Here is a 57,671-nt window from a genome sequence, read left to right on the forward strand (position 1 = left end):
TGTGCAAGAATTAAAAAAGTGGAAATACTAAAAGTACTATGGAATTCATTAAATATTTGCAGAAGCAAAGACCGGTAATAAATTGGCAATATTTTGGGATGGAGCAACTTACCATAACTCTCAAGCATATCGAGAATATTTAATGACAATTAATCAAGACTTATCGGAAAAAGAATGATTGATAAACTGTACGCTTATTTGCTCTAAATTCTTCGGAGCAAAATTCAGATCAGAAAAGATATTATTTGTCAATGATTGTTAAGATCAGCTAATCCTGTGTATTTTCGGCGACTTTTAGATTGAATTGGTAGGAAAAAAAAGCTGATGATTTTGATATTTGTACAGTTTTATGCACTGATATCAAATATAGCAATATTTTTAATGTTTAAACTAGATCGCTGGACTCCATTTCTGCTTTATTTAGTCTGGATAATTACCCAATATATTCATTTTTATTGTTTTTTTGTTTAATTATCAACCCTTTTGAATAATCTTATTTTTAAGAGGATTTAAAATCTTTTTTTTTGAATAAAAAATAAACCTGAAATATGGGTGGGGAGTTGGTGAACGCGAAGTGTTCACCAACTCCCCCTTATTCCCAATAAGCTTTCCATTGCACTTAAATTATTATTCAGCTTAACTTGTAAATTCCTTGATATATCTATTTTCCAGCTAGCTTGTCACCCCGTGAGCTCTAATATACGAAGGTTTAACCAGGGTTAAACTTTATGTATTTAGCTTGACATAAAATAATTTTTAAGGTATTATAAAATGTTTACATTAAATTACATCATCTTGAAAACAATAGCTATTATTAGAGCATAATCATAAATTTTGGTGTAAGCTTTTTGGTTACTAGTGGAAATATATTCTAATCTCTAAAATTAAGATCTATTATTACGGGCACTGACTAAAAAATTAATCGTTAAATCTCAAATCTATAAAATGACCAAAAAATAAGGTCAATAGTCTTCCCTTTAAAGGGAATAAAAAAGTAAACTTCAGTATTTCAAGCCTCTGGCTTCAGCCGGAGATAATGATAACTGATAACTAAAACGACATCTTACACCTGAAAAATGACTAATCAACAAACTCTAAGGAAGAAACTCTTAGACTTAGATAACGCTAACTACAAAGCCTACAGAGACATTCAAGGTAGTTACCAATTTTCTGACTTTACCCTAATTATTGACTATGTTCAAGGAGACCCCTTTGCAGCCCCTAGTAAACTTCGGGTACAGTTGCCCTATACTGTTTCTGGCTTTCCTCCAGAACTATATAAAACTCCTATTAGAGAAATGGCCTTACGAGATTTCCTGACTCGTAAATTTGACAGAATGGCCTACGAAGTCAGTGGAAGGCGTGGGACAGGCAAGAGTGGAATGATAGCAATTACTAAAATGGGACAAGAAGTTCTAGAACGGACATCAGTATACCTGATTAAGCTAGCGCCTCCAGTTCCTAAGCCAGCCCCTGGCTCAAACCCAGCTTTAGAAAGGGCAAAACCTATAAAATTAAGCAGTCAAAAGGGTGTAGAAGTTCGATTAGTAGTAGGATTACCTGCTGGTGGTCGTAGGATTTTAGGTAGGCAAGCAGCAGAAATGCTTTGTGATGATATCCCATATATTGTTCACCGGACTCTCAAATATGAACAATTAGATGCTGATGTTTGTCGCCGTCATGTAGAAACAGTAGAAGATACAGATTGGTTACGGAAACAGTTGCCAGAAAAAAATTTAGTGGCTTTTGTTGCTAATGGGGCAATTTTACCCCGTAGGAGTGGAGTTGATGATCGCCCTTTATCATCCGAGGAAGTAGTGCCATTTAAATCTCCCCCTTCTCTGGAAGTAGAGTTTGAATGCCCAAATCAAGGTAAAATTTCTGGTATGGGAATTCCTAAAGGGGTGACATTGATTGTTGGTGGTGGTTATCATGGTAAATCTACTCTCCTCAAAGCAATTGAAGGAGGGGTTTATAATCATGTTCCTGATGATGGACGTGAATTTGTAGTGACAGATCCCGCAGCAATTAAAATTAGAGCAGAGGATGGTCGTAGTGTTGCTGGTGTAGATATTTCTCCTTTTATTAATCAGTTGCCTCAAAATCGTTCGACTACTCAGTTTACTACTGAAAATGCTAGTGGTAGTACATCTCAAGCTGCAAACATTATGGAAGCTTTGGAGGCCGGTCTGGGAAATAGTAACCTTGAAGAAACTACAACTACAGCTACTACGCCTGTGTTTTTAGTAGATGAGGATACAGCAGCTACTAATTTTATGATTCGCGATCGCCGAATGCAAGAACTGATTGCTAAAGAACAAGAACCAATTACACCTTTTATTGATAAGGTACGACAGTTATATACGGATTATCAAGTCTCAACTATTTTAGTAATGGGTGGTAGTGGTGACTATTTTGAGATAGCAGATAAAATCATTGCGATGGAAAACTTCCAAGCCCAAGAAGTTACAGAAAAAGCTAAGGAGATTGCTGAAAAATATGCTACTGGTCGTACAGCTGAAGGTGGTGAAAAATTTGGTGTAATTCGATCGCGAATACCATTACCAGAAAGTTTAGACCCTAGTCGGGGGCGACGAGATGTGCGTTTAAAAGTACGAGATCTTGATGAAGTCGTGTTTGGGAGTGAAGATGTTGATCTTTCTGCAGTGGAACAATTGGTTAGTAAAGACCAACTAAGGGCAATTGGTGCCGCTATGGTTTATGCTAAAAAACAATATATGGATAGTAATCGGACATTATTAGAAATTATTGATGCTGTTATGGCAGATATTGAATCCAAGAGTTTGGATGTTTTAGTTCCTTTTCCACAAGGAGATTTAGCTCTATTCCGACGTTTTGAGTTAGTGGCAGCAATAAATCGTCTGCGAACTTTGGTAGTTAAATAATTGGGTATTGCTCAGTGTACCCCCAAGTCAAAATTGAAAAGTAATCTCTAACTTAGAGGTTGTTTGAAAAGGGATAGGGGTGTAACCAATGGGTGCTAAACGCCGAACCATGAGACGAATCATGGCGATGTAAATCATGGTCTGGGAGTTTTGAGGTAAATGCTCGTAGTCTTGAGGACAGCGTCAATACCAATTCCACCCTCCCTAGTTGCGCTAAACCACCCAACACTTTTTGAGGAGAATGAAACCCTTGGATTCTTGAGGACGCAGCACCCTGACGTGGTGAAAAGCTAGCTGAGAGATAGATATATCAAGGAATTTACAGGTTAAGCTGAATAATAATTCAAGTCAAATGAAAAGCTTATTGAGAATAAGGGGGAGTTGGTGAACACTTCGCGTTCATAAACTCCCCCCCTATTTTAGTTGATTATTTATTCAAAAAAAAAAGGGTTTAAATACTCTTAAAAATATGATAAAAAAGGGTAGATAATTCAACAAAAAAAACAATAAAAATGAACATATTGGGTAATTATCAAGACCAAATAAAGCATAAATTAACTCCAGCGATCTAGTTAAAAAATTAAAAGTCTTGTTATGTTTTATATCAGAGACTGTTTGTAAAAAAAGCTAAAGATAGCCATAGCCATAAAAAAGTATTGAAGGTAGGAAAATAAAAAAATAATGATTACGGTAAAATAAATGTTGTAAAATCTTTAGCCAGGGGTCTGATACCATTTCTCAAAAAAAAATGCTATAGTTTACTGGATATGAAAACAGTGAATAATATGGCGTGTCTTGTTAAATTAAATATTCTGGAATGGGCCGAAGAACTCCAATAAATATTATCCCGACAGACAGCAATTGTTTTTCAAGCAAAAACTACAGGCATTATATTGATACTTAATAAGACCAGCAGATACTATTGAATATATATCAATGTTATTAGAATGTCATCGTACAACTGTTTGTTGCATAGAGATAGATTACAGAATTTATGACCCAGATACTGACAATAAAAGCAAAATATATCATGTTGAATAAATGATACAAAATAGCTATAAAAAATAATGAAATACAATTTAAAATAGTATTAATAGATAGTTGGTATGCAACACAAAGATTAATAGCATAAATAGATCATGATATAAGAATTTATTATTGTCCTTTAAAAAGGAATCGCGCCTATTGATGATACAGGTGGTGTATAAATATACAAATAATTTTAATACCTAAATTTGAATAAAACAGAAAAATTCTAGGGGGAAAAAATAAAAACTAAAGGCTTTTAACCAGAAAAAAAGTGAAAATATTTTGGGTAATTGTGTCTGCCAAAGTTTGCAGAATATATTTTCACTAATGACCTGAATCAATAATCACTTATGGATGTAGATTTTGAATCTCTTGACTAGATATAAAATTGAAGATCTCAATTTATAAATTAAGCAATTGAAAGGTTTAGGAAGCGTGTTAGTGTCGTCTGCAAATAATTAAAAAAATCATATTGTTTGTGCAATGGAGGGTGTGGAACTTCTTAAAAATACTTGCTTAGTTATATAGGAAAAAGTATTTGTAAAGAAAAGCCACGGATTATTATCAAAATATCTAACCGACCAATTGAAATATCCTTCAATTAAAATTAAAGTTATTTAAATTGAAAAACTCAAGAGTTTTTTGAATAAAAATAGTTAGGCGATTAAGAAACTCAATAATAGTAGTATAAATATTTGTGGTTATATGGGTTGGAACGAAACTAATTCAGGAGAAAGCTTTTGCTATAAGTTTAATAATTTAGATGATTTTTGTTTGAAAAGATTTTTGGAGATATTTTCCCACTAACTACCCTAATGATTTACATATAATTAAAGTAAATAATGCTGGATATCATTAACCATTAAACCTAACAATTATTGATAATATTATTCTCATATTTCAACCAATTTATTCTCCAGAAATTAACCTGATAGAAAGGTTATGGTTAGCAATAAAACAAAAACTGAAGTGGATAATATTTGGAGATTCATCAGACCTTTTGAGAAAATATTTAAGGAAATTCTACTAAATATTAACTAGGATGTTGTAGCTTCATTAACAGGATAGCAGTTTATCATTGATGCTTTAGAAAAAGTAGGTATAATAAACAATTTTAATTCGCCTGCTCCGGCTAGGTAAGCAAGTTATCAATAATATGAATAAGTAATTTTTTTACATATATTATGTGATAGCAGTATCAGGTATAGTATTTTTTTGACAAATAGTATAAGTATCGCTTGTTTCCCTGGACCTAACAGCCAGAAAAAATGTCAATTCCTCTTAATTTCTAGAATACCTTTGTCTCCATCAAGATTAGCCTCTATTCCCACAGGTAAAGCAGCATTAGGACTATCATGGCCAAAAGGAAGGTCAGAAACAATGGGAATATTTAGATCCACCAAGCGATCGCGCAATACTTCCTCAACAGTAAACTCAGTATGATTTACTACTCCACCGGAACACTTACTAAACCGCCCGAGAGCAATACCTTTAACCTGCTCCAACAGACCCGCCATACGCCACTGAGTCAACATTCGGTCAATGCGGTAAGGAGCTTCATTTACATCTTCTAAAGCCAAAATTGTCCCAGTTAAATCTGGTTGATACTTAGTACCTAATAAATGACCAGCTACAGTCAAATTTGCTGGCATTAAATATCCCTTTGCTTGGCCACCACCCCAACCATTTCCTGTTAGAGGTTCTAGGGGCCGACCCTCTACCAAATCAAATAGTCGTTTAATTGACCACTTTGGTTCGGCAGATAAAGTAGCCAATAATGGACCATGAATGCAGAGAAAGCCCATCTTGCTAAAAGTCCAGAGTAGAGCTGTAACATCAGAAAAACCAATCAACCATTTAGGAGTAGACGATGAATAATTATTGATGCCTTGCCAGTTTTCTAGTATACGAGTAGCGCCATAACCACCCCTAGAGCAAAGAATACCACGACAATTTTCATTATTAATAGCTGCCACTAATTGACTACAGCGACTTTCATCTGTACCTGCTAAATAACCCCACTGCTTGTCATAGTTAGGAGTGAGTTCCACTTGATAGCCATGTGATCGCCAAATTTGTAATCCTCTTTTGAAAGCATCCAACTCTCCCAAACAGCCACTGGGTGAAATAACTTGTAATAAGTCACCTGGTTTTAAATAGTTTTGATTCAAAATATTATAGCAGTTTCCTGCTTGATAAAGTATATATTAGAGAATAAGGAGGAAATAAAAAATATATATCCCATTAATAATATCACATCAATCACCGTATCTGCTCTTGTAAGTAAAACTCGGACAGCTGCTAGTTCTTCTTCAAGCTTGACCATTTCCTGTGGCAACCCATCTAGTTATTTTCTGAGGTTTTCTTCTGTAGATTCCATTGCTGATAATACTCTGATTCTGTTAATTAATAATATAGAGCCCATCTCAGCAGATAAACCCAAAGAATAGAGAAAGAAGTAAAATAACTCTTCTTTTGAATTAAATTAAAAATCAAATCAATAGACGTCTCCAAAATAAAAATTAAGCGATAATTGTAGGGTCGTTTTTGTAAAAAAAAATACTAATGAACAAAATATTAGAGTATATAAATCACTACTCCAAAGGAAGCAAAAGAGTTATCAGTTATCAGTATTAATTTTTAGCAATTGAAAACATTAATAGAATATAATCAAATTATATCTGAAAAGAAAAAATTTGAAAAGCTTTCTAAGTGAGTAGTCTTTAGTAAACAACCCATACATAAAAAATACTCCTACTCTCCTTTAATTATCGCTAAAACAAAAAGTGCTAGTGATGTAGAGTATTATCGCGATCAAAAAAACTATAGCCACCCACTAGCAAAGTCTATTATGTTGTTATCCTATTCACAACTAAAATATTACGATTACGATCCCCTTTATACTCATAAATAAATTCATCAACACTTTCTTGTACCAAGTGAATTCCTAAGCCACCAATTGGACGTTCTTCTAAACTTTTTTGTAAATCTTCTTGGGTAACTGCTTCTTTTTTCTTAGGATCAAAAGGTATCGCAGTATCTTCAATATAAATAGTTAAACTTTGTTCATCTATTTTAGTTTCTACATATATGTTTCCTTCTAATCCATTATCATTATAGCCATGAGTAATAATATTTGTTGCTATTTCATCTACTGCTAAACATAAGTTATATGATGGTTTCTTTTCTAAACCTGCTTCTTTTGCTGCTGACTTAACATATTCGCGAATTTTTCCTAGACTATCTAGCTTTCCTTGTACTTTTAATGCCTCCATAAATTCTCCTGTTTTTGATCTTTTTACTAATAGCTTGATCTAACTTCTTCGCACAGCTAACACCGTAATGTCATCAAATTGTGCTGCATCTGCTATATAATCAAATAATTTCTCTTTAATGCGACTCATCAATTCTAATGCAGAATTAGCCGGTTTTTCCACCAATTCTTTCAGCCTTTTGTCTGTAAATAACTTTCCTTCAGGACATTTAGCTTCAGTCACGCCATCAGTATAACCTATGAGCATTTCTCCAGGCTCTAACTTAACTTCCTGAATTTCAAACTTCATATTTGGCATCATCCCTACAGCAGGTCCAGTAGAATTTAGTATTTGCCTTATGATACCATCTTGATTAATAATAAAAAGTGGTTCATGTCCTCCATTCACATAACTAACTAAACCTGTCTCTGGATCTAGCACCCCAAAAAATAATGTAGCAAACATACTCATTTGCCAATGGTTTTGCACAACGTAGTCATTAGTAAGGCGAACAGCTTGAAGAGCATTCTGGTGAATTAAATTAACTGAAGTTGCAGTTTCTTGTAATTTACTTTCCCCAACAGAAAAGATACGAATTAAGCTGCGAAATAAAGCCATAAACAATGCTGCACCGACTCCCTTATCACAAACATCTGCTATAACCAACCCTATTTGATCCTTGGGCAGGGTAAAAGCATCGTAAAAATCTCCGGCTACTTGCTTTGCTGGATGAAAACAGGCAACTATTTCCCAATTATCCAACTGAGGGATATCGTAGGGAAGAAAATCTATCTGAATTTGTCTACCCTTTTCTAATTCATTGTCAAGAGCTTTGGAATAAGTATCTAGTTGCCCATAAAGTCTGGCATTTTCTAGAACTAACCCTATGTGTTCTGCAGTTGCCTCCATTGACTCTGCCATTCTCTTAGTAAAATGATTAGGTTCAGAGTGCAATAAAGTAATAATACCAAGCAAATCTTGACCATTGATAATTGGAACCCCCAATGCTGAACGAACGATGTAAGGTTGATTAGGTAAAGTTAACCAACGATCATCATCTTCTGTATCTGTAATTAATCCTATCTCACGATGACGACTTACCCAACCTGCAAGCCCTTTGTCTCTAACATTACCTATCAATTTAGCCCGTTGTTCTGAGGTTACTTCAGTGCGAGTAAGAATAGCGTCTACTACTTTCTTAGATGTAGGATCTAGTAAAAATAAACTTCCCTTCTCAGTTGCAGTTACATCAGCACAAACATCTAAAGTTTTTTGTAAAGCTGCTCTAATAATCCCTCCTGGGTTAGAGTTGCATCCTGTTGTTACTTCTGTTAATACCTTTTGGGCTAGTCGGAAGGCTGCTAGTTCTTCTTCTACTTTGGCCATTTCCTGTCGCAACCCATCTAGTTCTTTTCTAAGGTTTTCTTCTATAGATTCCATTGTTGATAATACCCTTAACCTATTAATAATATAGAGGCTAGGCACTGATGACTAGGAAATAATTGCAACCTAGCCCTACCTTTTTGATTTATAATATCAAATCTCCATTTAAAATAGGGAGTAAGTACATTAAATCGTAGCATTATTTTCGCGGACTAGTAACATATCATTATATTGCTTTATTGTTGATTAGGTAAACTTCTCCCTAACTTTGACAGGTATCATGAGATTTTCCTGTGACTTATTTATTAATTTTAATTATAGCAGTCATCAGTTAAATTAGGTTATTTTCCTTCCTCTCAAATTGAGTCACAATTATGGATGGTGTGGGCGAATTACAATTCGCCCCTACTTTTGTCTAGTAGACATCTACACAAACTCAATCTTTACTCAAATATTCTAAGGGTTTGAGATTAATTATCCCAGAACTCTAATAGGCTATTCAGATACTTCTGAAGTTGCACATAAGGGACAACTGGGTAATTCAGCCTCAAAAATTTGGGCTCCACTTATGAGGTAATACAGTTCTACTAAACTTATCCAAACTTACATGGAACATGAATTGCATAAGCTTTGGAGATAGCTTAGGTGTTTCACTCTTATGCCACTAACCGCAGTATGTAATTTATCACGACCCAGGCAACAAAATCGCCAGGAAGCTCAAGATACTTATTTACTTAGTTTTCGCTCATTACTCATATTGCTACAATAATATCACTTAGTATTGTATAACTTTAAATAAGTAAAGTAAATTTTTATTGAACTGTCAAGATATTCTTCTCCTGTGTTAATAATAATATATTCTATTCTCACTTTCCCATAGGACACGCTTATTGAAAATTAGAGAACAGGACTTCCCGCCAGGAGAGTTAAACTTCTATCTTAGTTATGATATCGACTTCTGATAGTCATCGAGCTCTTGTAAATAAACACTTTTATCGAAACCAGTTTTTTTAATAGTCTCCTTTACCATCTCTTGAACCCCTACCATATAAATATTAACATCTGTTCCCATTTTTTGTTTAGCGAAAATCAATACCCGTAGACCCGCACTTGCCATAAATGTTAAGTCTTGCATCATTAAAAAAAGTTTTGTCGGCTTTTTTGCTGCTGCCTCCTCTACTTTTGTTTTAAAATCAGCAGCTGTCGCCCCATCTAACTCTCCAGATAACGTTATTTTAACAAAACTATCTTTAATTATTTCTAAGTCTGCCGTAAAAGCCATAATTTTTCCTTTGTTGTTGATTTTTTTTCTATTGTAGCAATTTCAGGTCATTGTGAAATTTTTAGCCTCTTTAGAGAACCCTTCTAGTATCAATGCCCGGGATTAATTTTTTGACTCAGGAGTCATATGTGAGAATTAGGCTATACGAGAAAAAGATTAAAAAATACTCCAATACACCTGATATCCTCTAATCTATACAGATATTCTATTCAACCTCCCTACTCCCAATTCATAGATATGATCATAAGCTCTATAATATCATTTCCGACTTTATTTACTTACTAAAATAACTATAGATCGATCCCCAAGTAATAACCCATGTTGATTTTCTAAAACAGGTTCGCTCCCAAGTTCCCAAACATCTTCTGGCGAAGCACAAGCAGTATTAACAAAAATATGCCAATGTTTCCCATCTGATAAACCGGGAATGTTAAACCAGAGAGAGTCCCAGTGCATATTCATTGCTACATAAATATCATTATCTTGCTTTGTCACCTCTGTAGCATGTTTACCACAAAGCATAAAAGCCAAAGTTCGAGAATTATCTGACCAGTCAGCATTCCAAGCTTGAGTACCATGCCAAGTAATATCAGATTTTCCACTACCTACATAATCTTGATTTCGGAAATGGTTCTGATTTTTCAATATAGGGTGAGCTTTCCGAAATGCCACACAATTCTTCACAAACCTAAATAACTCAGCATTAGTTTCCAGAAGCTCCCAATTTAGCCAATTTAGTTCTGAGTCATGGCAATAAGTATTATTATTACCATTTTTACTCCGCCCTATTTCATCTCCCATCAGCAACATAGGAACACCTTGACTAACCATCATAATTGCGATCGCATTTCGCATCTGACGGCTACGCAAAGCATTTATTCCAGGGTCATCACTCCAACCCTCTGCCCCACAGTTCCAACTTTCGTTATCATTAGCACCATCATTATTATTTTCACCATTAGCTTCATTATGCTTATCATTGTAGGAAACCAAATCAGCCAAAGTAAAACCATCGTGGGCAGTAATAAAATTAATAGATGTTGCCGGTCCACGACCTTGCCAAGCATAGAGGTCTGGAGAACCCTGTATCCTTTGTGCCATTTCCCCTACAGTACAATCACCTTTAATAAACTTGCGAATTGCATCGCGATACTTACCATTCCATTCGGCCCAACGTCCAAAAGCAGGGAAGGAACCCACTTGATATAAACCACCAGCATCCCAAGCTTCTGCAATCAACTTACAGTTAGCTAAAATTGGGTCAAAAGCCAAAGTTTCTAATAATGGAGGATTTGCTAAAGGTGCGCCCCAGGGGTCACGTCCAAGAATTGAAGCCAAATCAAATCTGAAACCATCAATATGATATTCACTTGCCCAATAGCGCAAACAATCTAACACCACATTACGAACAATGGGGTTATTACAATTAATAGTATTGCCACAACCACTAAAGTTAAAATAATAACCTTCTGGTGTTAGCATATAATATGTCTTATTGTCAATACCCCGGAAAGAAATTGTCGGACCGTTTTCATTTCCTTCTGCTGTGTGGTTGAAAACAACGTCAAGAATTACTTCAATCCCATTTTTGTGCAGGTCTTTAACTAGAGTTTTTAACTCATCCATCTGCATTCCTAACTTACCTGTCGCTGCGTACCCTGCCTTAGGAGCAAAAAACCCGACTGTACTATAACCCCAATAATTGTAGAGCATTTCTCCTGTGATGGGGCTGGGCCGAGAATTTTCAAACTCATCAAATTCATAGATAGGCATCAACTCCACCGCGTTAACACCTAATTCTTTGAGGTAAGGAATTTTTTCGCGAATAGCAGCAAATGTGCCTGGATGTTTGACACCAGAAGAAGGATGAGCCGTAAAGCTACGAACGTGCATTTCATAGATAATCTGATCTTGTGGTGGAATTTCTAGTGGGCGGTCATTTTCCCAGTCAAAATCATCATAGGGAATTCTCCCCCGGTGTTGATAAATATCATCCCAGTTTGGTGTTTTTCCCCAAACATCCCTACCCCCAATAATCTTAGCATAGGGGTCCATGAGAATTTTACTTTTGTCGAACCATTGACCCTCATGGAAATTATTCGGTCCATCCATGCGATAGCCATATTCGATGTTCTCAACATCAAGATCAAAGACAATCATACAATAAACATTCCCTATCCGAAATTCTTCAGGAAAAGGAATTTCTGCCATTGGTTTTAAAGCACCTTTTTGAAACAAAACCAATGTACAAGATGTAGCATAAGAAGAGAAGATGGAAAAGTTTACTCCTCCAGACACCATAGTTGCACCGAATGGAAAAGGTTTTCCACTACGGAGCTTAAAGTCACCATGACTGTGGGTAGGATGGATATCAATACGCTCTTGTAACATGAATCTTTGTGAATATATTTTTTAGTACGAGCACGATAGAAGTTTTGTTGTTTAAATCAACTAGCATAGTGTTAGTTTATTTGGGTTCGTTTGTTTCTTCCAAGAGTTTTTCCCTACCTTGATCAACTGTTTCAGCAGTTGTCAAAAAGTCTAAAAACCCAGTCACAGACATAGTATCTTGAAGTTCTTCACAAAGTCCTACTAATACGGTTCTTCCTTCCTTGGCATTTGTTTGTCGATGTAATGATAGTAACATTCGTAACCCAGCACTAGACATATATGGTACCTTAGTCATATCCATCAAAATTCTGCTACCTGTTTCTGCTAGAGGTATAACTTGTTTTTGAATATCAGGTGCTGTACTAGCATCAATATCTCCACTTAGTTCTACTACTTTAATTTTTTCTTCTGTTTTAATATTAATTTCTATTGCCATTTTATTTAGTTAAATAATATTTAGGTGTTTTAGATTTAGGTTAGGTTGAGGGTAGCTCATACAAATTATGCCACGGATATAGTAGATTAAGAGTGTAGCAGGGTACCTTCATGAAATGTCAAGTACCCCATACTGCATACTCTACAATTATTCTCGGCGCGTTACGCTTTCCTGCGAAATGTTGCGCAAATACTTTTAATGTCGCCCAACGAAACCCACTCTACTGGACTTTAATACCTCTCCCCATGGCCATCTCCTTCAAGGCGACGGCCAGGGGGGTTAGGTTTCACCCATAGTGTTTCTTGTCTAATTAATTAGGTACAATATTGACCTTAACTTTCACCCGTTCCTTAGTATCAGGCAACTTCACAAAAAGTTTATCCGCATCAAAATCACTGTAAGGTTTACCATCAATTTCTACAGAACCAATTTTAATGCTACCAGGAGGCAGAATATCTGGTGATACTCGTAAAATATTATCAGGGAAACCACTAGGAATAGGCTTAAAATAAAAATCCATTGGCTGCTTAGTAACCAATAGATTAGTATAAACTGCAGCTAGATAGCATAATTCTGTAGAGTGATAACCGCTCATAGAGTGGGAACCTTTACCTCGTTCATTACCACTTGCCAAGAAAGGGATACCATTAGCAAGAACATTGAAATAAACCCCACCATCTTCTGTATCCAGAAACCAGGCGTTGTAAAAAGCTGCAGCTTCCCGCCCTAAACGATGATATTCTTGATCTTTAAGAGTTCCTGCAAGAATATAATAAGCCAGAATAGACTGTTCTTGCTGCCACCAAGCTTTGCGATCATGCCAAACAAAACGATGATTTTTTTCATCTTCTCCTAATGCTCTTTCCACCACGTCATACCAACCACCTCGTTGTTGATCACTCCCTACTGCTGGCATCACCTCAGCAATTTTCTTTGCCAGTTCAACATAAGTATCCTTAGGTTTGAGGCTATTCATCCGCATCAAATTCCAAGCAATTTTCATATTGTGACCAATTACTGCCCGGTTTTGCTGCCATCCCCAAGTATGATCTGCACTCCAGTCTTCAAAGAATTTTTCATTGACAAAGGGGCAGTTTTCGTAATCTGGAAAACGCTTTTCAATAGTATCGAAAGTGTATTCGAGCATATCTGCATATTCAGGTTTTTCTGTCGCTAACCAGAGATTAATTAGATATGCTGGTGCATGGTCACCAACTGAGTTCCAGTTTTTAGTACCTTTGTTCCGACCTAATGACTCGCTCAGAGGATCTAGAGTAATAGGATCTAGGTGGGAGTAATAACCACCGCGATCAGTTTTATCTAGAAAAAAGTCGTTGAATAACTTAATAGTTTTCTCGGTATCGTCCATTATCCTAGGGTCGCCATTAATGCGATAAGTTTGTAATGGACCTGCCAAGGCATAAATTTGTTCGTAAGCGGGAATAGCATCATAGTCATCACCAAATTCTGAAGCGAAAATTTTCTGCTCTCGTTCCCCTTGCACATCGATACCGTGATACCAATAAACTATACCTTCATCTAAGTCCACAAATCTCATGTGGTCTCTCAGATATTCAGTACCTTTCTCAGCTGCTTCTAGGAAAATTTCTTCCCCAGTCATCATATATGCTGTAGCCATCCCATAAACCATCCGGGAGATAGTATCTGTTTCTTGTCGGAAATTCACCTGAGACCTTACACCAGAAAGACTTAAAGTTGTGCGATAGTTGCGGTAGTCTATTTCTTCACCAGCAAATTGAGCTTTGACATAAAAATTAGCTAGGGAGCGAACCTGGTGTACCCACCAGTTTGATTTTTCAAATATATAGTCATCTGCTTGACGACCGACAAATACTATTTGTTTAGCTTCAAATATGGAACTATCTGGGTAAAAAACGCCATAAGTGAATACATACCTACCAGGCACCAGCATCGATCGCATAGCACCTGTAGCATCTGGGTATGCTTCGTCTAAGTTTTGTACTAGCTTAGCATAACTAGTAGGAGTTAACTTGGCTTTAAATTCTCTGCCATCTGTTGTTTTGAGCCCAAAAATATCTGTGCCTGAGTCGAAGTTTGTAACATACCCGGCGATCAAGTCGGAAAAAGTAAACTCTACTGGAGTAGTCATTTTTTAATTATCTTTAATTACAAGTTTTTTTAATGTTTTTTGTCTCAGCTAAAAGGTTATTATCAGGACTAACCAACCCAAACAAAAAAAACCGGGTTTATTTCCCTGCATATTATTTTTCACTATTATACAATCTTCTTTAATAAAACCTAGGTTATGGGTGACTCCTAATAAAAATAGTATATCTCTAGCTGTTCTCCTAAAATTACCCAAACTTATTCAAGAAATTACCCAAACTTATTCAAGAGCATTTTGGTAGCTTAGTTGCTGTTTCACAGCAGACCAGTAACCGCAGCCCGTAAATCTACAATAGTAGTTACATTATTGCTTGAAACTCAAGCCAACTAACTATTATCATAATTATCTATTGTCAGTTATCAGCAAGGAGTAGGATAATTATTTGTTTTCATCTCTTGTTGTTGTTGCCTACAGTCAACCATCGTTTTTAACCATAAAGTTTTCTAGGTTGACCGTAGAATTCAAATCTTTCTTAGTAGTCAAAGCACAAGCGCTAGACTTGTAAGTCTTTAGTCTTTATATTTTCATAGTATTTTCTGGTCATCCCTACTGTTAAAACTTGAATCAAATCAATCAACTATTACTAACTTTGATCCATACCACTCATATGAGACTAAAGCTATTAGTTACCTCCTTTAATCAATTAGACATAATCTTTTTATAGTATCACAATCAATATCTAAATCCAATCATTATGTCCAATTTTTTTTACTTCATGTCGTTATTCTTGGCACATTATAATTTTCATCAGATGATTCAAAAGAACTACCTTAATATTTAGCTAGCTTCGATCGCTTCGATAAATTTTTCCATAAATTCATCGGTTACACCAGGGTGCTTTGCTGTGATTAAGTTACCATCAATAACTAATTCTGCCGTTTGTTCCCCATCAAATATTACATTAGCTCCAGCATTTTCTACGTCACAAATGATATTATGAGCGCAAGTTACTTTTTTATCTTTAAGCATTTCATTGTCAGCACAAAACAGCCATAAACTATGACAAATTGCTCCTAACTTTACATTTTCTGTATTGACTGCATTGCGCAAAAATGCTACTGCTGGTGCTTGGTTTTTTTCGCCTTTTTTAGGGTTTACCTGATAACGCAACCGATCCATAGCATAAGCACCAATACATATAATACCTTTATAGTCTGAAGGCTTAATATCGTTAACTTCTGTGCTAACTGTCACTTTTTCTTCAATAACATTGTTCTCTGGGTTAGAAGCAAAGTGTAATTCTTTTTGCCCCCATAAATGAGTAATATATTCTACTTCATAGCCTTTTTCAGGAAAAAATTCATTAAATTTACGGTATTCTGTAGAATCAAAGTGGTCTTCAATTAAAACTCCAATTTTGCCTTTTGTTGCTGCCACCATTTTTTTTCTCCTGATTTTTTTCTGTAGTCTAATGAAAGAATAGTTTAACGTTATTAGGACTTATGTAAATAAACCGGTTTTCTAGGATGGATAAATCGTTGTTTTTAACAATAAACATTAATGAAAACAACTAGGTCCCTGGGCTCACCCACATAAGTCCTTGCTATAATATTTAATACTCGGATAATAAGTAAGTAATAAAAAAGCTATTGCTTGTAGTAGAACTTAGCATAATATAAATCAGGCTTTAGTTCTACTACGAGCCTTAATTATAACTATTCTTCTGGATCTGATATAAGTCCTAGTAAGGCTTTTTCAGGGTTTCACATTACCATTGTTTATTTGCAAGACTAAAACCTACAATTGTATCCTCAGGAAATGTAACCCCTTTTTCTGATCAATCTAAATATTTTGGTAGTAATAAACAAGTAATAATGTTTTCCAGTCTACCTTATGACAATTCAAGGAATGTAAAAGTTAACATTCTTAAATATTTAAGACAATCAATGTTTGTCTTATGTCGTAATTAACTTCAATAGTGATTGATCAGCAAACACATCGCGGTAAAACGTTAATTGTTCAGTTTTCAAATAACAACCACCTCTATGACCACGACGTACCCAAGTCACATTTCCCTTAGCAATAGTTTCGTTAGTTTCAAGATCCACACTCTTCCATTCAAAATATGTATGTTCTCCATAAAACATGACAATTGGCCAAGTCATAATAACTCCTGGTTGAGAAATTAATGCCCACCAATGCTTTTCCCGTTCTTTTTGTTGTTCTAGACCCTGATAAGGTCCATCTTGGCAAAAATAAACTAAATCATTCCGATACTCATCCGTTAAAATATCACCGCGTCCTTGTCTCAAAGCTTCACAATGAGTAGGCCACCAATCTTTATTTTCTTTTTCTATCTGTTCTAATGTGTAGTCATCTCCGATCGTTGGTAATGTTGCTTCTTTCATCTTGCATATCTTTTCTGCCAAAGCAATCATCTCTTTAGCAACATCAGTAGCTACTGGAACGGCTCTAGAGTAATCTGCTGCTAAGTCTTTGTAGTAACTTGTGCGTGCCATAATATCCCTGTTAATTGTTTTTTTACTTGGAAAACTTAAAAATTAATCAGTCAACTGATTCTTCAACATTAGATCAACTATATCATCTTGTAGTTGATTGGCAGCTCCAATATCCATAATTAGTTGTGCTACTGTTGAACTTCGTTGGCCTGCCAGCGTCATTTTACCATCATTGACAAATGTGTAAGCACTTCTTTCTGGAAATGGTCTTATTTCTTTGACATACTTACTGTGTTCGCTTACTAAGTTTTTAAAATCTTTAGATGCGAAAAGTAGTTCTAGTTCTAAGCGGTTCCAGTAAGCTATTTCTACAGCAGCTTGATAATTTAGTTCTGGTAATTCAGAGTGAGATACTCCATCGGCATCTGGTCTTGTGTTATCAACTTCATCAAATAGATGTAATCGTAGTTTCAAGACATGAGCCATCTTGGCTAGAGCCGGTGCAAAGTTCTCTTTATAGTATGAGCGAAAGTCTTCTAATTTGACTCCATCAGCTTTCCTGATCATACAATGATACTTTTCTAGCCCCAGATAGCCATTAGGAGAACCATTTTCAATTCCATCTTTAAAAGTAATAGAGTTACCGGGGCTGGTATTATAACCTATGGCTTTACTAAAAATGTTATGCTCATCATCCATCAAAATAGTTGCTGCATTGAACCATTTGTTCCGGTCTTCTACTGTTTTAAAGGTTAGCTCAGCAATGCCATCAAAGTTTTCTTCTGCAGAAGAAGCATCTACTAAGTCTCCTATACTAGGCCATACTCCCCCATCATTGTGAGCAACATGAAATTGCCAATATTGGTACTGACCTGGTAAACGACCACAAACTGGTCCGTGAACGTCTCTCCAATAGTCATCAAATAATTTGAGGCTTATTCCTTTTCTTTTCCACAGAAGAACATAGAAAGCTACTTGTGCTTCTTGATCACGACTAGAATAGTCAGCAACTTTTCCTTTATTAATCAGAGCTGATACCATAGTTTACTATCTTGGCTTTTCAGATATTACAAGTTTATTTATAGTTTTGCTGAACTGACCCAAAGATTTTTGAAGCTTGTTTAGTTTAGCTTCAGTGCTTCAATGAGAATCATGCTACTACTATTTGTTATTTAATTTTCTACCAAGATTTTCAATTCCTGGCAAATTTACTCTGGACTAGACGAATCAATCATACTCCGAGTTAGTCGAAGCTGTTGAAAATGCTTATGATTATTTTGGTGGGAATAATTCGTTTAATTCGTCTTTTAATTCTCCGAGAGCCCCGAAGCAACCTGCTGCTTTATTAAATCCTGCATAAACACAGGTAAATACTAGCAATTCCTCTATTTCCTCAAAAGTAGCTCCTTGAGACATTGCCATTTTAACATGAGCACCAAATGGGTTTCCAGGACCTACATGATCTTGATTAACTACATCTATTGCTACTGTAATTAGAGCTTTGGTTTTTTGGTCTATTATTGGTAGACCCCATGCTTCACCTGCTACACGAGTACAAAAGTCCCCAAATTTGGGATTGATACTATTTAAGCCTTCTTGCAGTGCTTTGTCATCTAATACTGCGTTCTTGTATGCCATAGTTATCTGTTTAATTTTTCTAGCTTTTATCTATTTAATTTTTCTAGCTTAACTGTAGTCTTTTTTCTACATTTAAGGTATATTTAAGGATCTAGTTCAAATTAATTAGCGTTATCTAAGATTATCCTCTTCTGACACAGTTGAACATTTAAAATTTTGTGATCAACTCATCAGTTATGAAGTCGTTATATGATGGCCACTAAGAATAAATTTCAGACAATGTGGACAAACAATTCATAATCCATGATCCTGACCCTTTGGTTTTAGTTTTTCAACTATAAATACTTAATATTTGCGCTAAAAAATTTTTTTCCACTATATATATTACTATAGTGCTGACATTTTTTTATTTTTGGTGGTAATTAATTGAAATAAATGTAGGATCACTGACAAAGTCATAAACGTCATCCATCAATTTCTTGATGTACTACCCAAGAAACAAAAAATATATTCTGTAAAGAAGTTTAATATTTTTTTAATAAATATTTTAAATTTATAATTTATTATATTTGTTTAAGTAAAAGTTAATTATGTAGTAAGTAGTAGGTTGCATTCGAGTAGAAGTTAATTTGAATCTTTAGTGCTGGCAGAAACCCAATAACAACAACATTATTGAGGGTGCTTTACTAGTTTTATGATTATAGACTGAAAGGTTCAACAAATCGATTAGCTTAAGTCGGTAGCCCAATATTTTATGATAATTCAAGGGTTGTATCAACCAATACCCTGACATCTTTAGGACTAGCAAATAGATTTATTAGTCCCAGACAGGCAGTATAAGACAAACAGAAGCAGAGGCAGGCGTAGCTAACCTCGACCCCCTTCCAAGAGGGTGACTAAAGGTGCGGGTAATCTATTTGAGGAGAGCTTTGCGCCAGAAAGCAAAACGTTAATCTGCGCTTGAACTTTGACTCTTGTTGAAATCCTTAGGCTTTTAGGACAGTAAAAATATCCATATTAATCATTGTACTTAGTTTAACGGAGTAAAAATTAATAATTATGGCTGACATTGCACTACGAGACGCTAAGACTATTGGTCAAGAAAACTTTGAATCATGGAGTAAAGGCTTTAATCCAGATAATTATCTTGATGTATTGCCTCACCCAGATAAAGTAGTTCCCTTTTATAATCCAATTGAAGAGTGGCAAAATAACCCAGAAGCAAGCACCGGAGATTACTTTTCGAGCTGGGGCCCAAATGAGGTATTAGAAGCACAAATCTCAATGGAAGAGGTAGACCAATTAGAGGTACCAGGGCTGGGAATTCTTAGGTCAGGAGATGGTAGAGTACCGTGGTTACCCAGTCCTATTGATGGAGAACCTAGCTATACTCCTTATGAAGCACTTAGAGTCTATCAGGGTAAGGGTCCTGATGGTACAGCTTTGGACCCTAGAATTCCTGGACCATTGTTCATTACTGAACCAGGGGACAAAGTAAAACTTACTCTGACAAATAATTTAACTAAAATAGAAGAAGCAGGAAATCACGCAGCTAATGTATTCTCTAACATACATACCCACGGTTTCCATACATCTCCTAGGGGTCGTGCTGATAATGTGCTACATTTAATAGATTCTGGAGAAACCTTTGAATATGATATTCAGGTTCCCACAGACCAAACTTTGGGTATGAGCTGGTATCACCCTCACTTTCATGGACAGACTAATACCCAACTAGCAGCGGGGTTAGTCGGAGTAATGCAAGTTAACCCTAGATTCGATGAACCAGACCTAAATAAATGGGACCCAAGCTCAGAAAACTTCTATTTGATGACCCTTAATACTTTTGGCCTTCAGCAAGTAGATCGAAAAGGTTCACCAGACGACCCACTCAACCAAAACCCTAATATTTCATTACCTGCAGGTACACCTATAGAAATCCAGGGATTTACGGATAATGGTGACCCCATTTATGAGCTATCGGATGCTCCATTTATAGGTTACAATGCATTACCAGATCTCTATGACCCCGAACGACCTCTGGGTAGAAACGAAGATGGTACAAATAATCCCAATCTATTTGAATATGGCGGTGGTGTTTTAGAGGCACCAGCAGAAAACGTTATTCACACTATTAATGGCCAATACAATCCCACACTTGAATTAAAGACTGGTGAGTTACAAACATTTTCACTCTTGAATGCAGATGTTAATTCTCACCATATACTTCAGTTATACAAAGAAGGGATTGATGATGATGGTAATGTAATTCTTACCCTCCAGGAAATGACTTATGTAGGTCTTGATGGTGATTCTTTTCCAGGTCGGGCGACAGAAAAAATCCGCAGAACTATGGAGGATTCACCAATCTTTCAACCAGGGCAACGGATAACTATAGATCATTCTTTTGAAGAACCAGGTAAGTATTATTTACTCTCTAATGGTACCCCAGAAATTGTTGGTGAAGATAGCCCAGAGTTGATCCAGACAATGACCAATAAATTAAAAGAAGGCCAGAAATCTCAAGGATTTGATGATGGTCACTATACTTGGGGACCCCAGGTTTTGATGACCTTTGATGTAACGGGTCTAGAAAATGAGGCTAGTCCTATTCCAGAAGCCTATGATAGCCTAGCAACAAGAGTTGAAGCACTGATAGAAAGAGTAGATTCAGCTGAGAATGGTATTGGTGTACAACGGGAACGCACATATATCTGGAGTGCAAATATTGGTGGCGCGATCGCTGAAGGCAATGCTCCAGATGACCTAGAAGTAAAGACATTTGAGGGAACTTATAGAATTAATGGCGGGTATTTTGCAGGAGGAAATGAGACTCCACTGACAATGCCTATGTTAGGTACAGCGGAAATATGGAATGTTTTTAACATCTCTGGGTTAAAAGAAGAAAGTTTTACTCCAGATCTTCCCCTCTTAGAATGGCATCCATTCCACATTCACCAAAATCCTTTTACAGTTTTAGATATTAACGGTAAGCGACTAGCAGATTTAAATAATACCTATCTACCTTATATAGAAGGGGATACCATTGCTCTACCTCCCACTTATCAGGATGGTACAGTTACAGACACGAACCCATACGGTGTAGCAGAAACTGATGGTGATGCTTCCTTGGTCAGAATTTATATGCAGTTCAAAGACTATGACGGTAGCTTTGTTAACCATTGTCATATTCTGTTCCATGAAGATGCAGGTATGATGGCAGTTGTGCGGGTGATTTTGAATACAAATGATACTTGGTTGGGTTTGAGCAATGAAGAAGGAGATGCTGATGGTACAAGTATAGAACTACTCCGGGGTAGTGGTATAACAGGACCAAGCCTTAATTTGAGACCTTTTGGTTCAAATTTCACAGGTGGGGTAGATATTAATATTGATGATGTTAATTCCTTGCTACCATTTAACGGCAATAATGTTACGGATAATGTTACTGATGTTGTTGCTATGGAGATTGAAGGAGATCATACAATTCGAGTATTTGATGGTAGGTCATTATTTAATCTCCAAGAACAAGGTATAACAGATGTTGATGGTGATAATACTAGCTTACAAATTACTCAATTTAATCCTTTTCAAGGAGTAAATAATATTGAGGGAGAAAAAGGATCTGTTGCTACTGGTGATATTAATGGGAATAACTTTGCTGACATAGTTACTGGTATCGTTACAGAAGACGGGGTCTCTATTGAGATTTACGATGGTGGCGATTTTCAGCTGCTTACCCGTATACTTGTGGATGGATTAACCTCTAATGAAGATGATTTAGAGAATAATCTCAATATAGCAGTGGGAGATGCTAATGGAGATAACTTTGATGATATCTATATCACCAATAAGGGCAAATTAACGATTTTAAATGGTATTGATATTGAGAAAAAGATCAAGCTAGATGAAAATATTGATGGGAGTGATGTAGTAGTAATAGATGCTGTTAGTCCCTATGAAAATTATACAGGGGAGATTGAGATTACCTCTGGTTATCTACTGCAGCGACCTGAACCTGAAGATGATATTGTTCCTACTTCTGATTTTGATTTGTCTAAGGAAGCTTTTAATACTACTGTTCAAACTAATTCTGCTAACATTACTACATTGGCTGTTGACAAAGAACAGTTAGCAGAGAGTGAAGAGCAGGTGAAGGTTTGGACTTACACTGGAGGAGGGCACCACGGACATGGAGGAGATGATGGTAAACATGGTGAGGGTAAACATAGTGATGATGACATGAAAACCATGGATGACATGGAAATGAGTCAGGCAGGGGACTCAGAGATGGAAATGAATGATGAGGCTAAAGAAGGAAAGTCTGCTCCGCCAATTCGTCTAGATGCTGAATTTACTCCTGAAAGTGATATTAAAAATTTATCTGGTACTTTTGCTGATGTCCCTGGTCATCAACGAGGCGAACCAGTTTTATTTGTTCAAAATAAAGAAGGGATCCGGGAGATACTTCAGCTCCGGGATGGAAATCTCTTGGCAGAAAATAAAATTGGTACGACAGGAAATAATCTCATTAATGGAGACAATAATGGTGACAATATCTACGGACTGGAAGGAGATGATACCCTTAATGGTAATTTTGGAAACGATTTGTTATACGGTTTTCGAGGTATAGATTCCCTTAATGGTGGTGCAGGAAATGATTCTTTTCGTGGTGGAAAAGATGAGGATACTCTAAGAGGTGGAGAAGGATCGGATGTTCTTAATGGGGAAGAAGGAAATGATATCCTAATAGGTGGAGAAGGTTCCGATATATTTGTCTTTGATACTGATGAGATATTTGATCCTGAAATTTTAGGTATTGATTCAATAACTGACTTTAATGCATCAAAAGATTTAATCGAACTTGGAGCTATGAGTTTTACCAAATTTGAGACAACAGAAGATATACAGAAGAATTTTGCTGTTGTTTCTAGTAATAGTGATGCTGCTACATCAGAAGGATTGATTGTTTACAGTAGTCAAAGCGGTAATTTGTACTATAATACTGATGGTACGGCTCCTGGTTTCGGAAGTGGCGGTCAATTTGCTACATTAGAAGGTAATTCAGACTTGGCCGCTAAGAACTTTATCTTGGGTTAGAATTAATTAATATTAGGGGGTATAGTTACCCCCTTCTGATATTTTGATATCTTATGTCAAATGTGGTTATATCAGTATAAATAAAGTATAAGGGGAAAGTATCAAATGCCTGATCATCAATTAAGTTATAGACGTTGCATACAACATCTATAAAAAATGTGAATCATTTATATGCTCCTGGGGAACTAATGATCAGAAAAGTTATTCTACCTTGTATTAATTACTCAATAGTTGAAGTTTCACATAAGCATAAGATATAGCATTATTTTTTTACTTTTAGTAAAACATTTACGTCGGATAAATATGGTTTTTTATAACACTCTATTTGCAAGTGGATTTTATATTACAAACATAATTTAGGAATGAGAAAATACATTATTTTGTCAATCTTTTTATTCATATTGTTTTTTGCTTTTGCGCGACCGGTAGCAGCATCTTTTTGCCGTAATGACAAGGGCAACAAAATTTGTATTCTCAATATTAAACGTAGCGCTAAAAACTATTGGGAATATCGAGCAGAAGTTAGTATTAATGGTGTAAGAAAGCCATTAGAAATTTATAATTGTCGGACTCAACAGAAAATTGAAAAGAATGGTAATATTGTCAAATTTTCATCAAATGGTGCAGGTAAATTGATTTGTAGTATTCTTAATAAATAATGATTAAGAAATAGGGAAGTTTTTTATGATAAATATCTCACAGAATATGGTATAAACATTTAGCTGTGATGCAAATCCACTCCCTAAATACACATTCTTTTTTCACATTCTCTCTAACCATACCTTTATCTCATTACCTCCACAAAAAGATAATTTATAAACAGGATTTAGTATGATTACTCTACTTCCCGCTTTTCCATATTCCCAGAATATAGAGCAATTTTTTTGACATTTAGTATAATAAATATCTGTTGCTTCTGTTCTGCAATTATCAGATTAAATATCTTCTCAATATGAGCCCATTTTTATCAGTAAAATATCAACCTTTAAAACTGAAATTCCTGACAATTTGCCTGTACAATTTTTCTAACTTCTCCAGGCTCTAATTTCATTAATTTATGACTTGCTTGAATTTGAGTTGGTTGATTTTCTAACTGTTGACGCTCAATTAATTCCCATTCTTCTGCTGTTTTTGTGTAGCGCCTAGATGTAGCTCTATCCATATTTAAAGATGTAGCAACCTCATTGAGAAAATCCCATCCTGGTTGATTACGCATTCTGTGTAAATAGCGAGTCATTATATCAATATCAATTTTCATAGTCTATTTTCCTGATTATTTTTGATCATTAAAATTATAGCGCCGTGTACAAGTCAAAAGTTATAAGTCACAAGTTAAAAGTAATATCTGAATGAGTTTTTCATGTCCCAATACTCCGCTGAGTCAATTTATCAATGTCCGTACCTAAGTGAGTCGTCCTATCTTTATAAATATTAGACATCTCCAAAAATGTCAATTTTAGAATAAATATAGAGGGGTAAAGGGTGAGATATTACAGGGGTAAGTTTTTAAGCAAGAGTTAAGTAATCAGTTTTATTTAGTATAAAATATCTAAGAAAATGTAATTTATTATACAATAAATATCTGATAATTTATTCTAGCCTTTATCTTCTCAAGGTTTTTGAGCAACTGTGACATCAAAGATAAAAAACTTACCCTTCTAAGGAGGGAGAGATAGGGAATATTTTTTAACCTTTTTCCCCTATTGGTTCTCTACCTAAAATAACTAATTGCTAAAGAGAGTTTTTCAGATACATGAAGAACATAGCCACAACCCACTCGTTATAAGAACTAACCTAACTATTGAATATCCAGCTTTGTGCTCTAATAATTATAAAAGCCACTGTAACTCAAAATTTTAATCAAGGCTAATATTCCATATCACTTCTATTTGGAAACCCTGCATTTACCTATTGGTATTGGCCAAGGGTACTACTAGCAAGAAGAGTCTCCACAGTTTGAATTCTATGATTTTCTACATAAACTTCCTGGCTATTACCCAATTCACATCTATATAGTTAACTTTTTTTGACTTAACCATATATATTAACAATTTTATTAAACTTTTATTAGATTATGTAAAATTTTAAGTTACTCATATAATAAGAAAGATTTAACTATTGCATACTGAAGCAGTTAATAAATTTTTTATAGATACAGTAGGATTTGATTTTTATGATCTATGTAAATTACATCATACATGGACTTTTTATATTTTTACCATATTTAACCAAAATTGTGAAAGGTTTGGTAAACTATACAAAACTTAATACTAATATGATATTTATGGTAGTATTAATTTCTTAAAGCAGTTTTTTTCATGGGTAGACCAGATAAGGGACGTTCCCAGGAACATCCTGACAATATTCTGATTTTGGCCTGAGATATTAATTTATCTGAAAAGTTCTGTGATCAAATTCAAACTCAATTTTTGAGAAATAACAACTATAAAAAAACTTTCACTAATTGATTTTTATGAGTAATTTATCTTCATCAAATCAAGATTCTGAACAAACAGAAAAAAATACTTCCACCGCGGAACCACAACCACAACCTAGTTATGTCAAACTAGCCATGAGAAATATGGTGAGAAAAGGTGGCAAATCTCTCAGGCATTTTACCCTGACAACCATTGCACTGATAGGTCTTTTGGTTGGTATTGCTTACCTGACGCGATAATTAAAATTCCAGTTTTAAGCGGAAAGGAGAATTTTACGGTTGTATCTAAAAGTAAACATTCAGGATTATTTTTGGTCATCTTCTTCAGAGGTAAAAAAGTTAAAACTTCAAGAAGATAGGGACCAAAAATGTCCCATATTTTTCTATCGTTGGGAGTATTGGTTTCAGAAATGGCTCGAAATCCTACAACCAAATATTCCACCTGCTCAAAACTACGAACTTAGTCTACGTCTAACTGATGATTCTGAAATTCAAATTCTGAACAATAAATATCGTTACCAGAATCAACCAACAGATGTTTTAGCCTTTGCTAACCTTGAAGTAGATATTCCTCAACCAGAAGTAGTAGATTCTGATTTACAACTTTATCTGGGTGATATTGTAATTTCTGTTGAGACAGCATTTCAGCAAGCAAAACAACAAGGGCATCCATTAATAACAGAATTAACCTGGCTAGCTGCCCATGGCTTTCTACATCTGCTCGGATGGGATCACCTTGATCAAGAAAGTTGGCAAAAAATGGTCAAACAACAGTTATTTTTGCTTAATGCTGTTGGAGAGGTCTATTGGATAACAGATAACTCTAGATAATTTACTTAACTTAAAGTAACTTTTTGACTTTTTGGATAAACTGTTAATCGAGAAAATCTCATATTATTTGACTATTGTATACAAAATTAAACTGAGGTGAATACCTTATGAAAATTAATGAGTTATCAATATTTTACTATAAAGCCCCTTTTATAGGCCAACCAAAAAATTCTGTTACTGCCAAATTAAATCTTTCTAAAAAGACAGTGAAATTTAACAGAGAATTATCTTGGCAAGTAGCAAATAATATTTTGACTAGCTTCAAATATGCCTGGTCAGGCTTGTCTTATGCTTTTCAGACTCAACGTAATTTTCGGATTCATACTTTTATCGGTATTGTCGCTATTAGTTTGAGTATTTTATTAAAATTACAACTAATAGAAACTGTTGTTATTGTGTTAACAATTGGATTGGTAATGGCTATGGAATTGTTGAATACTGCTATTGAATCTGCTGTGGATTTAACGGTTAAACAGCATTACCATAAATTAGCTAAAATTGCTAAAGATTGTGCTGCTGCTGCAGTTTTAGTTTCGGCAATAGTAGCATTACTTGTCGCAAGTTACCTGATTTTACCACCTTTATTAGAGATGCTTATTTCTGCTATTGACAGCTATAAATTAAGTTGTTTGCCATTCTTTATTTGACAATATATGATTTTAATAATAAACATTACTTTGAAAATAATTTCATATAGAAATAAATAAATAAATAATAAATAAATAAATATAATATCATGTTTCTTGGAATACCTACTATGGAAAAAAATGAGGTAATTGAGTATTGGGAGTAATTGATGTTGTCAAAATATCTTTCTTATGGCTAGTGAATAATACTTAATATATATAAAATGTCAATATTTAGCTGTCAGCTATTAGCTAGTCTCTTAGGCCGGAACTGGTTTTTTTTATTTTCTTTAGGGAAACAGTTGCTGCTTTTGATGATATTTCTTAAGAATGCTCTATCAATTAAGTCAGGATTAAATCTAATTACAAAAATCGTTTAAGTCTATATTTATCTAAACTTTTTAAAAGTATGGCACAGCATTCTTGCTGATACCTGACGGCTAATAGCCGAATATTTAGTGTAATAAGTTTTAGTTTGTCATGGAAATAAATAGTTTCTTATTTTTTAAATGAAGGAGTAAAATGCTTTGATTATAGTTATAGATAACTACGATAGTTTTACCTATAATTTAGTACAATATCTGGGTGAGTTTGGTAAGGAATTAACTGTTGCTGCTCATGTTAAAGTTTACCGGAATGATAAAATTTCTGTGGCGGAAATTAGGGAGTTAAAACCGGATGGAGTTGTTATTTCTCCTGGTCCTGGTCGTCCAGAAGATGCGGGAATTTCCCAAGCATTAATTCAAGAATTAGGTGCTACTTTGCCTATATTAGGAGTGTGTCTCGGCCATCAAAGTATTGGTCAAGTATTTGGAGGAAAAATTACTCCTGCTGCAGAATTAATGCACGGTAAAACTTCAGAGGTTTATCATAATCAAGTAGGAATTTTTCAAGGATTAGATAATCCAATAATTGCAACTAGATATCATAGTTTAGTTATTGATCGGGAAAGTTGCCCTGAAGTCTTAGAAATTACTGGATGGGTTGAGGATGGAACTATTATGGGTGTTAGACATAAAAATTATCCTCATATTCAGGGGGTACAATTTCATCCTGAAAGTATTTTAACTAATTCTGGAAAGTCGTTATTGAGAAATTTTTTGGCAGGGCTTTAATCAATTTAGAACTTAGAAGTAAGAAGTTGTTTTTTATAATGGGGATTCTGAGTAACCCTTGAAGAATATTTTACTTTAAGATGGGGGGTTGCACAACTCAATTATCTTGATAAAAATCAGAAATTATTGTGTAATCTGGAGTTTATTTCAGGACTTACGCAGGCACCCTATATAGAACTTCTGAGTGTATCTTTTAGGTCCTAAATTATGATTAAGTAGCGATCGCCAATGATTTAACCAAGAGATGGATAAATGCCATATTCAAGTAGTTTAACAGATGAAGCATGGGTTATGATTGAACCATTGTTGCCAAAAAAAAAAGAAAACTTGTCCCATGAAATGGAGTAAAAGACAAATATTGGACGGTTTACTCTATCAACTGAAGAATGGTTGTAATTGGTCTGATATAATAAAGATTTACCTCCTTGCTCGATAGTATTTTGGCTTTATAAAAAGTGGCGAACTTCAGGGGTAATTGAGCAAGTTAAAGATATATTGCACTCTCAAGTACGTCAACAAGTTAAAAAAAAGCAAAATGGACAACTTTAATAATCATTGATTCACAGGCAGTAAAAATACTTGTAATGCTAGTGTCAAATCCAAGGGATTCTGTTTCTACAAAGCTACTAATGGAATTAAGAGACACTTAGCAGTAGATAGTCTAGGCGTTCCTTTTTTTGCTCATTGCACAAAAGCATCAGTTTCTGATGATGATGGATTAATTGAAATGTTTTTAGAGAATATTGACTACTTTAAGTCAAAACCTGCTAAAATTCCTAAAGTTACTATTTTACTTGATAATGGATACCATCCCGAAAAAATAACACAAGAGTTAGAGAAAATTTATCCAGGAATTATTACCAAGATTCGGTTGAAACTTTCACCAAAACCATCAAAGGTGGAGAAAAAACAGTAAGGAAAAACGGGATTTGTTCCTGTCAAAGCCAGGTGGGTCATTGAAAGAACCAATTCCTGGATGGAGAGGTGTAAAAGCTTGGTAAAAAAAAATTGATGCGAACCCTGGAAAATGCTACTACTAAGATTAATCTTTGTTTTATTCGACTGATGCTTAAGAGGTTAGCGTTGGCAGAGGATGGTGGTGGTAGCTATATCGCCTAATTTTTTAGAGATACACTCAGGGGTTCTATAACAATTCAATCTCACAATACCTTTAATTATATATCACCAAAAGCTATAAATGTGAAGCCAGAACTTTGACGATGGTTTGGTAATGACGTGGTGTAGACGCAGTAATACGGTGACAAATCAACAATAGCCACAGAGAGGTTAAGCGTCTCCCACTCCGGTCCGAAAATTGTACAGACAACTGATGGATTCTTCCAAAAGTGTTTTTTGAATTTTACCAAGTACATACCTTCCGTGAACCGCGAGGATTCAAAGACTTCACCGGAAATCGAATTACCATCTCTTGGGTAATTGATGCGCTCAGAGATACACTCAGGGGTTCTATAAATCTCAGTTTTCACTAGAAACAGAATCAGATGATTATTTATCAGCTAAATTTTTAATCAAAAAAGCCAATGTGGTGCTAAATAAAAATCAAATTATATTTGACATCAACCTGCGAATAGTCACCGAATGACCAGTAGAATTTCTGATCGCCGAAAATATCAAATACCATAGAGAAGAAGAACAATATTAGTAGTTGTAGAACATCATGGAAGAGGGCGGTGCGTTACGACAGACTCCTGAATTGATTTCACATTCTGACTTTTAGCCGTCTTACGCACCCAGAATCAGCTCATTTTAACAATTATTGACCAATAGTATCTTTTTTTATCCTATTGCTCTGAAAGGTTTTGAGATTAATTTAGTGAGGAAAATATATTTCAATTATTAAGCCAGAAAAACCGATAATATTAAAGTTATGTGATATTTATAATTCCTTGAAAAGCTTGTATTGCAAGCAGATAATCAAAATATTGATTTGTCAATAAAATTTTAGATGAGTTTGCTCTGCTTATGCAGCCTACTGGAATATTTCAGCTCAAATAGTGAATTTTAATTAAACAAAAATTACAGTTTTTTGAGAAAATTTTCTGGAAGCATCTAACTGATAAATTTGCCGTAGTTGGTAGATAGTTTCTACTGTTTTGAGAGAGGTAAGAGTTACCTCTTAAACTTGAATATTTTTATTTCAGATAATCTCTGAAAATATCTCTTTTACTCATGATAAAAATTTCAATGATTATCCTAGTTTAATTCTAGAAAGTATCCCTATTTTTTTCCATGGTTATTCACTAATTGCCAGAGCTAAACTGATTATTTGCTGTAGGATTGACGTATTTAATATAAAAGCAAAAATGCTAGTAAATATTCTAATGTTAAAAGTGGATATTCTCTCGTATGTATAATTAGCTCAAATAGTGAATTTTAATCAAAAAAAATTTACAGTTTTGAATTGCTTAATTCCCTAACAATTTTCACTTTTAGCGGTTTAACAGACTCTACAAATTTTGTTATAACAAGAAACCAGGTCTACATATAAACCCAGTTTCTGTCGAGAAACAGGCAATATACCTGTCCTACAAAACTATTAACTGTAAGCCTCTATCGGCAAACAAGAACAAACAAAATTGCGATCCCCAAAAGCATTATCAACCCGTCCTACAGCAGGCCAAAATTTATGCTCTCGCGTCCAAGGCGCAGGATAAGCAGCACGTTGTCGAGAATAACCATGCTTCCACTCATCCACCATCAAACTCTCAGCAGTATGAGGCGCATTTTTCAACAAATTATCATTTTTATCTGCCTTACCAGTTTCGATCTCCTCTATTTCCTGACGAATAGAAATCATCGCGTCACAAAAACGGTCTAACTCATCCTTAGACTCACTCTCTGTCGGTTCCACCATAATTGTACCCGCCACAGGCCAAGAGACAGTCGGCGCATGAAAACCATAGTCCATCAAACGTTTAGCAATATCCTCCACCTCAATACCAGCCAACTTTTTCAAAGGACGCAAATCCAAAATGCACTCGTGAGCAATAAACCCATACTTACCCTTGTACAAAACTGAATAATAACTTCCCAAACGTTGGGCAATATAATTAGCATTCAAAATCGCTATCTTAGTTGCTTCAGTCAAACCATCCGTCCCCATCATCGCAATATACATCCAAGAAATAGGCAGAATACTAGCGCTACCCCAGGGTGCAGCAGATACAGCTCCACTAGAATTTTCCCCTCCCAAATTAATAACAGAATGCCCTGGTAAAAACGGTGCCAAGTGAGACTTAACCCCTATCGGACCCATTCCTGGACCTCCGCCACCATGAGGAATACAAAAGGTTTTATGTAAATTCAAATGACAAACATCAGCACCTATTTCCGCGGGACGACATAATCCTACTTGAGCATTCATATTTGCCCCATCCATATAAACTTGCCCACCATGAGCATGGATAATTTCACAAATATCAAGAATTTCTTCCTCAAAGACACCGTGAGTAGAGGGGTATGTAATCATTATTGCAGCTAAATTATCTTTATGCTTTTCTGCCTTTGTCTGTAAATCTGCAATATCTATATTGCCTTGGGCATCACATTTAACAACCACAACCTTTAACCCACTCATTACTGCAGAAGCAGGGTTTGTACCGTGGGCAGATTCAGGGATCAAACAAATATCACGATGTGCTTCCCCACGGTGAGCATGATATTCGCGAATTACTAATAAACCCGTATATTCTCCTTGTGAACCTGCGTTTGGTTGTAGAGAAATTTCTGCAAAACCTGTGATTTCTGCCAACCATTCTTCTAATTGCTGAAATATTATTTGATAACCCTGAGTTTGAGAAATGGGAGAAAAAGGGTGAATATTGGCAAATTCAGGCCAAGTTACAGGTATCATTTCTGCTGTAGCATTAAGTTTCATTGTACAGGAACCCAAAGGTATCATTGATGTTGTCAAAGATAAATCTTTAGACTGCAAACGATGAATATAACGCAAAAGATTGGTTTCAGAATGATAACTTTTAAATACTGGGTGAGTTAGATAATTGCTAGTGCGAGCATAATAACTTTGAGAAAGGGTAGAAATATTTTCATTTTCGATGTTTGGGAACTTTTCTCCACTAGCAAAAATTTGCCACAGATTTTGTACATCTACTTCAGTGGTAGTTTCATCTAGAGAAATACCAACCGTTTGTTCATCAAAAGTTCGGAGATTAATACCTAAATTTTCAGCCGCATCAATAATTTCTTTTGCACTTTTCACAGGAGAGTCAGCACCCAATTTGATCTCAATAGTATCAAAAAATAACTCTGCACCAATTTGATAACCAAGCTGTTTTAAACCTGTTGCCAACTTAAAAGTCAAATTATGGATATTTTCTGCAATTTGTTTTAAACCACCCGGACCGTGATAGACTGCGTACATACCTGCTATTACTGCCAATAAAACTTGAGCAGTACAAATATTGCTAGTTGCCTTTTCCCGGCGAATATGCTGTTCCCTGGTTTGTAGTGCTAAACGTAAGGCTGGGTTACCATTAGCATCTTGAGAAACCCCAACAATACGTCCAGGAGTTTGTCGTTTATAAGCTTCTTTAGTAGCAAAGTAAGCAGCATGGGGGCCTCCGTATCCAAGAGACACGCCAAAACGTTGAGTATTACCTACAGCAATATCAGCACCAAATTCTCCAGGGGGTGTGAGTAAGGTTAAACTTAGTAATTCAGCAGCAACAGTTACTAAACCTCCTACCTTGTGAACTTTTTCCACAAATTCGCGATAGTCATAAATTGCTCCATTAGTGGCGGGATATTGCAGGAGTGCACCAAAAATTGGTTTGTCAAAAGTGAAGGTTCGGAAGTCCCCGACTATTACTTCTATTCCCAATGGTTGTGCCCTAGTTTTGACAACTTCAATATTCTGAGGATGGCAGGCAGAGTCAACAAAGAAAACTTCGGCTTTAGTTTTACATAAACCATAAGTCATGCTCATCGCTTCCGCTGCTGCTGTAGCTTCATCAAGTAGTGAAGCATTAGCTATTTCTAAACCTGTTAAGTCTGTAATCATGGTTTGAAAATTCAGCAACGCCTCCATCCGGCCTTGAGCTATTTCTGCTTGATAGGGAGTATAAGCTGTGTACCAACCAGGGTTTTCTAGTATATTGCGAAGGATAACTGGTGGGGTAATGCAGTCATAATAACCCATTCCAATAAAGGAACGAAATATCTGATTTTTAGAGATTATTTCTTTAATTTGAGCAAGTGCCGCATTTTCACTCAGAGACTTGGGCAAATTGAGTGGTTTCTGGAATCGAATTTTTTCGGGAACTGTTTTGTCAATTAAGTCTTCTAGGGAGGAAATACCTAATACTTCCAGCATTTGTTGGATTTCTGATGAGGTAAGACCAATATGTCGTTGGGAAAAGTCTATTGGCCTCTGACCTTGGTTTTGGTTGGCCAGTTGTATTTGATAACTTGACTGTATATTAGATTTATATGTTGCTACCATTTTTATTTATATTCCTTAAAATCAATATATCATTAAGTTGTAACAAAAATTCATAACTTAATGCAAGGAATACGGAGCAAACAAATTCAGAATCTCAGAATAAAGAATCAGAGAAAGAGTAGAAAGCTTGCAAGCTAAGACCTATTCAAAATGTTTTTTAGGAAGTCAGATTTTCTAAGTTAGAAGTAATAAGGATTGTTTTCTTAATTGGCCATACAATATTCTACGTGTTTTATGCTAAATCCGGTTTACTTATGAAATTTGTTAAAAGGGTAAGGCATTTATGCTTTCTGACATCAAGAAAAAGAGCTGGAAGGATTTGGACTAAATAGCTTTTCATGGGTTGGATTTGATATTAAATGCATAAAAGCTGATATGGTCTCCCAAAAAAATTACACCCGACCAGGTATTAATAATTCCCGACCGGGCACTACACTACATTTTATTTTAATACTGTTAATTACCTTACTGAACTTCTCCTTGTACCATTTCACGATACTTGTCAGCAGAGAAAACATCATCTCCATCTAATTCATTAGGGTCTTTAACACACACTTTCAATAACCAACCTTATATGTATAGGTCTTCTTGTTAATTACTCTCCTTCTACAAGTTTACGATAATCATCAGCAGAGTAAATATCATCTCCATTTAATTCATCAGGGTCTTTAACACGCACTTTCAATAACCAACCTTCTATGTATGGGTCTTCTGATAATTTCTCATGCTCATCTAATATATCTTCATTACGCTCTATTACTGTACCAGTGACAGGAGCTTTAAGATCTTCCACTGCTTTCACAGATTCAATAGTGCCAAATGGTTCTTCTTTTTCTATACTGTCTCCCACTTCTGGAAGCTCGATAAATACAATATCCCCCAACTGGTCGATAGCATAGGCACTAATACCAACAGTGGCAATTTCCCCATCCATCCTCACATATTCATGGGAGTCAGAATATTTAAGGTCATCTGGAAATTCTAGTGTCATTTATATTCCTCACTACTCACTACAATAATATGAATTATGCCAGTCAGATCAAGACTGGACTTGGATTAAAAATTATTCCATAAAGAATAATATAAGGTAAACATCTATATTTTTATGGACAAGAATGATATTATAAGACTACTAATAGGAAAATTCTCCATTCTTAGGTTAATTCTATCTATCTTAATTATTTATATCCTGATTGGTTTGTGGGCTTTCTTTTTCTCAGATCGGTTAATTTTTTTACCTCGCCCATCTAGTTACCAAAAAAACCAGGATTTTGTCAAGCTTCAGTCTAGAGATAGAACCCAAATTACAGGAATTTATTTACCATTACCTAAAGCAGAATATACAATTCTCTACAGTCATGGCAATGCCGAAGACTTGGGGGAAATTTTACCCAGATTAAGAGATTTGCGCGATATTGGCTTTAGTATATTTTCTTATGATTATCAGGGTTATGGTACAAGTCAGGGAAAACCTTCAGTCGATGGAGCTTATCAGGATATTAATGCTGCTTATGAATATTTAACCAAAAAATTAGGGATACCTGCCAATAAAATTATTGTTTATGGACGTTCAGTGGGTGGGGGGCCTTCTATAGATTTGGCATCCCGTCAACCTGTAGCTGGTTTGGTAATAGAAAGTTCATTTACAACCGCCTTTCGGGTAGTGACTCGTATCCCTATTTATCCCTTTGACAGATTTCCCAATATTGACAAGATTAAAAGTATTAATTGTCCGGTGTTGGTAATGCATGGAAATGCTGACCAAGTAATTCCTTTTTCTCACGGACAGCAACTTTTTGCTATAGCTAATCAACCCAAGCTTTCTTTATGGGTTGATGGTGCTGGTCATCTTAATTTATTAGAAATAGCAGGTCAGAAATATGTAAAGGTTATGGGTGAGTTTATTAGGTTAGTACAAAATAATAATCAAAATTATTAATTAAGTTTTAGTTATTAATATTACCTTCAGATAATTAGTTATAAGGGTTTGGATACTAAACTTCTACCGTCACAAAGTGCCATGGCTATATCTCTACTAAAATTAGTATAATGGCACATATTTTGATCAAAACAATAAGGCAAAATATTTTTTGAGAGTTACTCTAATTCCTGTAACAAAAACAATTCTATAAATATCCAATTCGACAGCTCCCATATCTGAATTATGACTTTGTTAATTAGAAGTTGGGTATACCTTACGTTTAATATTTGTTTGCTATATATTTTCCTTTTCCTTTTCCATTTTCAATTGTGATTTAGCCTTTTGCCACATTTGTTCAAACTCCGCCAGACTATACTCCGAAATAGGACGATCACAGATAGCCTCAAGCTTTGCTAACCGTTTCAAAAACCGGTAATTCGTTCCTTGTAATGCCTGTTCTAGGTTTAAATCATACCACCGTGCCAACTGTACCAAAACAAATAAAATATCACCCATTTCTGCTTCTTGATGTTCCTTATCTTCTGACTTTAAAGCTTCTTCAAACTCCCCTAACTCTTCGTGAAACTTCTGCCAAACTCCATCAATATTTTCCCACTCCAAACCAACAGCAGCCGCTTTTTTAGAAATCTTCATTGCGGCTAAAAGTGGAGGTAACTGTCGAGTATATCTGCTTAACTTTTTACTTAGGAAATCATTAGTTTCTTGCATTTCTGCAGCCTTAATTTTTTCCCAGTTTTGCTTAACTTCTTCTGTGCTATTTACTTTCACATCTCCAAATACATGAGGATGTCTTCTAATCATTTTTTGATTAATGTTTTCAGCAACTTCAGCTAAAGTAAAATCATTAGCTTCACTAGCTATTTGTGCTTGTAAAAATACCTGTAATAATAAATCTCCCAATTCATCAACTATCGCTTTTTTTTGCCCACTTTTAATAGCATGTACAACTTCATAAGCCTCTTCAATAATATAAGGAGTTAAGGTTTCAGGAGTTTGAGCTAAATCCCATGGGCAACCCCCATCTGGAGAACGTAATTTAGCTACTATTTCTATTAGTTCTTGTAATGCAGATAATGTATGATTCATAATATTAGAATGATGATTTTTTTTACTACAGCAATTCCCTATTTTGATGAAGCACAATTATTGATAGTTTTAGGGAGTAGGAAAGATAGGGGTTAAAGCCTCTCATAGGATATATTTTTTACTTTCTTACTATGGCTAGAATTAGAAAACAAGGAGGACTTTGTAACAAAAGATAAAACAGCAATTATGCAATATAATATTCATAATCTTCTTTATATTCAAGTTTGTGCCAAGCCAGGCAAAAACTGAGATATAAAAAGGATCAACTTTATCTGTTAAAATTATTTCTCTAGTATTAGAAACTATCTGTGAGGTCTATAAAAATTGTCATAGCTATCGTTTTATCCTTTTGTGAAGTTTTAATTCTCCAAGTTTGTGCTTCTGTTTTTAACTTTCCTCCCTTGTATCTTTTTTCTTACCTATCATTTTTATAAAAAAACTACCCTTGTAAGATTTAAAAGAGGAAGCTTGACCCCTAATTTTTTGCTAAATATTAATAATTACTGATTAATAAAATTGATATTACTATTCTATCTAATATATTAGATATGCGATAGAATTAAAATAATTATGCTCCTCTTTTTATTCCCTTTCCTGTCTGAATCAGAAGGATGCAAGAATATTAATTTTCTTTAGCTTAAAATATAAAAAATATAATAAATAAAAAATATTAGTTATTATAATTATTGATTTTGTTTCTGATAATTATCCTATGGGTGTAATAGGATAAATAGAAATCATAATTTAATTTCTTCCTAGAGATGAAAGCAAATTATTCATTTATTAGATGTGCCTCTTGATACTACAAGGCCAGGAACTTTTTTTGATATATTTGCTTTGATATATCTGTTTTGGTTTGTCGCTATGGTATTTAAGTGTTTTAACAAAAAATTGGCGTTGAGCAAAAGTAATGATCAACGTTGTAAAATTCAAAACATGAAATATCCAAAATATAACTCCACCTAAACAAGGAGAAATGGCCGTATACTTGGCCGACAGTGTTTTAAATTTTGAATTTGTGGTCATAAATTTGTTGAATACCCTAAGAGTCAACTCTGTTCACCACAGATAAAAGAACTATATCTACATATTTATCTTAATGGCGTGGGTTGACGAGCTATCCAAATATTAACAGAGGTTCATTATACAACCATCATCAAATAGATTAGATCTTTCCAAAATAAAAATCAAGGTAAAATTTTAGTGGCAAATTATATATACTCTGTTTCCAAATGAATAATGTATCAGAATATATTTATAACCATCCAAAATAAACAAAAAGAATTATTGGTATTATAGATGAACAGCTAATAAAATTAATAGAAAACCCTCAAAAAGTTGAAAAAAAAAGACAGGCGATAACCAGCTAAGAAAAAAGTTTAATCAAGGCAGGAGGAGGAAGAAAAAAGTTTTTAAGCAAGACAAAAGAGATAATGTTGAGCTTATATTATTTGCATCATGTAGCAATATTTCAGCGACTAGGAGCAATATTTGGAGTTAGCTCATCAACAGCAAATAATATTTTTCAGGCTTTGGATAGATATTTTGAGGGAATTATTACCATCTAGTTTACTAGAGGAATTCTCGGGACAAGAAAACGAATATTTATGGATAAAAGAGGTTTTGACAGAAATAGAATTGATATTTGATACTACAGGGCAGGATAGGGAAAAGCAAAAAAAATGATGATAAACAGAAAAAGTATTATTCAGAAAAGCCAAAAATTGATAGGTTTAAAAATCAAATAGTAATCATAGAAAAGGCAGAAAAAATAGTAGGTTTAATAGTAGGAGAAAGAGGTGCAGAAAGTGATATAAAGTTATTGAAAAAAACAAAAAAAAGTTGAATATAGAACAAATATTTCAAGGGAATAATGGCTATTAAGGTGGTCAAAATATTAACATGCTAAATAAAAAAAATAATCTATAAAATATCATAATAAGTAAAGAAAGAGAATAAAAAAAACTAGAATAATAATATTTATAGAATAGATAATAATACTGATAAAAATATTTATAGTAGCACGATAAAGATTGAGATTGAAAGAGAGTAATTATGAAAAAGTAATTTTAAAAATATGTGGATTAGTAAAATTAAGAAGAGGAGGATTAATATTATTATAAATCATAAATTTTGCTCTTGAAAAAGCAATAAAAAACTAGATAAAAATGGTAAATAACTAATAGTAACTATCTGTAATGCTATAAAGCCAGTAAAAAATGACTATCTGGTGGAGCTGGCGATCGCTCCCCAAAAAATAGTTAGAGTAAATGCTTGATAATTTTTGGAGATGTCTATTAAAGATGTAGGTATAAAACTACTAGATGCCCCAAACAACAAGAGATATCTGAAATCACTAAAATTGATCAGTTACAAACTTTTTAAGGCCACAAGAAACACAAGGTTGGGATTTGGGCAGTAGTCAATCATTGGAGGCCAGGAATCTTGTTGTGGGTCATAAGCGCTTTGCTGACATCACGCTACCGCATTTCATGTCGCTCCACCAAGCCCAGCAGAAAAAAATTTAATATTTGTGGTTAATAATAATAATTACTTGCTGCCATAGCTTTTAGTATGTCGGTGATGTTTATTTTGTATAACCTTGTTTTATTGCTTGAGAGTATCGCCTACTCACTAAAAATTATATGGCCAGGGTGGAAGGGAAAAATGTTCGACTCCGAGATTATTGGGCTTGCCATCCCATACAAAACCCTTTGCTGCTTTAAGTCTTTTGAAATACTTAAATATTCTATTCGTCTTCTGCTGCACTATCTAAAATTTTATACTCTTCCTAGATAAGCATAGATAATTACTAATCGGCATCGCCAAAAAATTGGGTTTAAAGCCTCAGCTAAAATTTTTGGACTATTTGATTATAATCTATATAGCATATAAAAAAAAGTGTTTGGACACTGATTAAATTAAAATTATTTACTGCCAAGAATTTTCACTAGAACTGATAACTAAATGTTATACTATATAAAGATACTTTTAACTGAACTTAATTAACAATACATATATACTTTGTTACCGTGCCACATCAAAATTTATTAGTTTGTTTATTAATCACCCTAGGTATGTGGGGTACTACTCTTAAACCTGTTCAGGGGCAGGCATTAGTTCCTCATGTATTACAACTAGACTCTGCCCAACTAGAGCAGACGGGTTTAGGATTAGCCGAAGAAGCTTTACAATTAGCAAGATTTCAACAGTTTGATTTAGCTTTATCTAGAGCTGAACTTGCTACTGAATTAGCTCCCAATAATCAACGAAATTGGGAACTATTAGGTGGTCTTTATATTAAGGCTGAAAAGTTAGAAGAAAGCATTTATGCTCTGAAAAGAGCTCAAGAACTAAACCCAAGTCCTGATGTTCACTTTATTCTTGGTAGAGTTTATTTTGAAAAATCTGATTATAAAAATGCTATCGAAGAATTAAGAAAAGGTTTAAAATTTAAACCAGAGAACTCTGAAGCTTTATTTAATTTGGGTAATGCTTATTATAAGCATGGTAAATTTAAAAGAGCAATTACACAATACGAACAAGCTTATGACCTAGAAAAAAAAGAATGGCCTGCAATGGCCGCAATTAATAATATTGGTTTAGTTCAATATGAGATGGGAAAAGTAGATGATGCCATAGCAAAATGGCGTCAAGCTATTTCTATTGAAAGTGAAGCAGCAGAACCACTTTTAGCAATAGCAGTAGCTCTTTACGCTCAAGGGGATAAAGAACAAAGTCTGGCAAAGGGAGAAGAAGCCCTGCTATTAGATAGCAGATATGCAGACATTGACTATCTTGAGGGACAGTTGTGGGGTAAACGCTTAATTGAAGATGCGAAAATATTTCTTGCAACTCCTCGTATTCAAAAAACCCTAGCTAAAATAGAAGAAGATTGACCATTGTCTCCCTAGGTTTCTCCTTGCTTTAAATTCCCTAACTTTTCGAGTTAGAAATTAGGTTTGGGGTAAAGTAAGCGATCGCAACTTATGTCCATAGCCAAAATCAATAGAATAGAATGTTTTCAAGCTCACAGTTGAATTTAAAATAGTCTAGCAGTAGTACTTATGCAAGTTTGGCGTAGTTAACGTTGATCCTACAGTATACACCAACCAACATAAACCCATAGTTAACCCCAAAGTTTCAATTCTATGGGGTAATTCAAGAAAGACACTGTTCATTAAAATGGGGGGTCAAAAAAAACCTAAAGTCTCTTTCTACAATTACCAGCAGTACAATGGTTACCAGGAAATATCTCATTACTTCTCAAAAATGGTTGCGCTTATTAATGGGAGCCTTTTACCGCTTAATTTATCTGAATATTTTTATTCATTGCAGAATTGATACCCACCAATTTTACCCGTGGTTATTTTATATATTCTGTCATTTGTACTCAGAGAGTTTTTAAGTTATCTGAAGGTAATATTTATTCTCCGACAAAATATGGACAAATAAGAGCAAATTTTTGTTTTTGGGATCAACTATTATATCTTTCTAATTTCATCCAAAAAGCATCGGGAGATTTCTTTACTCCTATAGAAATAATTAATTCTGTACTATAAATAAAAGTTAAATTTGTATCATCAAATTCAGACTAAACTCATAACTGACGACATAAATTAAGTTTTCTATTTCCTCTTTCTAAACCAGTGGGAAACATAATATTAATAATCTTTCATATTTGTTAGTCTCTATATGTAAGTATTGATGAATTTCACAGAATAAAAAAAAATCCTCTATAATTTTTAAATATGGAAGCATTTATAAAATCATCAGTTTTTCTAGCTTATGTTCCTCTTAAAAAAAATTAAGAATTGATAATTTTAGTCAAACTATTAATCCTTAATTCAATGTATTTATTTATTTATTGATTTACTTATTAGGTTGAGGAGTCATTCGCAAATATGGCTTAACTTCTGTGTAGCCCTTGGGGAATTTTTCTTTCAATACTTCGGGGTCTTTTAGAGAAGGAACAATTACACAATCATCTCCATCTTTCCAATCTACAGGAGTAGCAACTTGATGATTATCCGTTAGTTGTAAAGAGTCAATTACCCTGAGAATTTCATTAAAGTTACGACCTGTACTTGCTGGATAAGTAAAAGTAAGACGAAGTTTCTTTTCAGAGTCGATAATAAAAACACTACGAATTGTTAGGTTATTTAAAGAGTTCGGATGAATCATATCGTATAGGTCAGAAACCTTTTTATCTACATCTGCTAAAATAGGGTAATTAACAGTTGTTTTTTGAGTTTCATTGATGTCTCCAACCCAGCCTTTATGAGATTCTGCGTCATCTACACTTAGGGCAATGACTTTGACTCCACGCTTGTCAAATTCTGGTTTTAGTCTGGCAACTGCCCCTAATTCTGTTGTGCAAACTGGAGTAAAGTCAGCAGGGTGAGAAAAAAGCACTACCCAACTATCGCCTGCCCAGTCGTAAAAGCTAATTTGTCCTTCGGAGGAATCTTGAGTAAAGTCAGGTACTTTGTCACCTAGTCTTAAAGTCATAGCCGAATGTCCTATCTTGTTTAGAATTAGCAATTCTATATAGTTTCATTTTTTAAGGATTTAAGCTTTTAACTTTAGATATTCTTAAAAATTAAGATTAAAATTGTAATTGGCAATCTCAGGGATGCTCTTATCTAAACTAAGGAAAATATTTTGATATGTATATCCCAGGGACTTGAGAATTATTAGGACGGAAATAATTAGGGCTGGGGAATATCAGAGTAATGACAGAGGATAGTATATTTTTGATAATTTATTTGGATATTTATATTATAGCCTTTGGGTACATCCTGACCTACTAATAATGAGTCAAGAAAAATTAAAGTCTTTGAGATTAATGTAAAAAGTGGTGAGCCAATAACGCACACTCAAAAAATCTCAATTATTAACAATTTTGCCTGTTTTAACTTTATACCAAATACTACAATTATTACCCCACAAAATTTGAGCTGGAGTAACTTATATTTTTTGATGATAATCAGTCCCCACATCTAAATATTTATATGACTTTTTATGCATTATTTGGATAGAAGAAAGAATGTAATTAACTTGACATTAAATCATAAAAATAATTGACTGATCACCTATATTTATATTTGACTTATAAAGCAAAAAAACTAGAAAATTGGGTGACCATCATGGCTTTATATACTAATCATCCATCTTGCCATTTTTCTTTGATAAATTGATTGCTTAAACTAAAAATTTTAATTGAGGATAACAGAGTTCTATTAAATCCTATAGAAAATATTCAAGTATCCACAGTATATTTCCCAACATCTTTGGTAATAACTTTGTTTTCAGAGATTTATTAACCAATTATCTAAGGAATTTAATGACATTATCAATTTTCTTCAGCTTGAGAATGGGAGTTTTCATAAAAACTTAGATTTCAAGGAATTCATCTAACCAATATTTTAACCTCCTAATAGTCCTGAACTTAAGCCAATTGAGGGTTTTTGGTAACAATAAAAGCAGGAGTTACAATTTGGGTTAATTGCCAAAATATTCAACAACTACAGCAAAAAGTTTCGGAGATTAACCTTAAAACTGACGAGTTAACGTTGGCATCTTTGACTAAATGGGATTATCTAATAGAAGCAATATTAAGGGTAACTTCTTCATAGAGAATTGGTATTAGTGATTCCTCTATGATTTTTTTTATTATATATTATTAACTTATATTAGGCGCAGCTTCATAAAGAATTGGTATGAGGCGTAACAGGCCACATTAACTCGCGACGAGGCGATCGATGTTTTGAGCGAATGGCTAGAGAATTTTCTCAATATTGCCGAGGTAGCCCTAGCTGTTCACCTGCAGTTGTTGGAAGCTTTGGGGGTTGTGCTTCTCTCTTAGTCTAGTCGCTGGGTTGGATACAAACTGCTTTTGAGGGGCGATCGCTTTTTTCCTTCTGGAGATGTTAGAAGAGCGATCGCTCTTTTTAACAGCTATCGGCTGCGAATAGTTTTGTCCCAGAGCTTGCAAGCTTTTTTTTATCAAGCAAGTTGCAGAAGATAAGTATCAATGGCACAAGCGATCGCTTATAAAAGTGATCGTCTTTGCTGGCTATAACCTAAAAGTAAAGCCTAAGTTCTATAGAACCTATTTGGGATCTTTTTTTGCCGTTCAGGCGATCGCCAATCTCTTAAGCATAAGTCTAACAAAACAAAGATTAATCTTGGTGGTGGCATTCTCAAGAGTTCTTTCAAAGTTTTTGACTAAACTCTTACATCTTTCCATCCAAGAATTAGTTCTTTCAATGACCCATCTAGCTTTGACGGGTACAAAACCCCTTTGTCCCTGCTTCTTCTTCGAGGGCTTTCGAGGGCTTAGGTGAGAGCTTAAACCGAATCTTGGTCATAATCGCTGGATAAATTTTTTTCAACTCAATCGTTAATTTTTCCGGGTGATATCCGTATGTCTGAAGAATAGTGATTTTAGGAATATTGACAGGTTTAGATTTGAAGTAATTAATATTGTCAGACAACATTTCAATTAATCCCACATCATCAGAGACTGATGCTTTAGTACAATGAGTAAAAAAAGGAAAACCGAGGCTATCTACTGCTAGATGCCGCTTGATTCCATTAGTACTCTTGTAAAAGCAAAATCCTTTCGACTCTGTACTTGCATTACAAGTATTTTTGACTGCTTGTGAGTCAATGATGATTAAAGTTGTCCCGGAGCGCTTTTTTTTTTACCTTTTGACGCAGTTGTCCATGTAAAACATCTCTAATCTTCTCAATTACCCCTTCCAATACGCCATTGTTTGTAGTGCCAAAATACCGTCGAATAAGGAGGTAAATCCTTGGGTAAATCACACCAGTTACAACCATTCTTAAGTTGGTAGAGAACACCATCCAATATTTCTCTTTTAGTCCATTTGGGGGGTTTAGTTCTTTTCTTTTTGGGTAACAGGGGTTCAATTATAACCCACTCCTCATCTGTCAAGCTACTAGAATATGGCATTTTCTATCCATTATAGTCTTTCAGAAAGATCCCAAATGGCTTCTATAAGAACTAGCTGGGGATAAAATATTAGGTAGACATTTCGATCATATTACTTTCTATATATGCAGAAAATCCAAGAAATTCAGGAAATAGTTTTTATTGCGTTCTCCACGATAAAGCTCTAATTGCCAGGGACTAGTATTCCACGTCGACCGCCACTAGCTGAGATGGGTTCGAGTAATCAACATACAAATTGAACCATGATGAGTATATATTGGTTATTCGAAATAGCTTTCCGTTTTTTAGATACACATGACAGAGTAATTCAATTACTAAGAATTCAGCTACCGGGACCTGCTTCTCATTTGCATACACATCAGATATATTAACAAAAAATGCTATCAAGAGAACTGATAATGTCGTTCCCACTACTTTCAGGATCTTTTGCATCTTTTTTTCCTTGCACTTAACTTTTTTCGAGTAACTTCAGCTTTTGCCTCTTTTGATCATGAATCATAATTTTAGGTCTTTATAGTTCCCTCACCTAATTAAGCAAAAAAACTATTATCGCAAAACTACTTCTTTTACTAATTCTTTATCTGAATTCATAATTAGGATAGTAGCGCCTTATAAAAAACAGGGCGCTACGGCATTGAGTTCTTAAAGCTTGTAGAGTCCGAGAAGTTGCGAGACTCTTAAGGGAGAAGCCTAAACTTTAGCATTAGGTTAGTCTGGAAGTATGTAACTAACTCTAATAATTAATAATGATACGATCTATATCTGATATCATGTCCGGTTGAATAGTTTAAATTAAAGTTCTTAGTAGGGCAAGAACCCTAAATGCAGATTAATTGCTTTACCCTAAACTAGGATAATGTTTATGGAGCAAGAATTACATAGGTTGTACTTCCTCCTAAACTTCTACTTTTTAAGTAAGCCACTTATTTCTCTGTGGGGAACCAAGATAGTCAAACTGGGGGTGAGGATAAATATCCACTATGCGATCGCTAAAAATATACTAGACTTTAGGAATACATCAGCTAACCTATATAAAGATTTCAAGACTTGTGGGTTAAGTATAGTTGTGCAGATAAGACTCTTGCCCTACTACAAACCATATGCTTTTTATCACTAATTATCCGGGCATGATATTAGAGCTGATTTATCAAGTAAATATTAAAAAACCAAATTCCTTGCTATGCTTAGATTTTGCAAGTTGTTAGTCCAGTCAACCTCAAATTACTAAAACCTAGGCAATATTAATACTACCAGTTCAGTTTACATACTCAACTCTTATTCAACCTTCCTAAATTTAACTTTTAAACCATCACGGGGATAAGGTGTAGGTGCTGCCACTACACTTAAGTCTTGCTCTGGCAAAAGTTCCCATTCATAACCACGCAACAACATAACTGCAAAAATTTTCATCTCTAAGCGAGCAAACTCTTTACCCAAACATTCTCGCATCCCACCACCAAAGGGAACATAACCAAATACTTTTTGTTTATCTACAGCATTTTCTGGTGCAAAACGTTCAGGATCAAAATTTTTATCGTCTGGGTAGAGAGTTTCATCTTGATGAGTTTTAGCAATTTGATACTGAACTAACCAACCTTTAGGAATTGAATACCCACAGAATTCACAGTCTTGAGTTACTTGTCGGAAACCACCCCCCACAGGTGGAATTAATCTCAAGACTTCCTTCAAAACCATATCTAGATAAGTCATCCGTTTGAGATTTTCTAGAGTTAGTGGCTCTATAGCAGAAAACTGCTTTTGCTCTTGACGAAGGCGAGTGAGTACATCTAGGTGTTGACTGGTTAATAGACAGAAGGAAGCGATCGCCGAAGTTAAGGTCTCGTGACCAGCAAACAATAACAACAATATTTGGTCTTTCAACTCATCCAAAGATAAACCATTAACCTCTTTATCCTGCGCTTGTAAAAGTATTCCCAAGGCATCCTCACCCAAATTTTGCTGTTGCTGTCGTTGCAGAATAATCTCTTCAATATGTTGGAGCAACTTTTGCCGACAACGGAGTGATTTTCCAAACCTTGTCCAAGGCAACGATAGGGGAATAGAAAATAAACCTTTTACCCACTCCTCAAATAAACTAACTAATTTTGTTTGGGAACTTTCATCACTACCCATAAACAAAAGACTAGCAATATCAAAAGTATAGTTACGAATCTCAGGATACCAGGTTAACGTACCCATCTCTACCCACTTTTCCAGATAGTTAGCAGTCATAGTTTCTATTGCAGGAGCATAATTAGCCAAAGCTCTTGGTTGAAAAGCTTGTGCTAATAGTCTACGCCTTTGTTGGTGGACACTACCTTGTTGGACAGATAGAGAATCAGGGTCTAATAAAATCCTAGTACTTTATGGCTACTTGGCCAAAAAGTACTTATTTTCATTGGAAAACAAAAATTTATTGGGTTCTGCTCCAGCTAAAAATATTGTGGGGTTGCCAAAAATATGACTTTTGTAGATTTTTCCATACTTTTTTTCTCGTTTTTCAGCAAAGTTGTTATCTCTTAAAAAACTAAGAGTTTCACCTACAAGAGGCAAACCAAAACTTCCTGGTGGTAAAGGGAATTTAGTATTTGTGTTAGTCATAGTAGTATTTTAGGAAATAATAGGTTAAAAATAAGATCAAAACCTTATATAATAATGTTTTACATATTCTACTTGTTCAAATAAAGCAGTTATCCAAATAGCAGTTGTCAAATCACTTCATCAGCAAAGCTAGCCCAACGAACAAACTCAAAGGGTCCAGCGATCGCTCCCCAGACTTGTTGATCAGTTTCCGGGTCATATCCTGTGTCATGGCTAATAAATTTATGTTCATTTATCTCAAAATAACTTTTTAGATAAGTACTTTTCCCCTCACGAACTACAGTACAACCTTTTCCTGGTTCGACCTCACCTTTAAAACTCTTACCCGTCCATTTAGTAATAAAGGTGCAACCAGGAAGTTTTTTAATATATTCAGTTTTGAGGTTTTTCAGACGTTGAGGGTCACGGGAAGCTCCATAAAATTCTGCTTCTTGATCAATAATGTAGTTTTCAATCTCTATATGGTTTTCCGAAGGGACTAATTTAAGAACTCTAACTCGGTAGGGTTGATTTAGAGTAATGTCATAAGCTTGTTCTAGATATAGGCTAAGTCCATTAAGTAGTTGATATGGAAGTGGACGCATACATACGCGAATGTGGGCAAAGAGAGGTGGATTATCAAAGGCCTGTTGTTGGTTACTGAAGTCAGCAGCAAACCAACGAGCTAAGGTAGTAATATCTGTTGAATGGGTCATTTCAGTTATCAGTTATCAGTTAGCCTCTCCCAGGAAGTACTAGTTTTTTTTTCGTGTCCTAATCAAACAGTACCTCTAACTACAAGGAAACTGGAAATGGGGAATTTTCTTTTTCATCCCTTCTAGAACAATGATAGCTAGTAGTACATCCAAGGATAGGCTATTTATTTGGTAATATTTAGCAAGAGAACTTGTACAAGTCTATAATTTCATCTGTAATGATATCTCATTAACTTGATAGAAACAATTAGAGCCAAACTTTGAAAGCGTTTTGCTGTGCAACATAAAAAAGGAAGAGAAACTTTCTTTACCGAAAAATTGGGTTTAAAGTTTACCCTTTTTAGAGAGACTTTGTGCTTTTTTTTAAAAAAAAAATATATTGTCTAAAATCACTATAAAAACAAGTAGCCACAAGGTTGTAGCACTTGCAACTATTAAACTAGAGTTATGAGGCTCTATTGATTTAAATATTATAAGATCCCCATAAGCACCCAAAAGAAATAAAAGAAGTTATTAACATTACTGATAAGTCAAGTAAAAAAAAATTAATATAAAACGCTCAAATTATTATAGTCGTTAATTGGCTTTGTTGCATGAAAGTAGCGATCGCCGACAACTCCCCTAAGTGAAGTAAACTAGATTTCAACTTTGTAGCTCTGGGGTTTACTTATTTGAATCATACCCTTAAGCATGGCACATTGTATGAACAACTCCACTGCCTGGTTATCAAATTTTCGTCGTCGCAACTTGCATCCATTTATTACCTTAAGTCTAAACATAGTGGTAACTATTGGAGGAGCGTCGATGGTAGTCACTTTCACCCTTCCATTTTTGAGGTCCTACTTTTCTGATTCTTCTACGGTTTTTATCTCTGGGATAAGGTGGGCATTTAAAGTTGCCTAGTTGACCTATTAGCGCATTTTTTCTTAGTGGAGTTGTTGCCTTTACTCCTCGTTACCTAGCTTTTTCATAACACTTATATTTTTTATAGGCTCCGTCTCCTGACATTTGGGCTACAATTCCATCTACTCCGTCTAACAGCTCAGAAAATACAAGAGAGACACTGACATCATTAGTAGTAACTACCCCACTGATAATTTACCCCGTGGCCTCATTGACTCCTAGATGTAATTTACGCCATGTACGCCGTTTACTGATACCATGAACTATTGTTTTCCATTCATCCCCCCGTAAACTTTCACTCTTGCAGAGTCTACTTCCATCTCAATTGCCTCAGCATGTTGGTATAACTGGCATTTGGATATTCAGTTTTTGTAATCGACGAGATACAGTACTATGGTCTGATACTGGCAGATATAAGTCCATAAATTTAAGTATAGATTCCACGAAACCTTCGCTTTGGCGTCCGGCCAGACCAAACATGAATTATATAGTTACCATAAATTTAATAGCTGTGTCACTGTACCTATTAGATAGTCCCCCACCTCCATTTTTTGTCTAATTAAGCCACTCCTGAACCACTTCCGGAGTCAGTCAAAAAGTGATACTTCCTCCCTGTTGTAAGGAAGCATCATACTCCGACCACTTTTTGAGCCGATATAAGGACTTGGACTTAGACTTGAACTTGGACTTAGATTTACTCTTGCTCTTATGTACTGACTATAGTTTTTTGTACCATCTTCACTTCTTAATTTTTACCATCTAATCATCTTTATGTGCAACAAAGCCTCGTCAATTCCTTAAAATTTTTTCATAGTTGGTACTCCAAGAGACAAGATATTTATATATCTATTTTCTCTATTCCGTAAAAACGAGTCATGCTTAAATTCATTCTCTCAAATAAATCAAAAAAAAATCATTCTGGAAATCAACAAAATCTAACCATTTTCAATATTTATAGAATCTTTCTCTAATATCTTCTCTCTATTTTTTCAACACAAATTTTCAATAGCAATTTGCGCCCTAGCTCTAACTGCTAAAGTTGTATCTGTATCACCAATTTTATGAATACCAGTTAAAATATCTTTAAACCAGCTTTGACCACTAACTTTAACCACTTTTGCTAAACCTTGCAAACCTACAACAGCAGCATAACGCACTACCCATTCTGGATCTTGAGATACTTGCAACAGGATTTGAAAAACACGCTGTTGAGCTTGATTTATTTCTGTTTCTGATAATTTTTCCCAATGAATAAAACCTAAACCTCTAGCTGCAGCCCTTCGTACACTAAAAGAAAAATCATTTGCTGCACTATCCAACAATATTTCCAACCCACGAGGGTCACCAATACCCGCTAATGCTCTTATTGCCCAAGCTCTAGCACCATAGTTATAACCATCAAGTGTTTCTAGAAGTTTGAGTACTGCAGGTTCCCCTATTTCAACTAATCCATCAACTGCTGCAACTGCTGCACCAGGGTTATTATAACCCAATACCTTAATTAATATTGGGATAGCTTCTTTGATATGAGCTTCTGCTAAATCTTTAACCGCATCTATTAAAGTTTGAGAAGAGTCTGCTTCTTCAACTGCTCTGATTAATTGATTATCTATTATTGAAAGTTGATTATTCATTATTACTTAGACTTAAATTGCTTCTAAAAAAAAATTTTTGTAGTCACTTTTCAGTATAAGAGGTATCAATGAAGGTTTTATAGAAGCGAGTCCATTAGAGTCATTACCTCAATAGCCTCATCCGATAATAATAGTTGAGATCCTACCTTTGACTCTTGAGTTTTAACTTTTGAATTTATTGTAAGGTGATGCTCTAAAAGTCCTTTCAGAGCAATTAATTTCATACTATTTTCGGCTAAAGTTTCTGATATTGCCTTAGCTGCCGGTAAATAACCAATAGCTGCTAAATCTAATAGTGCGGAGCGTCGTAAATGTAAGTTATCACCCTCTAATGCTTGAGTCAAATATTCTCCATATACTACCTCTCCTGTAAGTTGATACAAAGACCTAGCAGCAGCATATTGTACTTTTTCTGAAGGATGTTCTATAAAAGGCTTAATTAGAAAAATTGCTTCTTCAGCCTGTAGTGTTCCTAAAGCTTCGATAATATTTTCGTAGGGTTGAATCAAATGAGGTTTACCAGGAAATAAAACTGCAGCTTCAACACCTCCGTCTAAAAGTTTGATTAACGCTGAAATACAACTAGGGTCTCCTAACATTTCTAATGCTTCTGTTGCTGCTTCTCGTACATAATAGTCAGAACATTGCAAACACTCTATCAAAACAGGTACAGCTTTTTTATCTTTTAACTTACCCAGAGCGCGAGCAGCATTCCGTCTTAGGGGATATCCACCGTTTTCTGTACGGTCAGACTCATCTTTCAATGCAGCAACCAAACCTTCAATAGCATCGGGAGTATTAACTCTAAACCTACCTAACCACCAGGCAGCATAATATCGTTTACCTAATTCTTCATGTTGTAGATTAGCGATCGCTTCTTGCACACTTAGAGACTCTTTATTCTCTAATACTTCTGATGATGGTAATTCCAAATATTGCTGCTCCATTCCTATATTTATAAAGTCTTTTTCTTAAATAAAAACCAAAAAATCAGGTCAATTGCCTTTCCTAAGAGTTGGAATCAAAAAATGAACTTCAGTATTCTTAAGCTGGATGCTTCCGTCGGAGCTAATCATCACTCCAATAACGACGCCCGGACAGATTAACAGATACTAACTACAGAGCAGCACCTATATAACTGTCCCGGCTACGTTTAATATTAAAATTAGCTTAGGGTAGTTAAGTTAGTAAAGATTAATTTTACATTCACCACTTAGTTAACATTTTAACTACTAGCTTAGAGCGTTAATCGCATAATCAATGTAATTATTGGCTTCAGTTGCACCTTGACCAGTAATACCGTGATTAGCCTTAATATACTTAAGAGCTTCAATGTACCAGCTAGGAGACAACTCAAAAGTGCTATTGATTTCACTTATTCCTGCAATGAGTATCTCATCCATAGGACCTGTACCACCAGCAATCAGACAATATGTTACCATCCGCAGATAGTAGCCAATATCGCGGGAACACTTCTGCTTTCCTATTTCAGTAGAAGCATAGTTTGGTCCTTGCATAGTAGTAGTATAGGGGAACTTATTGTATACTGCTGTAGCAGCTCCATCAATCAAGGCTTGAGACTTCTCACTCAGAGTTTTAGCAGCTTCTAAGCAAGCCTGAGCACGACCAAAACGACCTAAGGCAGCACTGAGTTCTACGTTAGTTAGAAAGCGACCTTGAGAATCAGCAGCACTTACTGCTTCAGTTAGAGGAGTTTTCATTTTTAAGGTATTTAAGTTATTATTCTGATTACAGTTATATTTGGTAAAACTTTTGAAGGCATAAAGATGCTGAGAGCTATCACTTAACTTGGTTTCTTTTACGAAACCGCAGCTGATGCACGGTCAAAGTAGCCACCAATCTCAGCACATAGAGCCGAACAATCTCCCGGAGTAATACCTGCAGGATCGTTAGCAATAGCAAGAGCTGCCTCTTTCATTTTTTGAACACCTGCTGCTACAGAAGCTCCAGGAGTTCCTAAAGCTAAGTATGTTTCACGAAGGCCATTGAGACAACGGTCATCTAGTACACTTCCATCACCAGAGAAAATAGCATAAGTTACATAACGTAAAATGATTTCCATGTCGCGCAGGCAAGCAGCCATACGACGGCTTGTATAAGCATTTCCACCAGGAGCAATCAACTGAGGCTGCTCCGCGAATAAAGCACGAGCTGCATTAGCAACGATAGTAGAAGCGTTACTAGTAATACGGTTAACTGCATCTAAACGCTTATTACTATCTCCGACCATTTTAGTTAAAGCATCAATTGTCGCAGTAGGAACAAAATCACCCCTGGCATCTGCCTGGGAAACTATTTTTGTAAAAGCATCAAACATTGATTAATTCTCCTAATTTTATTTTTTTTAGTTACTTTCCGATGCTATGGGTATTTTTTTAGTTTTTTCCGATTAGGTGTCTATGCCTGGCAATGGAAAAGTTAATATCAGGACTTTTTAAGAATCCTGATTAAAATATTACACTGTTTATGAGAAGTCTTTCAAGCTCATAAATCAGTGTTTTTATTGATTTTCTCCTATCTTTTAAACCCTTCAGATATTCTTTATACAATGCTGTTGTATTTTTGTTTGTTACAATTTGTTAACAAACTTCTTTGACGTCAAAAAGTTAAGCAGGATTCAAGGCCAATTTTCTTTCTAGATCAAACAGAAAGCCATGAATATACTCTTCTGTCCACTCATGGCCATAAAATCGGGTCAACATTTTCCTGGCTGGATCTTTTTCCGCTCGATATCTGAGATAACGCAGTTGGGCTTCTTTTATTTCTGCTAATTTCTCTGAATTAGTAATCTGCTCTGTTTGCTTGACAAAAATCAAATAAGCTTGCAAATAATCTTTGAACGCCTCGAACACTCTTGTCTCAACTAACTCAGTTTTCTGAGGACGAGTCCAAAGAAAAGCTGGAGAAAAGAATGGGGTTGCTTCTTCTGGAAAATCACCTCCCCAAGGTAAATATTTCTGATGTTTTTGGAACGTCTCCCATATTGGCTCAGTATACTTTTTTTGATACTGAAGGTTATCCCGAAATAAGGGCTGCATATCTAGGGCGATTAAATGTCCCCCTGGCAAGGAAACTAGGTCTGCCCCAAAAAAGGGTAAGTCATAATTAAGATGAGGGAATATAACAAAATTCAACACTTGGAGGGCACTGCCACCTTGGACATGGGCAGCTCGGATTTGCCTGAGTTTGGGGCTACAGTGAGCATAACTAGTTGTCTGTACTTCTTGTTGCTTTTTGCCTTTACCAGTCATAGCAACTTTATGCTCAAATCCAGAAGGTATAGGGTAAGGTTGTAGTTCTAATTCCTCCTTAAGCTTAGTTAAAGCATAATCTAGAAAAGGTTGATATAAATTCACAATATTATTAGTGGCTGTCATTTCAGTTGTCAGTTATTAGTACCTCCAGTTATACTAAATATTAAAAAATAATTTCTAACTTGAGTTGATTTTTAATTGTTAAGTAATTAGTACTCTACTAATTACTTTTTTGATCATTAAAACCCTAAAAGCCTGTTAATTTCATAAAAGTTGTACGAACTTTGTGTATAACGTTCTTACCACTCCTAGCAAGAGTTAAGCTTAGGTTTCAACCATGAATAAAGTTTAACAAAAATTTATTAAATTAGTATGATCAGGAGGATAGAAAATTAAAAATTTCTTTTTTTCATCCCCTTGAAAGAAGGTCCTTAGGAAAATAATGGGTTTAAAGCTCCGTCTTGGAATGACTTAATAACTTCTTTAGTTACTCATTGAAAAGACCTATTTAAAAATTTATCAAAATAGCAAAGCTTTTATTATACACTATCTGTCTTTTAATTAGTTGTTATTATGATAGATGCTCTCAATAGTTAACAGCTTAATTTTTAATAGCTAATAGCTCACTGCCGAATACTTAGATTATATTTTAGCAATTACATTGATAAAAATAAGTTCACACCTCCCTGAAGTTCCTGGAGAGGTGTGATAAAAATTCTTAACTTAATAGTTAACAAACTCATCGAGTGCTAGTAGGAACTGCTAATGGTACAGCATCTTCAAACAAAAATTGGTAGAGAAATTTTTCTGACCATTCATGGCCAAAATAACTACTAAATAATCCTGATGCTGGGTCTCGCTCAGCACTATATTGATCGTAATCTTTTTGGGCTTTAACTATCTTTTGAATCTCTGCTTCTGTCTGAATAATTTCTGCTTCATGTAACATTTGCCAATATAAACTAATATAATCTTTATAAGCTTGGAAAAATTTAGTCTGCACTGTCTGTGCATCTGTTTTGGCAAACAATAAATATTTAGAAAAATATTGATTAGCATCGTAAAACTTCATTTCTAAGTTTTGAGCCAAGTCATTATATTTTTCTCGTAGCGATCGCATTGGCTCTATATATTTAGCCAAATATGATTCTTCTTGGAATAAAGGTTGAAAGTCTAATACTATTAAGATTTTATTTTTACCGAAAGATAATAAGTCAATCCCTAATAGTGGGATATCATAGCAGTAACTGGGATAAATCACACTATTAAATACCTGAGCTGTAGCCCCTGCATCAATATAAGTATAACGTATTTTTCTGAGTTCAGTACACTCATAGCACCAACTCTGAATTCTCGCCTTATTTTTCCCTCTATTACTAACGTTAGCTTCTAAGCCAGCAGGAATTGGTCTACTCCGTAAATCAAATTTACTAAATAACTCTTTTTCTAAATATTCAAGAAACGGTCTGTACATTGATACTTATCATACTTAGTATATTAACTCGTTTCCGACAATAATAGATGGCCATCACCAGAGTCTCATTTCTGAGGAACAAAGCAATAATCCTTCATAAAGTCAAAAGTCAAAATTTAAAAGTCAAACCTAAAAAACTGTATTTTATCAAAAAGTATTTTTAGGTATTTCTTCTATATTTCAACCATACTATCCATAAAAGAATAAGTTTTTTCTCAAAGAAAATTATATTATTTTAGCTTTTTTTTCTAATTTAACTAATCAAAATTTCCTCAGCTTTTTTCATAAAGTTATGATTGTAATTGTTGCCAAAGTCTACCATAGAGTTGTATAGATTCATATTTTCTGTTAATCATGATCAAAACAACTTTGCCTCAAGTCTCCCATTTCAAGGTTTCGATAAAAAAATAAATTTCACTACTTAAAGTTGAATGCTGAGGACTATCCATCCCATGGCCGAGGCAATTTTAATGATACAGTCTTTTCAAACAAGAATTAACAGATAAATTTTTCTGACCATTCATAGCCCACATAACTACTAAAAAATAATCCTGATACTGGGTCTCGATCAGTACTATATTGTTCGTAATCTTTTTGGGCTTTAACTATCTTTTGAACCTCTGTTTATGTCTAAAGAATTTATGCTTGATATAACATTTACCAATATAAACTAATGTAATATTTATAAGCTTGGAAAAATTGATTCTGCATTGTCCGTACATCTAGGTAAATAATAAATACTTAAAAAAATACTTATTACCATCCTAAAACTTTATTTCTGAGTTTTAAGCTAAGTCATTATATTTTTCTCGTAATGTTGAATACCCATACAAAAGTTTACTTATTTAGTTAGAGTAATTTGAGTAATGGTAAAAATGTCAACTAATTTTCCGTTCTCAAATGTTGTGGCTTATTTGTTGAAGTTTGACTCCTGTAACTTTAGGTTTATGAATGATAGGATATAGATTTTACAATACTAAGAAATCACACAGTTGGTATTATGTTTCTGATTAGCCAAAAATATTCTGGCATCAGTTTCATTGTCTTCATAATGTTTTTCTCTATATACTTTCACGATTCATTAATTCAATGATTAGTTTCCAATTTCAAGCTTTTTATTAATTATTTGCCAAAACTAGCTAAATTTATTTCATAAATGAACCTACTACACCATTCATATCACTATCCAAAGGATTACCTAAAGCGTTAAATTTCCAATATTTATCGTCTCTATAAACTGCTCCCATTAACATTGATATTTTACCTTGATAAGTGCCATTACCAGATAAAGTATACCTTGCTATTTCTACCCCTTTATAATCAACAGCTCTAACAAAAGCATTTTCTACCATTCCAAATTGTTGTTTCCTTTCTTTAGCTTGATAAATACTTACTGCTAAGATAATTTTTTGGTATTTTTCAGGAATAGAGTTTAATTTCAAAATTATTTGTTCATCATCTCCCTCTCCTTCTCCAGTCAGATTATCTCCTGAATGAATTATTGTCTTATCTTTAGATTCTAAATGACCATAATAAATTACATCTTCTTTGTAGTTTTTAAGTTTATCATTCTCTTCTAATAAAATGGCATAACCATCCAGATCAAAATCCGATCTATTAACGAATAAACCAGCTAAACCACCTGTATACTTTGCTACATCCCATCCTAGTCCCATTGTCAG

The 57,671-nt window shown here is 34.8% G+C and carries 44 protein-coding genes and 5 pseudogenes (2 of these 49 running past the window's edge); 16 read left to right on the plus strand and 33 right to left on the minus strand.

Going from position 1 to position 57,671, the window contains the following annotated elements; all coding sequences use genetic code 11:
* Positions 1-175: pseudogene (locus TERY_RS34190) on the plus strand (transposase) (its annotated part extends 450 nt beyond the left edge of the window); the annotation flags it as partial.
* Between the two features lie 901 nt (positions 176-1,076).
* A complete protein-coding gene (locus TERY_RS24175) occupies positions 1,077-2,906 on the plus strand; it encodes a P-loop domain-containing protein (RefSeq protein ID WP_011614217.1) in 1,830 nt (609 codons plus the stop codon).
* A gap of 93 nt (positions 2,907-2,999) precedes the next feature.
* Here TERY_RS24175 and TERY_RS35680 read toward each other — a convergent pair.
* The 7 genes and pseudogenes from TERY_RS35680 to TERY_RS24205 all read right to left on the minus strand — a co-directional run.
* A pseudogene (locus TERY_RS35680) lies at positions 3,000-3,179 on the minus strand (IS5/IS1182 family transposase); the annotation flags it as partial.
* Between the two features lie 2,027 nt (positions 3,180-5,206).
* Entirely contained in the window at positions 5,207-6,109 is a 903-nt protein-coding gene (locus TERY_RS24180; protein WP_155994619.1) for a S66 peptidase family protein, read from the minus strand.
* 675 nt (positions 6,110-6,784) lie between these two features.
* Positions 6,785-7,210 (minus strand): ATP-binding protein, encoded by a 426-nt coding sequence (locus TERY_RS24185; RefSeq protein ID WP_011614219.1) that lies wholly within the window; start codon positions 7,208-7,210, stop codon positions 6,785-6,787.
* 39 nt (positions 7,211-7,249) lie between these two features.
* The gene (locus TERY_RS24190; protein ID WP_011614220.1) at positions 7,250-8,629 is read right to left on the minus strand and encodes a SpoIIE family protein phosphatase; all 1,380 of its coding nucleotides are present in this window, start codon (positions 8,627-8,629) and stop codon (positions 7,250-7,252) included.
* A gap of 886 nt (positions 8,630-9,515) precedes the next feature.
* Positions 9,516-9,854, minus strand: coding sequence for an anti-sigma factor antagonist (locus TERY_RS24195; protein ID WP_011614221.1), 339 nt, complete (start codon positions 9,852-9,854; stop codon positions 9,516-9,518).
* 270 nt (positions 9,855-10,124) lie between these two features.
* Positions 10,125-12,245, minus strand: a complete 2,121-nt coding sequence (gene glgX / locus TERY_RS24200) for a glycogen debranching protein GlgX (protein WP_011614222.1) — start codon at positions 12,243-12,245, stop codon at positions 10,125-10,127.
* A gap of 76 nt (positions 12,246-12,321) precedes the next feature.
* Entirely contained in the window at positions 12,322-12,681 is a 360-nt protein-coding gene (locus TERY_RS24205; RefSeq protein WP_011614223.1) for an anti-sigma factor antagonist, read from the minus strand.
* Positions 12,682-12,791: 110 nt separating this feature from the next.
* On the opposite strand from TERY_RS24205, the gene TERY_RS34195 reads away from it, so the two are divergent.
* The gene (locus TERY_RS34195; RefSeq protein ID WP_155994620.1) at positions 12,792-12,977 is read left to right on the plus strand and encodes a hypothetical protein; all 186 of its coding nucleotides are present in this window, start codon (positions 12,792-12,794) and stop codon (positions 12,975-12,977) included.
* 14 nt (positions 12,978-12,991) lie between these two features.
* Here the strand turns inward: TERY_RS34195 and TERY_RS24210 are convergent, their stop codons facing one another.
* The 5 genes from TERY_RS24210 to TERY_RS24230 all read right to left on the minus strand — a co-directional run bounded on the left by TERY_RS24210 (position 12,992) and on the right by TERY_RS24230 (position 18,867).
* Complete coding sequence (locus TERY_RS24210; protein ID WP_011614224.1) at positions 12,992-14,812, minus strand: AGE family epimerase/isomerase; 1,821 nt, start codon at positions 14,810-14,812, stop codon at positions 12,992-12,994.
* 795 nt (positions 14,813-15,607) lie between these two features.
* Entirely contained in the window at positions 15,608-16,210 is a 603-nt protein-coding gene (locus TERY_RS24215; protein ID WP_011614225.1) for a DJ-1/PfpI family protein, read from the minus strand.
* Between the two features lie 515 nt (positions 16,211-16,725).
* Positions 16,726-17,289, minus strand: coding sequence for a hypothetical protein (locus TERY_RS35685; protein ID WP_011614226.1), 564 nt, complete (start codon positions 17,287-17,289; stop codon positions 16,726-16,728).
* Between the two features lie 42 nt (positions 17,290-17,331).
* Positions 17,332-18,270 carry an EthD domain-containing protein gene (locus TERY_RS35690; RefSeq protein WP_011614227.1) on the minus strand — a complete coding sequence of 313 codons (939 nt, stop codon included), beginning with the start codon at positions 18,268-18,270 and terminating at the stop codon, positions 17,332-17,334.
* A 231-nt stretch (positions 18,271-18,501) separates the two neighbouring features.
* Entirely contained in the window at positions 18,502-18,867 is a 366-nt protein-coding gene (locus TERY_RS24230) for a carboxymuconolactone decarboxylase family protein (protein ID WP_011614228.1), read from the minus strand.
* Positions 18,868-19,866: 999 nt separating this feature from the next.
* Here TERY_RS24230 and TERY_RS24235 point away from each other — a divergent pair.
* Complete coding sequence (locus TERY_RS24235; protein ID WP_011614229.1) at positions 19,867-23,907, plus strand: multicopper oxidase domain-containing protein; 4,041 nt, start codon at positions 19,867-19,869, stop codon at positions 23,905-23,907.
* 401 nt (positions 23,908-24,308) lie between these two features.
* Positions 24,309-24,566 carry a hypothetical protein gene (locus TERY_RS24245; RefSeq protein ID WP_370496272.1) on the plus strand — a complete coding sequence of 86 codons (258 nt, stop codon included), beginning with the start codon at positions 24,309-24,311 and terminating at the stop codon, positions 24,564-24,566.
* 326 nt (positions 24,567-24,892) lie between these two features.
* Here the strand turns inward: TERY_RS24245 and TERY_RS24250 are convergent, their stop codons facing one another.
* On the minus strand, positions 24,893-25,165 hold the full coding sequence (locus tag TERY_RS24250) for a hypothetical protein (RefSeq protein WP_011614231.1): 273 nt from the start codon (positions 25,163-25,165) through the stop codon (positions 24,893-24,895).
* 1,215 nt (positions 25,166-26,380) lie between these two features.
* Here TERY_RS24250 and TERY_RS24255 point away from each other — a divergent pair.
* From TERY_RS24255 to TERY_RS37995, 6 genes are all read left to right on the plus strand, one after another.
* On the plus strand, positions 26,381-26,584 hold the full coding sequence (locus TERY_RS24255) for a DUF3285 domain-containing protein (RefSeq protein ID WP_011614232.1): 204 nt from the start codon (positions 26,381-26,383) through the stop codon (positions 26,582-26,584).
* Between the two features lie 39 nt (positions 26,585-26,623).
* Positions 26,624-27,175, plus strand: coding sequence for an rRNA maturation RNase YbeY (gene ybeY, locus TERY_RS24260; protein ID WP_011614233.1), 552 nt, complete (start codon positions 26,624-26,626; stop codon positions 27,173-27,175).
* Between the two features lie 107 nt (positions 27,176-27,282).
* Positions 27,283-27,822, plus strand: coding sequence for a diacylglycerol kinase (locus TERY_RS24265; protein ID WP_011614234.1), 540 nt, complete (start codon positions 27,283-27,285; stop codon positions 27,820-27,822).
* 506 nt (positions 27,823-28,328) lie between these two features.
* A complete protein-coding gene (locus TERY_RS24270) occupies positions 28,329-28,916 on the plus strand; it encodes a glutamine amidotransferase-related protein (protein WP_011614235.1) in 588 nt (195 codons plus the stop codon).
* Positions 28,917-29,168: 252 nt separating this feature from the next.
* The gene (locus TERY_RS37990) at positions 29,169-29,264 is read left to right on the plus strand and encodes a transposase (RefSeq protein WP_370496276.1); all 96 of its coding nucleotides are present in this window, start codon (positions 29,169-29,171) and stop codon (positions 29,262-29,264) included.
* A gap of 286 nt (positions 29,265-29,550) precedes the next feature.
* The gene (locus TERY_RS37995) at positions 29,551-29,832 is read left to right on the plus strand and encodes a hypothetical protein (RefSeq protein WP_370497345.1); all 282 of its coding nucleotides are present in this window, start codon (positions 29,551-29,553) and stop codon (positions 29,830-29,832) included.
* A gap of 276 nt (positions 29,833-30,108) precedes the next feature.
* On the opposite strand, the gene TERY_RS38000 is transcribed toward TERY_RS37995, so the two are convergent.
* The 3 genes from TERY_RS38000 to gcvH form a co-directional block, all read right to left on the minus strand.
* Positions 30,109-30,243, minus strand: coding sequence for a hypothetical protein (locus tag TERY_RS38000; RefSeq protein ID WP_370496278.1), 135 nt, complete (start codon positions 30,241-30,243; stop codon positions 30,109-30,111).
* Positions 30,244-31,473: 1,230 nt separating this feature from the next.
* The gene (gene gcvP / locus TERY_RS24285; protein WP_011614237.1) at positions 31,474-34,398 is read right to left on the minus strand and encodes an aminomethyl-transferring glycine dehydrogenase; all 2,925 of its coding nucleotides are present in this window, start codon (positions 34,396-34,398) and stop codon (positions 31,474-31,476) included.
* Positions 34,399-34,993: 595 nt separating this feature from the next.
* Positions 34,994-35,389 (minus strand): glycine cleavage system protein GcvH, encoded by a 396-nt coding sequence (gene gcvH, locus TERY_RS24290; RefSeq protein ID WP_011614238.1) that lies wholly within the window; start codon positions 35,387-35,389, stop codon positions 34,994-34,996.
* A 114-nt stretch (positions 35,390-35,503) separates the two neighbouring features.
* Here gcvH and TERY_RS24295 point away from each other — a divergent pair, with 114 nt between their 5' ends.
* Entirely contained in the window at positions 35,504-36,337 is an 834-nt protein-coding gene (locus TERY_RS24295) for a serine aminopeptidase domain-containing protein (protein WP_011614239.1), read from the plus strand.
* Between the two features lie 276 nt (positions 36,338-36,613).
* Here the strand turns inward: TERY_RS24295 and mazG are convergent, their stop codons facing one another.
* Entirely contained in the window at positions 36,614-37,426 is an 813-nt protein-coding gene (mazG, locus tag TERY_RS24300; RefSeq protein WP_011614240.1) for a nucleoside triphosphate pyrophosphohydrolase, read from the minus strand.
* A gap of 1,433 nt (positions 37,427-38,859) precedes the next feature.
* Between mazG and TERY_RS38005 the strand changes: the two are divergent.
* The 3 genes and pseudogenes from TERY_RS38005 to TERY_RS24310 form a co-directional block, all read left to right on the plus strand.
* Positions 38,860-38,904, plus strand: a pseudogene (locus tag TERY_RS38005) (hypothetical protein); the annotation flags it as partial.
* Positions 38,905-38,917: 13 nt separating this feature from the next.
* Positions 38,918-39,112, plus strand: a complete 195-nt coding sequence (locus TERY_RS38010) for a hypothetical protein (RefSeq protein WP_370497395.1) — start codon at positions 38,918-38,920, stop codon at positions 39,110-39,112.
* Positions 39,113-40,458: 1,346 nt separating this feature from the next.
* A complete protein-coding gene (locus tag TERY_RS24310; protein ID WP_011614241.1) occupies positions 40,459-41,325 on the plus strand; it encodes a tetratricopeptide repeat protein in 867 nt (288 codons plus the stop codon).
* A gap of 973 nt (positions 41,326-42,298) precedes the next feature.
* On the opposite strand, the gene TERY_RS24315 is transcribed toward TERY_RS24310, so the two are convergent.
* Entirely contained in the window at positions 42,299-42,937 is a 639-nt protein-coding gene (locus TERY_RS24315; RefSeq protein WP_011614242.1) for a redoxin domain-containing protein, read from the minus strand.
* 959 nt (positions 42,938-43,896) lie between these two features.
* On the opposite strand from TERY_RS24315, the gene TERY_RS34210 reads away from it, so the two are divergent.
* Positions 43,897-44,064: a hypothetical protein gene (locus TERY_RS34210; protein ID WP_155994621.1), complete on the plus strand. Its 168-nt coding sequence runs from the start codon at positions 43,897-43,899 to the stop codon at positions 44,062-44,064.
* 176 nt (positions 44,065-44,240) lie between these two features.
* Here TERY_RS34210 and TERY_RS34215 read toward each other — a convergent pair whose 3' ends face one another.
* The 15 genes and pseudogenes from TERY_RS34215 to TERY_RS24380 all read right to left on the minus strand — a co-directional run.
* The gene (locus TERY_RS34215; protein WP_155994622.1) at positions 44,241-44,438 is read right to left on the minus strand and encodes a hypothetical protein; all 198 of its coding nucleotides are present in this window, start codon (positions 44,436-44,438) and stop codon (positions 44,241-44,243) included.
* Positions 44,439-44,564: 126 nt separating this feature from the next.
* Positions 44,565-44,726 (minus strand): annotated as a pseudogene (locus TERY_RS38015) (IS5/IS1182 family transposase); the annotation flags it as partial.
* A complete protein-coding gene (locus tag TERY_RS24320) occupies positions 44,707-45,108 on the minus strand; it encodes an IS5/IS1182 family transposase (protein WP_370497347.1) in 402 nt (133 codons plus the stop codon). The pseudogene TERY_RS38015 and the gene TERY_RS24320, both read right to left, overlap by 20 nt.
* 71 nt (positions 45,109-45,179) lie before the next feature.
* Positions 45,180-45,407 carry a transposase gene (locus TERY_RS24325; RefSeq protein WP_011610279.1) on the minus strand — a complete coding sequence of 76 codons (228 nt, stop codon included), beginning with the start codon at positions 45,405-45,407 and terminating at the stop codon, positions 45,180-45,182.
* Between the two features lie 1,275 nt (positions 45,408-46,682).
* Positions 46,683-47,762 (minus strand): cytochrome P450, encoded by a 1,080-nt coding sequence (locus tag TERY_RS24335; protein ID WP_370497349.1) that lies wholly within the window; start codon positions 47,760-47,762, stop codon positions 46,683-46,685.
* Between the two features lie 15 nt (positions 47,763-47,777).
* Positions 47,778-48,008 (minus strand): cytochrome P450, encoded by a 231-nt coding sequence (locus TERY_RS38020; RefSeq protein ID WP_011614244.1) that lies wholly within the window; start codon positions 48,006-48,008, stop codon positions 47,778-47,780.
* A gap of 107 nt (positions 48,009-48,115) precedes the next feature.
* Positions 48,116-48,703, minus strand: a complete 588-nt coding sequence (locus TERY_RS24340) for a chromophore lyase CpcT/CpeT (protein WP_011614245.1) — start codon at positions 48,701-48,703, stop codon at positions 48,116-48,118.
* Positions 48,704-49,338: 635 nt separating this feature from the next.
* Positions 49,339-50,209 (minus strand): annotated as a pseudogene (locus TERY_RS29390) (IS5 family transposase).
* A 386-nt stretch (positions 50,210-50,595) separates the two neighbouring features.
* Positions 50,596-51,240, minus strand: a complete 645-nt coding sequence (locus TERY_RS24350; RefSeq protein WP_011614247.1) for a HEAT repeat domain-containing protein — start codon at positions 51,238-51,240, stop codon at positions 50,596-50,598.
* A 77-nt stretch (positions 51,241-51,317) separates the two neighbouring features.
* The gene (locus TERY_RS24355; RefSeq protein WP_011614248.1) at positions 51,318-52,187 is read right to left on the minus strand and encodes a HEAT repeat domain-containing protein; all 870 of its coding nucleotides are present in this window, start codon (positions 52,185-52,187) and stop codon (positions 51,318-51,320) included.
* A 285-nt stretch (positions 52,188-52,472) separates the two neighbouring features.
* Complete coding sequence (gene cpcA / locus TERY_RS24360; protein WP_011614249.1) at positions 52,473-52,961, minus strand: phycocyanin subunit alpha; 489 nt, start codon at positions 52,959-52,961, stop codon at positions 52,473-52,475.
* Between the two features lie 98 nt (positions 52,962-53,059).
* Positions 53,060-53,578 (minus strand): phycocyanin subunit beta, encoded by a 519-nt coding sequence (locus TERY_RS24365; RefSeq protein WP_011614250.1) that lies wholly within the window; start codon positions 53,576-53,578, stop codon positions 53,060-53,062.
* A 289-nt stretch (positions 53,579-53,867) separates the two neighbouring features.
* Positions 53,868-54,638: a phycoerythrobilin:ferredoxin oxidoreductase gene (locus TERY_RS24370; RefSeq protein ID WP_011614251.1), complete on the minus strand. Its 771-nt coding sequence runs from the start codon at positions 54,636-54,638 to the stop codon at positions 53,868-53,870.
* Positions 54,639-55,254: 616 nt separating this feature from the next.
* Complete coding sequence (locus TERY_RS24375; protein WP_011614252.1) at positions 55,255-55,989, minus strand: 15,16-dihydrobiliverdin:ferredoxin oxidoreductase; 735 nt, start codon at positions 55,987-55,989, stop codon at positions 55,255-55,257.
* Positions 55,990-57,134: 1,145 nt separating this feature from the next.
* Positions 57,135-57,671, minus strand: the 3' portion of a protein-coding gene (locus tag TERY_RS24380) for a TerD family protein (protein ID WP_011614253.1). 66 nt of this gene lie beyond the right edge of the window; only the last 537 of its 603 coding nucleotides appear in the window; its start codon lies off the right edge, out of view; its stop codon occupies positions 57,135-57,137.

Origin of the sequence: Trichodesmium erythraeum IMS101, from assembly GCF_000014265.1 — a bacterium.
In the GTDB taxonomy this organism is placed as follows: Bacteria; Cyanobacteriota; Cyanobacteriia; order Cyanobacteriales; family Microcoleaceae; genus Trichodesmium; species Trichodesmium erythraeum.

Excerpts from the sequence above, each read along its gene's own strand:
- TERY_RS24175 (WP_011614217.1), top strand. The coding sequence starts at position 1,077 with ATGACTAATCAACAAACTCTAAGGAAGAAACTCTTAGACTTAGATAAC.
- TERY_RS24265 (WP_011614234.1), top strand. The coding sequence starts at position 27,283 with ATGAAAATTAATGAGTTATCAATATTTTACTATAAAGCCCCTTTTATA.
- TERY_RS35685 (WP_011614226.1), bottom strand. The coding sequence starts at position 17,289 with ATGGCACGCACAAGTTACTACAAAGACTTAGCAGCAGATTACTCTAGA.
- TERY_RS24315 (WP_011614242.1), bottom strand. The coding sequence starts at position 42,937 with ATGACTTTAAGACTAGGTGACAAAGTACCTGACTTTACTCAAGATTCC.
- mazG (WP_011614240.1), bottom strand. The coding sequence starts at position 37,426 with ATGAATCATACATTATCTGCATTACAAGAACTAATAGAAATAGTAGCT.
- gcvH (WP_011614238.1), bottom strand. The coding sequence starts at position 35,389 with ATGACACTAGAATTTCCAGATGACCTTAAATATTCTGACTCCCATGAA.
- TERY_RS24210 (WP_011614224.1), bottom strand. The coding sequence starts at position 14,812 with ATGACTACTCCAGTAGAGTTTACTTTTTCCGACTTGATCGCCGGGTAT.
- TERY_RS34195 (WP_155994620.1), top strand. The coding sequence starts at position 12,792 with ATGAAATGTCAAGTACCCCATACTGCATACTCTACAATTATTCTCGGC.
- TERY_RS24185 (WP_011614219.1), bottom strand. The coding sequence starts at position 7,210 with ATGGAGGCATTAAAAGTACAAGGAAAGCTAGATAGTCTAGGAAAAATT.
- TERY_RS24250 (WP_011614231.1), bottom strand. The coding sequence starts at position 25,165 with ATGAAAATTGATATTGATATAATGACTCGCTATTTACACAGAATGCGT.
- TERY_RS24295 (WP_011614239.1), top strand. The coding sequence starts at position 35,504 with ATGGACAAGAATGATATTATAAGACTACTAATAGGAAAATTCTCCATT.
- TERY_RS24195 (WP_011614221.1), bottom strand. The coding sequence starts at position 9,854 with ATGGCTTTTACGGCAGACTTAGAAATAATTAAAGATAGTTTTGTTAAA.
- TERY_RS24350 (WP_011614247.1), bottom strand. The coding sequence starts at position 51,240 with ATGAATAATCAACTTTCAATAATAGATAATCAATTAATCAGAGCAGTT.
- TERY_RS24255 (WP_011614232.1), top strand. The coding sequence starts at position 26,381 with ATGAGTAATTTATCTTCATCAAATCAAGATTCTGAACAAACAGAAAAA.
- TERY_RS24215 (WP_011614225.1), bottom strand. The coding sequence starts at position 16,210 with ATGGTGGCAGCAACAAAAGGCAAAATTGGAGTTTTAATTGAAGACCAC.
- TERY_RS24205 (WP_011614223.1), bottom strand. The coding sequence starts at position 12,681 with ATGGCAATAGAAATTAATATTAAAACAGAAGAAAAAATTAAAGTAGTA.
- TERY_RS24355 (WP_011614248.1), bottom strand. The coding sequence starts at position 52,187 with ATGGAGCAGCAATATTTGGAATTACCATCATCAGAAGTATTAGAGAAT.
- TERY_RS35690 (WP_011614227.1), bottom strand. The coding sequence starts at position 18,270 with ATGGTATCAGCTCTGATTAATAAAGGAAAAGTTGCTGACTATTCTAGT.
- TERY_RS24340 (WP_011614245.1), bottom strand. The coding sequence starts at position 48,703 with ATGACCCATTCAACAGATATTACTACCTTAGCTCGTTGGTTTGCTGCT.
- cpcA (WP_011614249.1), bottom strand. The coding sequence starts at position 52,961 with ATGAAAACTCCTCTAACTGAAGCAGTAAGTGCTGCTGATTCTCAAGGT.
- TERY_RS24190 (WP_011614220.1), bottom strand. The coding sequence starts at position 8,629 with ATGGAATCTATAGAAGAAAACCTTAGAAAAGAACTAGATGGGTTGCGA.
- TERY_RS24375 (WP_011614252.1), bottom strand. The coding sequence starts at position 55,989 with ATGTACAGACCGTTTCTTGAATATTTAGAAAAAGAGTTATTTAGTAAA.
- TERY_RS24370 (WP_011614251.1), bottom strand. The coding sequence starts at position 54,638 with ATGACAGCCACTAATAATATTGTGAATTTATATCAACCTTTTCTAGAT.
- TERY_RS24235 (WP_011614229.1), top strand. The coding sequence starts at position 19,867 with ATGGCTGACATTGCACTACGAGACGCTAAGACTATTGGTCAAGAAAAC.
- TERY_RS24325 (WP_011610279.1), bottom strand. The coding sequence starts at position 45,407 with ATGCCATATTCTAGTAGCTTGACAGATGAGGAGTGGGTTATAATTGAA.
- TERY_RS38020 (WP_011614244.1), bottom strand. The coding sequence starts at position 48,008 with ATGACTAACACAAATACTAAATTCCCTTTACCACCAGGAAGTTTTGGT.
- TERY_RS37990 (WP_370496276.1), top strand. The coding sequence starts at position 29,169 with ATGCCATATTCAAGTAGTTTAACAGATGAAGCATGGGTTATGATTGAA.
- TERY_RS24230 (WP_011614228.1), bottom strand. The coding sequence starts at position 18,867 with ATGGCATACAAGAACGCAGTATTAGATGACAAAGCACTGCAAGAAGGC.
- glgX (WP_011614222.1), bottom strand. The coding sequence starts at position 12,245 with ATGTTACAAGAGCGTATTGATATCCATCCTACCCACAGTCATGGTGAC.
- TERY_RS24365 (WP_011614250.1), bottom strand. The coding sequence starts at position 53,578 with ATGTTTGATGCTTTTACAAAAATAGTTTCCCAGGCAGATGCCAGGGGT.
- gcvP (WP_011614237.1), bottom strand. The coding sequence starts at position 34,398 with ATGGTAGCAACATATAAATCTAATATACAGTCAAGTTATCAAATACAA.